Genomic DNA, 57,671 nt, shown 5'->3' on the forward strand with positions numbered 1-57,671 from the left:
TACACCAGCCGCGGTACCGGCTTCTGGGGCCCGCCGTTCCGCGTCTTCGCCCCCCAGCGAGATCACCCTGCTGGTGCTCCGCTCTCCGCAGCAGCAGTCCACCTCGATGTAGCGCTGGACGGGCCGACACATCCGCTTGGAGGACATCGGCTTAAAGCAATCCACGAGTCGAGGGATACGGCGTCAACGGACTGCGATGGCGTGGGCGTCCTGGTCCGGGAGACCGGGCGACCTCAGGCCATGGCCAGGACGGCCGAGACCAAGGCCCGCAGGCAGACGTTCTCGGCTTCCTCGTCCGGCAGGGAGAGGTGCTGCATCGTCAGTCCGTCGAAGCCGGCCAGGAAGAACCTCGCGATTGTCTCGGCGGGTTGGCCGAGCTGGTGACCGGTGCGTTCGGCGGCCTGGCGGACCAGCTTCGTCGTCACCGCCAGGACCTCGCTGTAGTGGCTCTGAAGAGCCTCCTGCACGTGTGGTGTACGCAGGGCGAACATGCTCAGTTCGGTGAGCAGTTGGTGCGAGGCGGGCTGTTCGAGCACCGTACGCCAGAGTGCTTCGGCGAGCGTGACGACGGTTTCCTCGAAGCTCGCGTCCGTGGGTGCGGCCTGTGTCACCTGGTCGACGAGGTCTTGCGTGAGCTGTTCCATGACGGACCGGTACAGTTCCTCCTTCGTGCCGAAGGTGTAGTGCACGGTCGCCTGTGCCACGCCGAGTTCGGCGGCGATGGCGCGGGTGCTGCCGGCGGCGACGCCCTCCCTGGCCATGAGGGCGATGGCCGCCTTGATGAGTTGTGGGCGGCGCTCCGCCGCGGACACATGAGCCATGACCACGATCCTATTCGACTCAGTCTGCCGAACAGGTCGCTCGACAAATCACCGGTACATGCTGATGCCCGCTCCTGGGCCTGTGGCCGGTCGGACGGGCGGACCGGCCGCAGGCCCAGGAGCACGCGCAGCCTGTCAGTGGGCGGTCCTCGATGCCTCGGAACGGAGCAGGGTGTTGAGGTTGGCCATGGAGGTGCGCATGCCGGCGCGCATCGCGGGCTGCTGGATGGCGTCGAGGAGGAGCCCGAGCGGGCCGAGGCCGATGGTGTACTCGACCTGGTAGAGCATTTCGGTGGCTTCTCGGCCGTCGGCGCTCTGGACGGGTCGGAATTCGAAGGTGTTGGTGAGGTCCTGGAGCGGGGCGAAGCCGGTGCCGGTGTCGACGCGGCGTTTGAGGGGCTCGATCTCCTGGACGGTCCAGATGGAGTCGGTCTTGAGCGGGCCGAGGGTGCGGTTGCGTTCGGCGTAGGTCCTGCCGACGGTGGCGAGGCCGTGGTGGTCGGTGACCTCGATGGCGCCGGCGACCCACTCGGCGTAGCGGTCGGTGCGGGAGATGACGTCCCAGACCCGCTCGACGGGGGCGTCGATGACGGCGGTCTCGGCGACGAAGAATCGGTTCATGGCAGGGGTTTCCTTTGCTTGTCGGTGGTTGTCGGGCTCAGATCTGGTGGAGGAGTTCGGTGGCGGTGTGCTGGCCGGAGCGGACCGCGCCGTCCATGTAGCCGTTCCAGTACGGGGAGAACTCGGCGCCGGCCCAGTGCACGCGGTGGTGGGGGCGGCCCATCCACTGGCCGAAGTCGGTGAGGACGCCGGGGGCGGCGACGGCGGTGGGGCCGCCCTGGGTCCACTGCTCGGCGGTCCAGTCCTGCTCGACGTAGTCGACGGTGTCGAAGGCGCGCTCCCCGACGACCTGGGCGAAGCAGCGCAGGACGGCGCCGCGGCGCTCGGCGGCCGAGCGGTGGGCCCACTTGCGCCATTCCCTGCCGCCGAGGAAGCCCATCAGCACCCCCGGTCCGCCGTCGGGCGGGGTGTTGTCGAACATCTCGCGGATCGGGGAGCCGCCGCGCAGCAGGCCCATCCCGGACAGGCCCTCGGCCCGCCAGAACGGCCGGTCGTAGACGGCGACGCACTTCATCAGGGTGCCGAAGGGCAGGCGCTGGAACAGCTGGTCCTGCTGGGCCGGCAGCAGCGGGTCCCACACGATCCGCGAGGCCACCAGCGGCGGTACGGCCACGATCACCCGGCCGGCCCGCCAGTCACCGGCGTCCGAGACCACGGTGACACCGGTGGAGTCCTGGCTGACGCGGCGCACCGGCGCGTTGAGCTGGACCCGGCCGTCGAGTTCCTCGGCCAGACGCTGCGCGACCAGCTGGGAGCCGCCGACGAACCGGCTGTCCTGGGCGCCGCCGGTGGTGCCGGTGCCGCGCTCCATCGTGCCGGGATGGGTCTCGTCGCCGAACGTGGAGACGTACCAGAGGCTGAACAGCGCGGACGCGTCACGGGCCTCACCGCCGTAGGCGGAGTTCAGGAAGACGTTGACCAGATCGACGGCGGCGCCCGTGATCCCGGCCTTGCGCAGCCACGTCTCATAGGTCATACCGTCCAGCTCACGGGCGTTCGGGGCCCGCCACGGCGCCGCCGGATCCACCTTGGCCGCGGCCTGCCCGATGCGGGCCAGCGCGATACCCATCTCCGGCAGCGCCAGCGGGTCCGGCAGCAAGTGCCCCGAGAACCGCCTGGCCCTGCCGTTGCGCACGTACACGTTCTCACCCGGGACGGCGGCCCGGTAAGTGGCCACCCCGACCTCCTTGGCCAGCGCCAGGATGTGGTCCTGGGTGGGACCCACGAACTGCCCGCCGATCTCGGTGACCTGACCGTCGCCGAGACGGTGGTTGAGCAACCGGCCACCGACCCGAGCCCGGGCCTCCAGGACGGTCACGGACCTGCCCGCCGCGACGAGTTCCCGCGCCGCCGTCAGACCGGCCAGCCCCGCACCGATCACCACCACATCGGCCCTGCGGGCCTGGTGTGACGTGACGGTGTCCTGGTTCTGCGTGCTGCTCATGGTCACTCCTTGGTCGTGGAAGTGCGGTTCCGGCGCATGACCTGGCCTCTTCCGGGGGCGATGGGCTCCGGTGGACATCACCATACAGACGACATGGTCGCATGACAATGTCACGTGTTTTAGTTGTTCGATGTGGTCGACCGACTTGAGCAAGTGATAAAGTCGGTGCTCGCAGCAGCTCGGATGCCGCCCACGGCACCGGCATGCCTCATGCCCGTAGCCGCTCGACGGCGCGGGCCCACCCGTCCCGCCGTTCGTCCCGCGTCCGCCATGAAATGTGGCGGGACATTCCTTACCGACTCTGGGAGTTCGCCATGGCAGTCCTGCTCCATCGGCTGGGCCGCAGCGCCTACCGCCACCGCAAGCTGGTGCTCGGCATCTGGCTCGTGGTCCTTGCCGCGCTCCTCACGTGCGCCGGCGTCTTCGGCGGCAAGCTCGACGACCGCTTCGCCGTCCCGGGCACCGAGTCGCAGCGCGCGCTGGACACGCTCGGCAAGACGCTGCCCGAAGCCTCCGGAGCGGGCGCCCAGATCGTCTTCACCGCGCCCGAGGGACACCGCGTCACCGAGGCCCGCTACACCGCGGCGGTCGCCGGAGCCGAGGCGGCGGCGGCGAAGGCGCCGCAGGTCAAAGCCGTCATAGGCCCCGGCCGCTCGGGGGCGGTCTCGGCCGACCGGAGCACGGCGATCGTGCAGGTGCAGTACTCGGTGCAGCGGGCCGAAGTACGCCCCTCGTCCCTGGAGGTGATCGAACGGGCGGCAAAGGCCGCCGAGAACAACGGGCTCAGGGCGTCGGTCGGCGGCAGTGCCTACGGCAGCAACGGCGTGCACATCGGCCCGTCCGAGATCATCGGCGTCGCCGTCGCCGTGCTCGTCCTCGTCGTCACCTTCGGCTCCCTGCTCGCCGCGGGCATGTCGCTGCTGCCCGCCCTGCTCGGCGTGGCCGTGGGACTCACCGGGCTGCTCGCCCTCACTCCGGCGGTCAGCATCTCCTCCACCGCCGTCACGCTTGCGCTGATGCTGGGGCTGGCCGTGGGCATCGACTACATCCTGTTCATCCTGACCCGCCACCGCCAGCAGCTCGCCCGCGGAACCGACCCGCAGGAGTCCATCGCGCTGGCCAACGGTACGGCCGGAAGCGCGGTCGTCTTCGCCGGCAGCACCGTGATCATCGCCCTGGCCGCACTGAGCGTCATCGGCATCCCGTTCCTGACCGTGATGGGTCTCGGTGCCGCCGGAGCCGTCCTCGTCGCGGTCCTGGCCGCGATCACCCTGCTCCCGGCCCTCGCCGGATTCGCCGGCACCCGGTTGACCCCGAAGCCCGGCAGGAAGGAGGCCCGGCGGGCCGCCGATCCTGACGGATCCGCCGGCAGGGCGACCCTGGGCGCCCGCTGGGTGCGGACCGTCGTCGCCAAGCCCCTCCTCACCGTCCTGGCTGTCGCCGGCATCCTCGTCGCACTGGCGCTCCCCGCGGCGGACCTGCGCCTTGGCCTGCCGGACAACGGCTCGGCCCCGGTCACCTCCACCGAACGCAAGGCGTACGACACGGTCAACGACAAGTTCGGCCCCGGCTTCAACGGCCCACTCCTGGTGCTGACCGAGACCGACAAGGGGTCGGGGGCGCACGCGGGCGCTCAGGCCGCGCAGAAGCTGCGGGACCTCAAGGGGGTCAAGGCGGTCCTGCCCCCCGCGCCCACACGCGATCCCGCGCAGACCGTCATCCAGGTCATCCCGGAGACCGGTCCCGACAGCGCCCGCACCGACCGGCTCGTCCGCGACATCCGTGCCGCCGCCCCGGACATCCGCGAGACCACCGGAGCGACGGTCGCGGTCACCGGAACCACCGCCGTCAACATCGATGTCTCCAACCGCCTCAGCGACTCCCTGCTGCCGTTCATGGCGATCGTCGTCGGCCTGAGCCTGATCCTGCTGACCATGGTGTTCCGCTCGCTGGTCATCCCCCTCAAGGCCGCCGTCGGGTTCCTGCTGTCGGTGGCGGCCTCGCTCGGCACGGTCGTCGCCCTGTTCCAGTGGGGCTGGCTGGCGGACACCCTCGGCCTCGCCCACACCGGTCCCGTCGTCAGCTTCCTGCCGATCATCCTCATCGGCGTGCTCTTCGGACTCGCCATGGACTACGAGGTCTTCCTCGTCTCCGGGATGCGGGAGGAGTGGGTCCACACCGGCGCGGCCCGCCATTCGGTGACCGAGGGCGCGCGGCACAGCGTCCGCGTCGTCACCGCGGCCGCCCTGATCATGTTCACCGTCTTCGCCGGGTTCTTCCCCCTCGACGACGCCCTGATCAAGCCCATCGCCTTCGCCCTCGCTGTCGGTGTGGCCATCGACGCCTTCGCCGTCCGCCTGACCCTCGTCCCGGCAGTCCTCGCCCTCGCCGGACGGCACGCCTGGTGGCTCCCCGCCTGGCTCGACCGCAACCTGCCCGACCTCGACGTCGAAGGCACACGCCTCCAGAACGCCCCGAAGGCGGAGCACAAGGAGCCCCAGCCAGTCCACTGAACCGGCTGAACACCCGCCGGACCCGCCGGGTCCGCGCAAGGGCCTGGCCCGGAGGGGAGCGCATCCTCCGGGCCGGGCCCTTGCGTGCCGGCACCCCGCGACATCCTGGACCGGCTCGGCCTGCCGCGAGGTACCGCGTCGTTCACCTGACCGCCGAGGAAGACCTCACGCCCGTGGCCGACTGGTCGGCGCCTCCCTCAGCAGCAGACCAGCCCGCAACTCGAGGGGGGTCACTCCGTGCCACCGGCGCACCGCCCGCCGAAGTGCGCTCACGTCCGCGAAGCCTGCCTGACGTGCGATGTCACGAAGCGTCAGTTCCGGTCGCCGCAGCAGTTGTTCGACCCGTTCGCGGCGTACCCCGTCGACGATCGCCTCGTACGTGGTGCCGCACTCGGCCAGGCGACGGCGCAGGGTGCGTTCGCTGGACGCGTGCTTGCGGGCCTGCTCGATGAACGAGGGGATGTCCGGCAGGCTCTGCGCGATGGAGATCTCCAGCACCTCGAGCACGTCCTGCTGCTCGCGCCGTGACGTCATGTCCTTCTCCAACACGTCGAGCACCGAGGTGTAGGTGATGGGATCCCGCCCCGGCATGGCCGCACGCGCCCACCGGGCGGGGATCACCATGCGGTTGCCGGCGGCGTCGAAGCGCAGGGGGCAGCGGAACAGTTCATCGAACGGACGCGTGTCGCGCGGGGCGGGAAAGGCGAACTCGACCGCCTGCGGGGCGAACGACGCACCGATGCTGAGCCGGGTGAGGGTGACGACACTGGAGAACGCCTCCTCGATCAGGAAGACGGCGACCGTCGGATCGAGCGCGGGGTCCGGCAGATCGGCCCTCAGCACGTAGCCCACGTCCTCCCAGCCGGCCGACCACACCGTCATCGCCCCGGAGAGGTTCTGGTATCGCACGCCCGTCTCGATGGCCTCCTCCTGGGTATCGGCGGCCATCATCGCGAAGCCGAGCAGCCCCCACGCGGTCAGGTGCTGAGCCGCGCCCACCCGCAGCCCCAGATGCTCGTCCCCGGTCAGCTCCACCGCCTGACGGATGACGTCACTGCCCTGCCGGTAGGAGACCCGCAGCTCGGCGGAGCCCATCACCGTCGGGTCCAGCCCCACCCTGTTCAGCAGCGGCTGCAGGTCGACGCCGCACGCGTCGGTGACCCGGACGAGGTAGTGCAGGATGTTCGGCGCGATGGTGGCCGAGGTGCTGCGGCTGGTTCCCGGAGAAGTGATCCGGGGGGGAACATCGGGCATCGCATTCCCTCTCACCAGGGAGTTCTCGCTTCACGGTACGTAGCCGGGCCCCGCCGGTGCGGCGTGGTGGCCGCCAGGGCCTCCCTTCCGGCCTACGGCGCACTGCAAATGGCCATTCCGCCTCTCTACCTTTGCGGAAACCCGCATGTTCACCGTACGCGCCCGGCATGGAGCACAGCGCGAGAGCGCACTATACGAAAGCTCACCATGACAACACCTCTGCATACCCCGGTTCCGCGACGATCTGTGTTCCGGAGCCCGCTTGCGCCGGCCCGACGGGCCGTGGCGACGGTGTTCGCCGCCCAGGGAGCGGCGGTCGCTGCGGTGTCCACCACGGTGCCCGCAGTCCAGGAGCGTCTCTCGCTCTCTTCGCTGACGATGACCGTGCTCGTCGTGGCCGTCGCGTTGAGCGCGGGCGTCGGCAGCTTCGCCGGACTGGCCGTGATCCGCCGTCTGGGGCTGGTCACCACCATGCGGATCGCGGTCGTGGCGACCGCCGTGGCTCTGCTGCTGATCGGCTGGGCTCCCGACCAGGCCGTGGCCGCGGTGGCCTACGGACTGTTCGGTATGGCGCTGGGCTGCATCGACGTGTCGGCGAACACCCGGGCCGCGGCGGTCGAACGCCACTACGGCCGGAGCATCTTCGCCTCCTTCTACGCCGCCTGGAGCGCCGCCGGTGTCACTGCCGCTCTGCTGACCGCGGGCACAGCCGACCTCGGCTGGCCGGCCGAGTACACCCTGACCGTGCAGGCCGGCCTCATCCTGGCACTCGCCCTGACCGTCCGCTCGCACACGCTGCCTGCCGAGTCACCGATCGCCGTGTCCGGCCACGGGGAGTCCGTCGTGCTCGGCCGCGGTCTGTGGGTCAGACTCGCCCCGTTCGGCCTCGTCCTCCTGGTTGCCTATGTCATCGACTCCACGGTCTCGTCGTGGTCGACGCTCTATCTCCACCAGACCCTGGACACCTCGCTGTCCCTCGCGCCCCTGGCCTATGCCGCCTACCAGGTGGGCACCGTCACCGGGCGGGCCTGCGCCGACCACCTCGTCCGCAGGATGGGCCCGGCGGCCGTGGTGCGTGCCGCGACCCTGCTCACCGCCGCGGCCCTGGCCGGCTTGGCGGCCGCCCCCGCTTGGCCGTACGCGGTCCTGGCCGCCGCGTGCACAGGGCTCGGGGTCTCCGCACTCGTCCCCCTGTGCCTGGCCTCCGCCGGACGCCTGCGACCGGGAGCGGCCGAAGCCGTCCTGGCCCGTATGAACGTTTTCAATTACACGGGCGTGCTCGCCGGCGGGGCCGCCAGCGGAGTCCTCGGGTCCACCGGTCACTTCCGACTCGCCTACGCGATACCCGCCGTGCTCGTCCTCGCCCTCCTGACGACCGCACGATCCTTCGACCGCCGGTCGACGTCGTAGGCCGCGGGCAGCCGCCGCCCGGGCTTGCCCGTATGAACGCTGGTGCCCCTGGGGCAGATGTGCCGCAGGGGGCCGTCGTCTCCTCGTTCATCACCGGCGCGTCGGAATACGGCGCAGGCAACCGCCGCATTCGCCGCACGCCTGCGCGGTCTGGAGCTCAACCTGTGTCCCCGTTCGGTTCTGTCGTCTGACCGTGTCATGTAACACAATCAGTCGACATTGTCGTCTGACAATGTCGACTGTACGGTAGTCCGCAAGCGACTGCTGGTGCAAAGGAAAGGCACGCTCATGACTCACGCGTCCGTTGACACGGCCCAGGCAATCCCCGAGCGCCCGGCGCTGCCCCTGATCGGCCACGCTCTGGGCATCCCCCGGGGTGCCGACGGCCTCGGTCATCTGGTGAACGAAGTCAAGGACCTGGGCCCGGTATTCAAGATCCGCATCTTCGGTACCGAGACCGTCCTCGTCGGCGGTCTGGACCTGGTGACAGAGCTGTCGGACGAGACCCGGTTCCGCAAGAATCTGCACCCGGACCTGGTCGAGATCCGCCGGCTCGGCGGGGACGGCCTGTTCACCGCCTTCAGCCATGAGGCGAACTGGCAGAAGGCGCACGACATTCTGATGCCGGCGTTCTCGCTCGGTGCGATGCGCGGCTACCACGCAACCATGCTCCGGGTCGCCCGCTCCCTGATCGCCAAGTGGGACGCGGCGGCGGCGGAGCGCCCCGTGGACGTGCCCGAGGACATGACAAGGTTGACCTTCGACACGATCGGGCTGTGCGGGTTCGACTACGACTTCGAGTCGTTCCGCCGCGACGAGCCGCACCCCTTCGTCGAGGCGATGTCACGGGCGCTGGCGTTCACCCAGGCCAAGGGTGAGTCCATCCCCGGCACGCAGCTGTTCAAGTGGAAGCAGGCCGACCAGTTCCGCAAGGACGCGGCGCTGATGACGGACCTGGTCGACGAGGTGATCCGGCAGCGCAAGGCGTCAGGCGACACGAGCACGGATGATCTGCTGGGCCGGATGCTGCACACCCGCGACGCGGCGACCGGCGAGCCGCTGGACGACGTCAACATCCGCCACCAGGTGATCACCTTCCTCATCGCCGGGCACGAGACCACCAGCGGTGCGCTGTCCTTCGCCCTGTACTACCTCACCAAGCACCCCGAAGTGCTGGCCCGCGCCCAGGCCGAGGTGGACGGGCTGTGGGGCGACACGGACACCCCCGAGCCCGAGTACGGGGACATCGGCAAGCTGACGTACATCCGCCAGGTCCTCAACGAGAGCCTGCGGCTGTGGCCGACGGCGCCCGCCTTCGCCGTGGAACCCCTTGAGGACACCGTCATCGGCGGCAAGTACGCCGTGCGCAAGGGCGAGACCCTCATGGTGCTCACCCCCGCCCTCCACCGCGACCCCGCCTGGGGCGAGAACGTCGAGCTGTTCGACCCCGAGCGCTTCACTCCCGAACAGGAGGAGGCCCGCCCGGTCCACCTGTTCAAGCCGTTCGGCAACGGTGAACGCGCCTGCATCGGCCGTCAGTTCGCCCTGCACGAGGCCACCCTGCTGCTCGGCCTGCTGGTGCACCGCTACCGGCTCATCGACCACACCGACTACGAGCTCAGGGTGAAGCAGTCGCTCACCATCAAGCCGGACGAGTTCACCCTGAAGCTCGCCCGGCGCACCAGCGGCGAGCGCCGCCTGACCGCCGCCGCACGCAGTGCCGGCGTCGGCCATGACGCTCCCGCGGCCCGCCACGCCACCGGCACCGCACTGACCCTCCTGCACGGCTCCAACCTCGGCACCTGCGCGGGTATCGCCCGTGATCTGGCCGCGGACGGCGACGAGCACGGCTTCACCCCTTCCGTCGCGCCGCTCAACGACGCGGTGGGCAAGCTCTCCTCCGGCAGCGGACCGGTCGTGATCGTCGCCGCCTCCTACAACGGCAGGCCCACCGACGACGCCGCGGAGTTCGTCACCTGGCTCGAGGGGCTCGAGCCCGGCTCGCTTGACGGCCTTCAGTACGCCGTCCTCGGCGTCGGCGACCGCAACTGGGCCGCCACCTACCAGCGCGTCCCCGCCCTCATCGACGAACGCCTGACCGCGGCCGGTGCCACGGCGCTGCTGGAGCGCGGTGCCGCCGACGCCTCCGGGGACTTCGCGGGCACGGTCGAGCGGTGGACGGGCGACGTGTGGACCGCCCTGCTGGAGCGGTACGGCGACTCGGCGGCCGGGGGCCCGGCTGCCACCGAACCGGAGGAGAGCCAGGGCCTGTACGAGCTCCAGGACGCCGGCGACTCGGTCATCGACCAACTCGCCGCACGGCACGGCGTGCAGCCGATGGAGGTGCTCGACGCCTACGAACTCGTCGACATGGAGCACGAGTTGGGTCGCTCCAAGCGGTTTCTCAAGCTGCGGCTGCCCGACGGCGTCACCTATCGCACCGGCGACCACCTGGCCGTCCTCCCGAGCAACCCCGACGCCCTCGTCCAGCGGGTGGCCGACCGTTTCGGCCTCGACCTGGACCGCACCGTCCGCCTTCAGGCGCGCCGCCGCAGCCGGAGCGCCCTGCCCGTCGACCGGCCGCTGACCCTGCGCCGCCTGCTCACCGACTTCGTCGAACTCCAGGACCCCGCCACCCAGGAGCAGGTCGCCGTGCTCGCCGAGCACACCGCCTGCCCGCCCGAGAAGCGGCCCCTGGCCGAACTCGCCGCGACGGATGCGGAGACCTTCCACGAGCAGGTGACGGCCCGCGGGCGTAGTGTCCTGGACCTGCTGGAGCGCTACCACGCCTGCGAGCTGCCGTTCGAACGTTTCCTGGAGCTGCTGCCGGTCATGCGCCCGCGCCACTACTCGATCTCCTCCTCCGCGCAGGCGCAGCCCGGCGAGGTGGACCTGATGGTGTCACTGCTCGCCGCGCCCCACCGAGGCGGTGAGGGCACCTTCCACGGCATCGCCTCCCACCACCTCCAGACCGTCACGGCCGGCGACACCGTCCAGGCGAGGGTGCTCCCGTGCAGCGAGGACTTCCGCCTCCCCGCGGATCCCTCCGTGCCCGTCATCCTGGTCAGCGCGGGCACCGGCCTGGCCCCCTTCCGCGGTGCCGTCCTCGACCGCCACCACACCAAGTCGACCGGCACACTGCTGTGCTACTTCGGTTGCGACCACCCCGACGTCGACTACCTCCACCGCGGGGAGTTCGAGGCGGCCGAAGCGGCCGGAGCCGTCAGCATGCGCCCCACCTACAGCTGCGCGCCCGAGGACGGCGCCCGCTTCGTCCAGAACCGCATCGCGCGCGAGAGCGACGAGGTGTGGGCAGCACTTCAGGCCGGGGGCCGGGTCTACATCTGCGGCGACGGCCGACGCATGGCCCCGGCGGTGCGGGAGGCGTTCATGTCGATCCACCGCAAGTACACCGGCGCGAGTGACGAGGAGGCGGCCGCCTGGCTGGCCGCCCTCACCAAGTCCGGTCACTACGTCGAGGACGTCTGGGCCGGCTGACCTCAGCCGCCTCGGCCGCTCACCCCTCCACGGCCACGGGTGCCGACGCGCCCGTGGCCGTCGTGGCGCGAACCTCCCGTCTACGTGCACCGAGCAGGCGATGGTCAGGACGTAGCCGATGCCGCGTGCCTCAAGGGCGGCGCGGAGCTGCGGGGTCCTGGCCGTTGGCTTCGCCGCCGGGCACCCAGGAGGCGGTGATCCCGGCGTCCAGCGCAGCGGTGAGCACCTCCCGAGGCCGGACGGGGCTTGGTGGCGAACTGCACCGTATCGGGTATCCCGGCCCTGGCGCGGCGCTCGGGGCATGGGACCAGGAGTGTTCGGGGAGGTGGAGGCGCCGGTCGATCAGGGCCCGTCCCGGGCGGGTGGCCAGGCGAGGAACACGCCGACCGGGGCCTTTTCGTTGCGTCCCGCTGTGCCGGTGTACTGCCTTTGCACTCCTGCCGAGGAGCGGCCCTTCTTCAGGAAGCCGGTCTCGTCGACAACGAGAACGCTGCCGTCCATTCCGAGGTGTTCGGCGGCGTAGGCGCGAAGTCGTCGCGGACAGCGTCTGCGTCCCAGGGGGCGTAGCGCAGGAGACGCTGCATCGGCCCAGGCCGCGTATGGCCCGCCTGCTCGGCCTAACAGATCCAGATGGGCGATCCAGAAACGGGCACTCAGCGGGTTGCCCGGTCTGCTGCTTCTCGGGTGATGTCGGCGTAGAGGCGGAAGAGGGCCGGGCGGGCTTCGCTGCTGTCTCGTTCGTGCAGGGCCGCCCAACGCCGGGCGAAACGGACTCGCCCGCCGCCTCCCCCGGTAGGTTTCGTCATCGCCGTCTCGCCCGCGGTCAACTGGTTCCAGGAGGGACGCTACAACCTCCTCGCCGAACTGCGCGCCGACGGTGCATCGGCAGCCCGCACCAAGGCCGCGATCGCCAAGAGCGACACCACCCGCCGACTGCTGAAACGCCACGCGACCTTCGAGGAGTACGTCACGGCGATGGGCGGCGTCGCGGCATGACCGCCGATCGCCGGAACTTCATCTCCAAGAACTACACCGCGGACGCCACGCTGGACCTCCGCGCCCTGCGCGGCATACCGGTATTGCTGACTCTCGCCGGCCATGACATCAACGTGGACATTGCCGACACCGAGCGCACCTACCGCAGGGTGCTGGACGCAGGCGGTGCACTGACGGTCAGGCGTTACCCGGACGCGACCCATGCACTGCTCATGCAGTCCATCGAGCAGTCGAACCTCAAAGCGAAGCCCACCGCGATCTTCTCCCCCGCTCGCTCTTCGCGAACCGATTCCCGGACGGCCAGCGACAGTTCCTGAAGGATCCCGGCCGAGGCAGCAACGCCGCTTCATGACAGTCCCCCCAAGGTCGGCCATGGCGCGTGGTGCACGTTCGCGTGTACCGCCCGGTGCACGGTGACGCACGCCGCCAACGCCGTCCGCGGCCAACTCGACACGGTCGTCGACGAGGACGCATCAGCCCTGGGCGCCGAGCAGTGCACGTGCGGCGGTCGCCTCCTGCCTGCGCGTTTTACTGTGCCGCATCGGGCCGGCCCCTCATCGGTCGGAGGCTCTGCTGACCAGACTTCCTGCCCATCCGAGCAGGAACCCGGCGGGGATCGAGATCAGCGTGACTGTCTGCAGCGGGTACCAGTTGACGTGCCAGCGCGGGAAGAGGGCGAATGCGGTCCCTGAGAACGCCGGCGAGGAGAGTTGCAGGACCACAGCGCACGCGAGCCCCCCGTACAACGTCCAAAGAAGGCCTCCTCGGGTGTATCCCGTCCAGAAGGTGGAGTAGATCAGCGCAGGCAGCACCGTGGAGGCGGCAATGGCCATGGCCAGAGTCGTCAGGAACTGGATGTTCCACCCCTGCACCGCGACGGCGAGCACCATGCTCAGACTCCCGACGCCTACCCCGGCCCAGCGTGCGGCCACGACCCCGGTGCCCTCGTCGGGGCGTGTGCGTTTCCTGCGGGAGCGGAGGTCGTGGGCGACCGAGGCGGCAGCGGAGAGGGTGAAGCTCGCACTGGCTGCCAGGACGGCGGCGAACACCGCGCAGGCCACGAGTACGAAGAACCAGGCCCCGCCGCCTGTGGACGCACCCCCGGCCAGGTGGCTTGCCAGCCGCAACAAGGCGCTGGTGCCGCCTGGATCGGTCGTGGCGATGGTCCGGCTTCCGGCGATCGCTGCGGCCCCGAGCCCCATGATGGCGGCAAGCAGACAGAAAGCCGCTGTGATCGTGATGGCGTGGCGGACGACCCGCTGGGCGGACGGGCCATCGGCTGTCGTGTTGATGCGCATCACTATGTGCGGCATAAACGCGACTCCGAGGACAATGGTCAGCTGCAGGCCAATGAAGTCGAGGCCGGCCGTGGTGGCCGAAGCGCCGGGGACCGCGCTCATGCCCTGGCCGAGGAAACGGTCGGGAAAGGAACTGCTCCTGCGTGCAGCGCTGATGACCGCGTCGGCACTCCAGTGGAAGTCGTGGAGCACGAGGGCGACAGTGAGCAGACTGGCCGCGGCGAGAACAACCGCCTTGAAGATGTGGAGAGCGTTCGCGCTCCTCATCCCGCCGAGGGCGGACGCGCATATGATCAATGATCCGATCATGAGGGAAAGCACTTGCTGCGCGCCGGGTCCCGAGAGGCCGAAGAGCAGCGCGGTGGACACCCCCACTCCAGCGATCTCGAACATGAGCAGAAGGACGCAGATGGAGAGAGTGACCACGGCCCCTGCGATGCGTACCGCAGGGCTCTCCGCGCGTCGGGTGAGCAGATCGCCGACCGTGAAGCGGCCATGGTCGCGCATGGTCTTCGCGACCAGCAGCAGGACGCCGAGGGAGAGCAGGAGACTCAGCGTGACGAAGAGGCCGTCGTATCCGCTGACGGCAATGGTTCCGGTGGTCCCGATGATGGTGCCGGCTGGGATGCACTCACTGGACAGGGCAAAGGCATTGCGCAGTGTGCCCAGGGGCCGCTCTCCCCGGTAGTAGGCACTTACCAGATCCCTCTCCGGATCGGCCATCAAACTGAGGAAGAGTGCGCCGACCAGGAACATGCAGAAGCCGATTGTCAGGACCTGCGATGTGCCGTGCCCGATGAGTACGGGGGCTGCTGCTTCGAGCGCCATGGTCGTCAATCTGCCTTCTCGGATCCGGAGTTGTCGTACCGGACGGCCGTCCAGACGAGCAGCGTGCCCTGGACGAGGGGGAGGGCCAGACTCACCGTGATTTCTCCGAAGATCTGGGATCTCAGCCAAGGCGGGTTCAGTGCCGAGAGAGTCAGGCCACCGAGGAACAGGCATCCATTGAGCAGGATGAATCGGGCCGTGGAGGATGCTCGGCCCGAGCGCTGCCGTCTGGTCAGAGGGTTCGGCACAGGGCTCCTTCCTGGATACCGCCCCGGCAGGGCGTACTTGGTTGGCATGGCACGGACAGGGGCCGCCGATGATCAAGGGATCGCTCCGCGGCGCAACTTTGTGAAGAGCGCCGATGCGGGGGCAGCCGGAATCGTCGTGCACAGCCGGCCCGACCCTGATGTTCGCCTCCCGCGGTGCCGGTGCAGTGAGTGTGGCTCGCCGGCGGAGGCGACTGTAGGTCCCGTCGATGCCTGACGAACAGGGCGAAGGGGGCCAGAAAGAGGTACTCACCGGCCAAGAGCGTGATCTTGTGACCGATGACGTCCGGGTACGCACACCGCTGCTGCTTCACCTCCGCCGCCGCGGCGTCAGAGGCATCCCGGGCAGCCGCGGAAATGGACCACGCTCAGGCCTTGGCCGTCGGCTTGTGACAGTGCCGCTCGTCGACGGCAGCAGCCGCCCGGCGACGACTGCCCTCACGACGGCGGGCCACAGCGCGGGCGGGGCTTGGGTGGCCAGGTGCCTGCCGCCCGTACCGGCGGTGCTGCCTCCCCGGCGTCCGGTCCGGCTGCAGGTGGCGCTGTCCGCGCCCCGTGTGCCTGGCCGGGCACGAGTCTGCCTTGGAGACAGCCGTCTGGCCGCTGAGGCCCCCCGTGCGACCGCCCGGACCAGTTCCCGCCGAACGGCAGATGAATAGATTCCCTTCAGTCCCTGAAGAACGAAACCGCCGATCGGCTGAGGGAGAGAGCGGCTTCATCTGCCGCTCGGGTCGATCGGTTCGAGCTCTTCTGCGGCTGTGAGTCGCCCTGGCACGCAAACGCCGGGCCGTGCCTGCCGTGGCGGTGCTGTCACGCCGTACGGCCGTACTCATCAAGGGCGCCGAACATCACCTAGGAGTGTCCATGACCGGTTCACAGAGCAGTGCGCCCACGCGGGGCCGCCAGAGGAACGAAGCCGATGTGGTGGTGATCGGTGCGGGGCTGGCCGGTCTGACGGCGGCGCGGGAACTCGTCGCGGCGGGCAGGTCCGTGACCGTCCTGGAGGCCCGGGCTCGGGTCGGTGGCCGGTTGCTCAACCACCGTCTCGGCGACGGTCAGGTCACCGAGATCGGCGGGCAGTTCGTGGGTCCCACCCAGGACCACATCCTGGCGCTGGCCAAGGAGGTCGGGGTGGCCACTTACCGGGCCGCCGTCCCGGGTGAGAACGTGTACGTGCGCAACGGCAGGGCCAGGCGGTTCTCGGGGCACTTGCTGCCGGACCCGCTGGCGCTGCCGGAGATGGGTATCGCGCTGGCCCGCATCGGGCAGGCCGCGGCCAAGGTGGATCCGGCGGCGCCGTGGCGGGCCCCGAACGCCCGTGAGCTGGACGGTATGACCTATGAGACGTGGCTGCGCAAGGCCGGGATCACGGGCGCCGCCGTCGATCTGGTCAACGTCTTCCTGAACTCCGCCTACGGCGGTGAGGCCCGTGACGCGTCCGCGCTGTTCAGCCTCTGGTACGTCTCCACGTTCGGCGACGAGACCCATCCCGGCACGATGGAGCGCGGCACCGGCACCACCGGCGGCGCCCAGGACAGCCGGTTCGTCGGCGGCTCCCAGCTGGTCGCGCAGCGTCTGGCCGAGGAACTCGACGGCCGGGTCCAGCTCAACGCGCCGGTGCGCCGCGTCAGCCAGGACTCCACCGGTGTCACCGTGGTCTCGGACGCCGGTGACTGGCGGGCCGGCCGGGTGATCGTGGCCGTACCGCCGCTGGTGGCCTCGCGGATCGTGTGGGACCCGCTGCTGCCGGCCCAGCAGGACCAGCTGTTCCAGCGCCTGCCCTTCGGCACCCTGATGAAGTGCGTCGCCGTCTACGACCGGCCGTTCTGGCGGGCCGAGGGCCTGTCCGGGATGGGCCTGCTGCGCGGCGGCTCCCCGATCCGCGAGATGTTCGACAACACCCCGCCCGACGGCGGACCGGGGGTGCTGATGGGCTTCCTCGGCGGCAGGGAATGGCGCAAGTGGGCCCACCGCTCGGCCGCCGAGCGCCGCGGCGCCGTCCTGCGCTGCTTCGCCCAGGTCGTCGGGGAGCGCGCCTTCGACACCGTCGACTACGTCGAGCAGGACTGGACCGCCGAGCAGTGGACCCAGGGCGGCCCCACCGCCGTCGCCGCCCCCGGCGTCCTCACCGACTTCGGCCAGTGGATGGGCCGCCCCCACCACCGCGTGCACTGGGCCGGCGCCGAGTTCTCCCCGTACTGGAACGGCTACATGGACGGCGCGGTCCGCTCCGGCCAGCACACCGCCACCGAACTCCTCCACCAGATCTGAGCCCGACAACCACCGACAAGCAAAGGAAACCCCTGCCATGAACCGATTCTTCGTCGCCGAGACCGCCGTCATCGACGCCCCCGTCGAGCGGGTCTGGGACGTCATCTCCCGCACCGACCGCTACGCCGAGTGGGTCGCCGGCGCCATCGAGGTCACCGACCACCACGGCCTCGCCACCGTCGGCAGGACCTACGCCGAACGCAACCGCACCCTCGGCCCGCTCAAGACCGACTCCATCTGGACCGTCCAGGAGATCGAGCCCCTCAAACGCCGCGTCGACACCGGCACCGGCTTCGCCCCGCTCCAGGACCTCACCAACACCTTCGAATTCCGACCCGTCCAGAGCGCCGACGGCCGAGAAGCCACCGAAATGCTCTACCAGGTCGAGTACACCATCGGCCTCGGCCCGCTCGGGCTCCTCCTCGACGCCATCCAGCAGCCCGCGATGCGCGCCGGCATGCGCACCTCCATGGCCAACCTCAACACCCTGCTCCGTTCCGAGCACTCGACGACGGAGCGGTGACATGTCGGCGACGAGTGAGTCCCTCGAAGAGCGGCGTCGTGCTGTGGCGGTGGCGTGTCACCGGCTGGCCGGTGAGGGGCTGCTGATCGGTACGGCGGGCAATGTGAGCGTGCGTGACGGGGACCGGGTCGCGGTCACCGCGACGGGTGCGGTCCTGGGCCGGTGTACGCCCGAGGAGGTGACGGTGGTCGGCCGGGACGGCGGGGTACTCGCCGGGAGTCTGGAGCCGACGTCGGAGCTGGAACTGCATCTGGGGATCTATGAGCGGTACGGCGCCGGTGCGGTGGTGCATACGCATTCGCCGCAGGCCACGGCGTTGTCCCTGGTACTTGATGAACTGCCGTGCGTGCACTATCAGCAGCTCGGGCTGGGCGGGTCGGTGCGTGTGGCGCCGTTCGCCGTGTTCGGCAGCCCGGAGCTGGCCGAGGAGGTGCTGGCGGCGCTGGAGGGCAGGTCGGCGGCGCTGATGGCCAACCATGGCGCGGTCGTGTACGGCCCGACGCTGGACAAAGCCCTCGAGAACGCCTTGTTGCTGGAGTGGGCGTGCGGTCTTTACCTGCGCGCCGCCCGGATCGGCACACCGCGGGTCCTGGACGTCGACCAGCAGACCGCCGTCGTCAACGCCGCGCTGCGGCGCGGTTACGGCACCACCCGTCCCACAGGAGAGGACAGCACCCGATGAGTCAGACAGTCATAGCCCTCGGCGCCCACGTGTTCGACGTGCAGGTCCGTCCGGTCGAGAGCATCCCGCAGGGGCAGGGCGCGACCCTGGTGGAGCAGATCCGGTTCAGCCCGGCGGGGACGGCCGCCGGTACCGCGCTGACCCTGGCCAAGCTGGGTGCGGCGGTGCGCACGGCCGGCGCGGTGGGCGCCGACCCGATCGGTGACCTGCTGCTGAGCATGCTGGCCCGCCACGGCGTGGACACCTCTCTCGTGCTGCGCCGTGACAGCGCCCAGACCTCGGCCTCGGTGCTGCCCATCCGGCCCGACGGCAGTCGGCCGGCTTTCCATGTCCTGGGCGCGAACATCGCCTACGGGCCCGACGACGCCCCCCACGCGCAGATCGCCCAGGCCACTCATCTGCACATGGGCGCGCCCGAGCTGATGGGCGGTGAGGCCGCGGCGAAGATCCTCGCTCCCGCGCGGGCCGCGGGGGTGGTCACCTCCGCCGACCTGCTCGCCTCCGGCGACAGCGGCCTGTTCGAGTGGATCGCGCCCGCGCTGCCGTATCTGGACCATCTGCTGCCCAACGAGGACCAGGTGCTCGGGCTCACCGGCGCGTCAACGCTGGAGGAGGGTGCGCGCAGGTTCCTCGCGGAAGGGGTCGGGTGCGTCGCCATCACCCGGGGCGCCCGCGGTGCGCTGGTCGTCACCGACGACGAGGTGATCGAGATCCCGGCCTTCGCGGTCGACGTGGTGGACACCACCGGCTGCGGCGACGCCTTCACGGCCGGCTTCCTGCGCGGCCTCGGCCTGGGCCGCAGCCTCCGCGAATGCGGCGTACTCGGCTGCACCGCCGCCGCCCTGGTCGCACAGGGACTCGGCAGCGACCACGGAGACTTCGACCTCGCCACCGCCGACACCTTCGCAGCCACAGCCCCCATCCTGGAGTGCCACTGACATGGACGGCATCGACATCACCCGGGCGCCCGGCACCGAAGCCGCGGCCACCGTTTCCCGCCTGCATACCGCGTTCGCGACCGGCCTGACCAGACCCGTGGCCTGGCGGCGCGCCCAGCTGCGGGGCCTGCGAAGCCTGCTGACGGACCACGCACCGGAGCTGGAGGAGGCGCTGAGAGCCGATCTCGGGAAGAGTCCGACGGAGGCATTCACCACCGAGCTCGGGTTCACCGTCAACGAGATCGACCACACACTCGCCCACCTGAACGCATGGCTGCGCCCGCGCCGCACCCGCGTACCCCTCGCCCTCGCGCCCGCACGCGCCCGGCTGGTCCGCGAACCCCTGGGCACCGTCCTGATCATCAGCCCGTGGAACTACCCGGTGCAGTTGGCGCTGGCGCCCCTGGTCGGCGCGCTGGCCGCGGGCAACTGCGCCGTCGTCAAACCCAGCGAACTCGCCCCCGCCACCTCCGCCGCCCTCGCCCGGCTGCTGCCCCTCCACCTCGACCCGCAGGCGGTGGCCGTTGTCGAGGGCGGCGTCCCCGAGACGACGGCCCTGCTGGAACAGCGTTTCGACCACATCTTCTACACCGGCAACGGCACCGTCGGCCGCATCGTCATGACCGCCGCCGCACGCCACCTCACCCCGCTGACCCTCGAACTCGGCGGCAAGAGTCCCGCCGTGGTGGAACCCGGCGCCGACCTGGCCACAGCAGCCCGCCGCATCGTCTGGGGCAAGTTCATGAACGCCGGCCAGACCTGCGTCGCACCGGACTACGTCCTCGCTGTCGGCGAGACGGCCACCGCCCTGGAACCCCACCTGGCCTCAGCCGTCCGCGAGATGTACGGCGACGACCCGGCCGCCGGCCCCGACTACGGCCGCATCGTCAGCACCCGCCACTTCGACCGGCTCGTCGCCTTCCTCAAGGACGGACGCACCGTCGTCGGCGGGGACCACGACCGCGACAGCCGCTACATCGCCCCCACCGTTCTCGCCGACGTCGACCCCGAAGCACCGGTGATGAAGGAGGAGATCTTCGGGCCCGTCCTGCCCGTCGTCGCCGTCCCCGACCTGGACGCGGCCATCTCCTTCATCACAGAACGGGACAAACCCCTGGCCCTCTACGCCTTCACCGCCTCCGCCGCCGGCAAGCGCCGCCTGACCGCGGAGACCTCCTCGGGCGCCCTGGCCTTCGGCGTCCCCAACGCCCATCTGACCGTCTCCGGGCTGCCGTTCGGCGGCGTCGGGGAAAGCGGCTTCGGCCGCTACCACGGCGAGCACTCCATCGACACCTTCAGCCACACCAAGGCCGTCCTGGACAAGCCGCTCTTCCCCGACCTGCTCCGGCTCGCCTACCCGCCGTTCACCGCCTGGAAGGAACGACTGCTGCGCCTACTGGTGTGACACTCGCGGGAGCAGAGGACGACGCCCGCACCAGTGCGGCCGTCAGCGGGTACGCCGCCTGCACCGGCAGCTTCGGGCGTTCTCGCCGTCGTGACGTACTACGCGACCACGTCGAGCGGCACAGTGACAGGCACGACGTCCTGAACCATGCGTGGTGCCCGCCCGGGAGCCCCCCGGGTGGGCACCACGCACAGCCGCGCGCCCAGTGCCCATGCAGTCGGGCAGCCTTTGCGGCGATCCGTTACAGCGGGAGTTGTATGCCGAGCTCCTGCATGGCGCGGCAGGGCGGGCCGCCTTCGGAACATTCGGTCTTGTGGCCCTTGACGCGGCGTTGGAGGGTGCGGGGTCGATGGCTTCGGGACTGTCAACCGAGTGGCTCTGGCCCGTAGTCGGTGGTGACGCCGGGTGTCTGTCAGGGCAGGAGGATGCGGTGGCGGAGGAGGTCGAATCCGGCGCGTCTGTGCATCTGTCTCATGATCCTCTTGGTGCGGGTGTTGACGCCTTCGGTGCGGCCGTTGTGGTAGGGCAAGGTGAGTCCGGCGTTCACGGCGAGCCGGTCGATTTCGAGGCCGCTGGTGAAGCTGCGCAGGTGGGGTAGGTCGACGGCGCGGGCGGCTGTGATCCACTCGGTGAGTTTCACGTTGTTGCCCTCGGCCGGTTTCAGCAGGGTGGCGAAGCCGCGTACGAGATCGGCGAGTGCGGTCATCTCCGGGCAGGCCGCGACGATCTTCTCCAGCAGGGTCGTTTCCTTCGGGCGCAGGGTTTCGGGGTCGGTGAGCAGGAGGCGGCTGGCGTGACGTGGGGTGGTGACGGGGCGGTCGCCTTCGGCGCGGCCCTGGTTGAGGTAGTGGACCAGGAGGTTCGCGCTGCCGGTGTAGCCCAGCTCCCTTATCTCTCAGCAGTTGGGTGACAGGAACTGCCGGTTCGGCCGCGCGGCGGGCGCGCAGATGGTCGCGGTAGGGGTCGACGAGGGTGGGCCGGTAGGTGGGGGCGATGCGCAGGGCCTGGGGCTCGGGCATGCGGGCGTAGCGTTTGACGGTATTCAGGGCCACTCCGAGGCGGCGGGAGCAGTCGAGCAGGCCGACGCCCTGGCCGAGGAGGTCGTGGATCTTGTTCCAGCGTTCGCGGGTGGTCTGCTCGCGTACTCCACCAGGGCGGGTCGGATTGATGGTGGCCCAGCATCCGGTGTGCGCGCGGACCTCGATCTGGACTTGTCGCAGAGGTTGCGCCAGAGGTGCCATCGGTCGCTGACCTGCACCGCGTCGGGCAGGGCGCGGCGGATGGCCTCGGCGTAGGCGGCCGAGCCGTCGCGGCACACGATCTCGGCACCAGGATGCCGCCTGCGGCGCAGCGTGCCTGCCGCGTGGATGGCCCGCTAACGCAGAGATCCCGACGCCGTTCAGTCAAGAAGAGTGCCCGTGAGCCCTTTCCGACCTGGTTGCCGGGTCAGGCCGTTGGGCTGACAACGCAGTGAAGCCCCTGGTAGATGGGTTTTCGACCAAGAGAACCGTCTCCACCAGAGGCTTCATGTGTTTGTCTACCCGTCGGGCGTCGACGTGTCCAGCTCTGCCCTCCGCTTCCTCACGCAGCAGTTGCGGCGCCATCGCCGTGCGATCGGCTCCCGTTGGCGGCGCCTGAGTGCCGGCCGCCAGGCTCTGCTCACACTCGCCCACCTGCGGGTGGGACACACATACGCCCAGCTGGCGGCCGGGTTCGGTGTCGGCACCACGACGGCCTACCGCTACGTCGCCGAGGCTGTCGAGCTCCTGGCCGCCCTCGCCCCCGGCCTGGCCGACGCGGTACGGGTCGCGTCGGTGAAGGCGTTCGTGATCCTGGACGGCACACTCCTGCCGATCGACCGCATCGCCGCGGACCGGCCGTTCTTCTCCGGCAAGCACAAGAGGCACGGGATGAACGTGCAGGTCATCGCCGACCCCTTCGGTCGGTTGCTGTGGGCCTCACCGGCCCTGCCCGGCGCCGTCCACGACATCCGTGCGGCCCGCGAACACGGCATCCTCGACGCCCTCACCGACGCCGACATCCCGTGCTGGGCGGACAAGGCCTACCGAGGCGCCAGCGGCACGGTCCGCACTCCGTACTGGGGACGGTGGGAGACCCTGTCCGCAGGCCAGAAGGCTGTGAACCGGTCCCACGCGAAGATCCGCGCCCGCGGCGAGCAGGCCGTCGCCACCCTCAAGTCCTGGCGGCTGCTGCGCGACGGACGGTGCGACGAGCTCACCCCGCCAACCGCTCTCGCGGCTTGACAGACCGCATTAGGAATCAGTGACTGTAACTGAGAGCATGCGGCTACGGCCAAGCCTTCTACCAAGCGTTCACCGTGTGGTGTTCAAGCTGCTGTTGGGCGGGATTCGGGAAGGGTTCCAGGTGAGTCACGCCGAGCCTCGTCCGTGCCACCACACTTGATGCGGCAACGCGAACCGCCTGGAGGCCGTGATCAAAGAGGAAAGCGTTGCTCGGGGCGACTGAAGGAGAGCACGCGCCCGGAGGGCCCACTACCTACACGGTCACGGGTGCTGGGCTCTCGTCGGCAGGCTCGGCAGTGCGGGAGCGGGGCAAGGCCCGCTAGGTTCACCCCGGCGATGTGACATCTCGTGACAGATGAGAGGGTCGGGCGGGTGAGTGAGACACCGATGAACACCCTGCAATACCGCTTTGACGGGCCAGAAGACGCCCCGGTCCTGATCCTCGGTCCCTCACTGGGTACCACATGGCACATGTGGGACCGGCAGGTACCGGAGCTGGCCCAGCAGTGGCGTATCTTCCGGTTCGACCTGCCGGGACACGGTGGAGCGCCGGCATACCCGGCGGGCTCGGTCGGCGATCTCGCGGAGCGGCTGCTCGCCACCCTAGACGGCCTCGGCGTGCAGCGCTTCGGCTACGCGGGCTGCGCGCTGGGCGGCGCCCTCGGCATCGAACTGGCCCTGCGCCACCCGGAGCGCATCGCCTCGCTCGCCCTGATCGCCGCCTCGCCGCGCTTCGGCACGGCCGACGAGTTCCGGCAGCGGGGTGTGATCGTGCGCACGAACGGCCTCGACCCCATCGCCCGCACCTCGCCCGACCGCTGGTTCACCTCCGGCTTCGCCGCCGCCCAGCCGGCGATCACCGAGTGGGCGGTGCAGATGGTGCGCACCACCGACCCGGGCTGCTACATCGCCGCCTGCGAGGCACTCGCCTCCTTCGACGTGCGGTCACAGCTCGGTGGCGTCGCCGTGCCCACCCTGGTTCTCGTCGGCTCGGACGACCAGGTCACCGGCCCCGCCGAGGCCCGCACGCTGGTCGCGGGCATACCGGACGCTCGTCTCGCCGTCGTCCCGGGCGCCTCCCACCTCGTCCCGGTCGAGCAGCCCGCCGCCGTCACCGACCTGCTGGTCCGGCACTTCTCCACCGCCTGGCAGCCCGCCTACGACTCCTCCACCGGCCAGATCGCCATCCCGGCCGCCCCCGTCAAGCCGGTCCTGACGGCCGCGCCCCCGCAGCCCGCTCCCGTCGCCGAGATCGCGCCGGCCGTCGTACCGCCGCAGACGGCGGGCCGGCCGGACCCGTACGACGCGGGGATCAAGGTCCGTCGCGAGGTGCTCGGTGATGCGCACGTCGACCGGGCGCTGGCGCAGGCGGACGAGTTCTCGGGGGACTTCCAGGAGTTCATCACCCGGTACGCGTGGGGCGAGATCTGGGACAGACCCGGCCTCGACCGGCGCTCCCGCAGCTGTGTCACCCTCACCGCCCTGGTCGCCGGCGGTCATCTGGAGGAACTCGCCTTCCACGTCCGCGCCGCCCTGCGCAACGGCCTCACCCCGGTGGAGATCAAGGAAGTGCTGCTGCAGGCGGCCGTCTACTGCGGCGTCCCGGCGGCGAACAGTGCCTTCAAGGTGGCGCAGCAGGTCATACGGGAGGAGACCACTCCGCAGGAGTGAGGGTCCTCGGGGCATCCGCCGGGAGCGCGCGCCAGGATGGACCCATGAAGCTCACGAAGAAGTCGCACGCCTGCGTCCGGCTCGAAAAGGACGGACGCACGCTCGTTGTCGACCCCGGAGGATTCAGCGAGGACGACGCCGCCGTCGGCGCGGACGCGATCCTCGTCACACACGAGCACCCCGACCACTTCGACGAGGCGCGCCTGCGGGCGGCGATGGAGGCCAACCCGGCCGCCGAGATCTGGACGCTCAGGTCCGTGGCGGAGCAGGTTTCCGCGGCCTTCCCGGGCCGGGTGCACACCGTCGGCCACGGCGACACCTTCACCGCCGCCGGCTTCGACGTCCAGGTCCACGGCGAGCTGCACGCCGTGATCCACCCGGACATCCCGCGCATCACCAACGTGGGGTACCTCATCGACGGCGGCCGGGTCTTCCACCCGGGCGACGCCCTCACCGTCCCCGACCGTCCGGTGGAGACGCTGATGCTGCCGGTCATGGCCCCTTGGAACAAGATCTCGGAGGTCATCGACTACGTCCGCGAGGTCAAGCCGCAGCGCGCCTACGACATCCACGACGCCCTGCTCACCGACCTGGCCCGCCCGATCTACGACCGCCAGATCGGCGGCCTGGGCGGCTCGGAGCATCTGCGCCTGTCGCCGGGGGACTCGGCGCAGGTGTGAGCGGTCCCACCCTGGGCGGGGCCGGGTTGTCAGTCCCGCCCGGTAGGTTGTCAGGCATGCGCATCGCGACCTGGAACGTGAACTCGATCACCGCTCGCCTGCCGAGGCTCCTGGCCTGGCTGGAGAGCAGCGGCACCGACGTGCTGTGCCTCCAGGAGGCCAAGCTCGCCGAGGGCCAGTTCCCGTTCGACCCGCTGCGCGACCTCGGCTACGAGGCGGCGGTCAACGCCACCGGCCGGTGGAACGGCGTGGCGGTGCTCTCCCGCGTCGGCCTCAAGGACGTCGTCAAGGGCCTGCCCGGCGACCCCGGCTACGACGGCGTGCAGGAACCCCGCGCCATCTCCGCGACCTGCGGCCCGGTCCGGGTCTGGTCGGTGTACGTGCCCAACGGCCGTGAGGTGGACCACCCCCACTACGCCTACAAGCTCCAGTGGTTCGAGGCACTCAAGGCGGCCGTCGCGGGCGACGCGGGCGGCAGCCGCCCGTTCGCGGTGCTGGGCGACTACAACGTCGCCCCGACGGACGACGACGTCTACGACGTGGCCGCCTTCGAGGGCCTCACCCACGTCACCCCCGCCGAGCGCGCCGCCCTCGCCTCCCTGCGCGAGTCCGGCCTGTCCGACGTGGTCCCGCGCCCCCTCAAGTACGACCACCCGTACACCTACTGGGACTACCGCCAGCTCTGCTTCCCCAAGAACCGCGGCATGCGCATCGACCTGGTGTACGGCAACGAGCCGTTCGCGAAGGCGGTCACCGACTCCTACGTGGACCGCGAGGAGCGCAAGGGCAAGGGCGCGTCGGACCATGCGCCCGTGGTGGTGGACCTCGACGTATAGCCGAGGCCGGGCACAACCAGCCCGTCCGGCGTTGGGGGACGAGGCCGTTCAGGCCGATACGGGAGGCCGGGGGCAGAGCCCCCGGGGGCGGCGACCCCGACGCCGGGTCACCTCACAAACGCCCGCAGATCGACCGACTCGGCCAGCGCGGCGAGCCCCGCGTCCCCCGGATGCAGATGGTCCCCACTGTCGTACGCGGGGAGCATCCGGGAAGGCCGCGCCGGGTCCCGGATCACGGCGTCGAAGTCGAGCACACCGTCGAACCCGGCGCTCGTGCGGATCCACTGGTTCACCTTGAGGCGCTCCGCGTCAACTGCCGCCGTGCACCGCGCCTCCCCCTCGCAGGGCAGGATCGTCGCCACCAGCATCCGCAGTCCCCGCGCGTGTCCCCGGTCGGCGATCTCACGCAGTCCCGCGATGACCTGCTCGGCCGTGGTCTGCCACCGCACATCGTTGACGCCCTCGAACACCACCGCCGTACGCGCCGACGTCTGGGCCAGAACATCCCGGTCGAACCGGTAGAGGGCGCTCACCCCGGCCGTGTCCGTAGACACCCCGTCACCGGGATAGCGGTCGCTGACCACACGGTTTCCGGAGATCCCCTGGTTGAGCACCCCATAGTGCGGGACCACACTCTGGTTCAGCAGCCGTGTGGCCAGCACATTGGGCCACCGCCGGTTGGCGTCCGTCGTGGACTTGTCGCCGTCGGTGATCGAGTCCCCGAGCAGCACCACGGACCCGGGCCCGCCGCCCACGTCGACGCCGGTCAGCAGCGGCCAACTGGTCAGGACGGTCCCGTACGGCGCCGCGGAGCCGTCCGCCGTATGGTCGCCCGGCCCGCTCACATACGACCGTTGCTGCGCGAGCCGGTGCACCGGTGCCGCCGGCACGGTCCCCGGCAGATGGAAGCTGACCAGCAGATTGGTGTCCGCCGGCACCTGGAAGGCGAGCGGATCGCTGTACGCCTGCGCCCCCGCCGGGATCTCGACGCCCGCCGTGCCCCGGAAGGTCACCGCGACCGGCGTGCCCCGCGCCGCCGCGCCCGCCTGCTGCACCGCCACCGTGGCGCTGCCGATCCGTACCGGCGCCGCCGCGAAGGTGTTGTCGAACCGCAGCCGCACCCGCGGCCCGCCCGCCGAGGTGTGCACGACCAGCCGCAACGTCCGGTCGGTCCACGGGCCCACGGTCGGATAGCCGCCCGTCGCGGCCGCCCAACTCCCCGTCCAGCCCGGAGCGGGGGCCCGCACGGAGACCGCGAACACATGCAGCCCGCTCGCCTGCGGCAGCCGTACGGAGGCAACCCGGCGCCCCACCACCAGCGGCACGGTCACGACGTACAGCCGGGCCCGCTCGGCGAGTTGACCCGCTCGGGTGTTGATGTGCGGCAGGGCCACGGCCTTGGTGGCGAGCGGTCCGGTGCGCCAGTCGGGCGCGGTCAGGCGGTAGGCGGACCGGGTGCCGTCGGTGTACAGCACCGTCCCCGTTCCGCCGTCGGCGGTGCCGTTCGTGCCCGCCACCAGGAACGCGAGCGCGTCGCCGCGGCCGCCCACCCGCACGTCCTGGCCGCCGGCGCGGACGTTGTCGGGCTCGCCCGGCTGCCGCTTCGGCCAGGTCAGCCGGGCACCCTGCACGGTGAGCGCGCGGCCGGGTGTCCAGCCCGCCGCCGAGAGGTCCTGCGCCGACAGGGAGGCGCCCGACCCGTCGAAGTCCGCCTCGGCGGGCCGGGCGTCGTCGCTGACGGCCACGTTGTCGAAGAGCCGCTCCAGCGGAAGCGGCTTGGCTCTGTACTCGGTGGCCGCCTGCGCGGAGACCCCCGGCACCAGGGCCGCGAACAGAGCTAGGACGACCGTGGATCCCCACACACATCGGCGCAACTCCGACTCCTCCCGTTCACGACCGCTCAGGACTGCGTATGACTGCACATGACAAGTTCGGGTGAGGCTTCGGGCGAGACCCTCAGTCGAGACGCAAGACGCACCGAGAAAGTAGAGAGGCACCCGTGACCCGTCAACGAGCCATGCCCGAAGTCGGCGTGAACTCGACCGGAATCGGCGGCCCGCGCGCCTGTGGTGCGTTCGGCAGTACGAATGACACGCTTGACGTATGAAGATCCCTTTTCTGGGCCACCGGCCCGAGAAGCGCGGGGCCCCCGATCCCGAGGGCATCGCCGAACTGCTCTCCGAGTGCGAACTCCTGCGTTCCCACGCGTCCCGGGCGGGGATCCAACTCGACGACACCGCGGCCTCGTTGGAGGCGCTCGACCAGATGGTGCCGCGCTGGCGGGACGACGAGGAGGTCCTGCCCTGGCTGGGCAATGACGCCGGTCTGTATCTCGGCACCGTCATCGTGCGCACCGTGCCCGGTGCCGCCTGGAGGATCTGGCCGGACGGTCAGCCGGTCGTCCGGCTCGCCTCCGGCCGTGAGTTCGACGTCGTGACCTCGGGGCAGGAGTGGGCGGCGAACGGGGTGCCGGAGCTGTCGCAGTTGTACGCGGAGGTGGCGGAGGCGTGAGCCTCCGTCCCGTGCTTCGGCATGGCCGTACATGACATAAAGGCGGAGTAAATACGGCTTATGTCCGAAAAGTGCGTGTCGAGTATTAAGTAAGCCTTTGCCTGGATAGTTTGCGGCAATCGTTGATTGTGACTGGGGGAGCGCCACCATCCACCGCACCGGAATCCTGCCCGCGTCCGACCTCGACTACGATGTTCCGTCCGTCCCCAAGGCTGTGGCGATCGCTCCGGCCGCGACCAGGGACGCTGCTGCCGGGTGGGGATCCCCCACGGCCCCTGGGTCCAGGGGCAGCAGGGGGCGGCAGTCATAGAGCCATACCCGTCCGGCGCCGGCCGGAGATCACTGTTCGCGCAGTGGAATCGACACGTATGACGGGTCGTTCGCCGGCGAGGAGAAGGTCAGCCGCGCGCCGGACGGGTTGTGCTCGATGTAGAGCGGGTCGACCGTGTCGACGACCAGGGCGAGCCGGTGCCCTGCCGGGACGTCGTAGGCCGTGGAGTACAACTCCAGGTCCACGGTGAACGGCTTTCCGGGCGTGCGTCCATGGAAGGTGTAGGGCGCGTTGCTGACCAGCTTGCCGAGGCCGAGCGGGCCCACGTCGTAGAGGTAGGCGACGAGGGTGCCGCTCTCCTTGGTCGGGGTGACGGTGGTGTGCAACTTCGCCGTACCGCGCACACGTTGAGCCGTGGCGTACTTCTCCGACTGCCATACGCCCGCCCAGAGCCGGGGGATCAGCGGGATCGAGGCCACCGGGGGCAGTTGGGCCACCTGGTCGAGGATGCTGGACAGGAAGACGACCCCGCCGTCGGCGCCCGAGTTGACGTTCGTGCGGATGGTGGTCGTACCGCCGAGGGCGATCTTCCTGTTCGTCGCGCCCACCGACTTCCAGTCCGGGTAGCCCTCGTAGCCGCCCGTGGAGCGGGACTTGAGCTGGACCGGCAGCTCACGGTTGATGCCGTTGTCCTCGCCCTTGAGGTAGTGGTCGAACCAGCGCTCGGTGTCCGTCCACACGTCGTTGGGCAGGCCGAACAGTCCGGTGAGCTCGGCGGTGGCGTGGTCGCCCGGCCGGAACTCCAGCCGCTTCGGGCCGGTCAGCTTCTCGTAGAAGTCCGCGTACTGGTTGGGCGGGAAGATCGTGTCGCCCCAGGCGTTGGCCAGCATGAGCGCGGCGCCGTTCTTGTTCAGTTGGTCCAGGTATGTAGCGACCGAACGTTTCTTCCCCCAGTTGATCATGTCCTGTTCCTTGGACAGGTTGGAGGCGTAGAAGTCGTCGAAGATCTGCCGGACTTCGGCGCTCTGCCGGCCGGTGACGATGCTCGCCCCGTCCAGCAGTCCGGCCGCCTGGACGTGCTGGGTGCGGCCGGAGTAGATCGAGCCGATGAGGTCGGCCCAGCCGCTGAGGGCGGCGACCGCCTTGACCCGTTTGTCGTGCGCGGCCGTCAGCAGGCTGATGCCGGCGCCGTACGAGACGCCCGCCATGCCGACGAGCTTCGCGTCGGCCGGGGTGTTGGCGAGCGCCCAGTCGATGACCTTGGACGCGTCGGCTATGTCGGGCGGGCCCGCCACTTCTATCTCGCCACCCGACTGCCAGAAGCCGCGCACGTTGTAACTGACCACGACGTAGCCCGAGTTAGCGAGCTTCTGGGCCTGGGCGAAGTACTCGACCTGGGGCAGGCCCCAGCTCGTGGGCAGCACGAGCAGCGGGTAGCGGCGCGTGCCGTCGGCGCCGGCCGGCGTGATGACGTTCGCCTTGAGGGTGGTGCCGCCGTCGCCGGTGATGTCGACGAAGCGGACGCCGTTCGGGGCCGCTTGGGCGGCGGGGGCGAGCCCGAGGGCGCTACCGGCGATCAGTGTCGCGGAGACGGCGCCCACGGCGGTCGTACGCAGGGCCTTGCGATGGGTTCCCACGGGTCACTCCTCACTCGTGTCAGTGCAAAGTGACCGAACGGTAACCTCGCCCCCTTACCGCAAGTAACCCGTCGGTAAGTTACGTGGCAGTAACGATTACCGGAATGTGATGAACCTCAGGAGGCTCGGTGGGTGTTGCGCGGAGCCGCCGGTGTCGGCAGCGCTGTCTGCGCCGCCCGTGTCACGTCCGCGACCAGCTCCACCACATCCGGGCCGTACGCCTGCGAGTTGACCACCTTCAGCAGCAGGACGACGGAGTTGTTGCCGTGCTTGCGGGACAGCCGCTCGTGGTTGCGGGCGAGGTAGCGGGTGGCGGCCTGGTTGGTGATGGCGGTCTGCCCGCAGAAGAGGAAGACGGGACGGGTTTCGTGGCTCTGTCCGACGGTGAGCCGGGCGAGCAGCGCGTACTCCTCCTTGCCGACGTCCACTCGGTAGCGCTCCGAGCCGACCTGGAAGGCGCCCCGGTCCGGGCCCGGTTCGGCGTCGACGTTCACTCGTACACCGGGCAACAGGGAGGCCAGGTGCGCCGTCATACGGCGGTTCGAGGCCGGGCCGCCGACGCAGAACTCGGTGCGTTCGCCGAAGCCCTGGCGTGCCGTGTCGTGCGGGACGATCTGGGCGTGGGCGTTGCAGTCCTTGATCAGGGCGGCGAGTTCGAGCAGGGCGAACACGTCGTACCGCATCACCGTCAGCTCCGGCCCGCCGGCTCCGCGGTTGACCACCAGCAAGGACTCCGCGTTGTCGGGCAGCCCGAAGAACGCCTGCTTGCGGCGGAGCTTGCGCTTCCACAAGTAGGTGCGGGCAAGCCAGCCGAGCGCGGCACTGATGCCGGCCGCGACCACGCCCAGGACGATGTTGCGCACGTCGTCATTCATGGGCGCGCATGCTAGCGGGCCCGTGTGGCCGGTACGTACCGGTGTTCGACCTGTGGCGTTCGCGTTACGGCTGCTCGAGTGGGTCTGTCGGGACCCCGGCAATGCGGTTACGCTGCGCGGACGGTCCTGACTGGAGGTGCGGATGCGTCGCCCTGTCGCGCGAAAACTGTCGGTCCTGGCGGTCTCGGCCGCCGTGGTCTCGGTGGGGGCGGCAGCGCCACCCGGTGCCGAGCGCACGGCAGTCGAGAAGGCCCCGGTCGCCGTCGGGTACGGAGGTGCGGTCTCCAGCGTCGACGCGGACGCCTCCGCGGCCGGCATCGAGGTCCTGCGCAAGGGCGGCAACGCCGTCGACGCCGCCGTGGCCACGGCCGCCGCGCTCGGCGTCACCGAGCCCTACTCCGCCGGCATCGGCGGAGGCGGCTACTTCGTCTACTACGACGCCAAGTCCCGTACGGTGCAGACCATCGACGGCCGCGAGACCGCGCCCCTGACCGCCGACTCCGGTCTCTTCTTGGAGAACGGCACGGCGATCCCCTTCGCCGAGGCCGTCAGCAGCGGCCTGAGCGTCGGAACCCCGGGCACGCCCGCCACTTGGCAGAAGGCGCTGGACAAGTGGGGGAGCAGAGGGCTCGGCGCCCTGCTGAAGCCCGCGGAGCGGCTCGCCCGGGACGGCTTCACCGTCGACGACACCTTCCGCGCGCAGACCGCCTCGAACGAGACCCGGTTCCGCTACTTCCCGGACACGGCCAAGCTGTTCCTGCCGAACGGGGCGCTCCCCGTCGTCGGCTCCACCTTCAAGAACCCCGATCTCGCCCGTACCTACGCGGAGTTGGCGAGGAAGGGCGTCGGCACGCTGTACCGGGGCGACCTCGCCGAGGACATCGTCGACACGGTCAACCATCCTCCGGTGGACCCGGGTTCCGGTTGGAAGGCCCGCCCCGGCGACCTGTCCGCCAAGGACCTGGCCACCTACCGCACCAAGTCCCAGGCGCCCACCAGGACCTCGTACGAAGGTCTCGGCGTCTACTCCATGGCGCCCTCCTCCTCCGGCGGCACGACCGTCGGCGAGGCGCTCAACATCCTGGAGAACACGGACCTGTCGAAGGCGAGCGACGTCCAGTACCTGCACCGCTACATCGAGGCCAGCCGCATCGCGTTCGCGGACCGCGGGCGCTGGGTCGGTGACCCCGCCTTCGAGGACGTACCGACCAAGGAGCTGCTGTCGCAGCGGTACGCCGACTCGCGGGAGTGCCTGATCAAGGACGCCGCGGTGCTGACGAGCCCGGTCGCGCCGGGCGACCCGCGCAATCCGGCGGACTGCGACGCGAGCGGTACGGCGGCTCCGACCACCTACGAGGGCGACAGCACGACCCACCTCACGGTGGCGGACAAGTGGGGCAACGTCGTCTCGTACACGCTGACCATCGAGCAGACCGGCGGCAGCGGCATCACGGTCCCGGGCCGGGGCTTCATCCTCAACAACGAGCTGACGGACTTCTCCTTCACGCCGGCCAGCCCGGCGGTCCACGATCCGAACCTGCCGGGGCCGGGCAAGCGGCCGCGCTCGTCGATGTCGCCGACGATCGTGCTGGACCAGCACGACAAGCCGGTCGTGGCGCTCGGTTCGCCCGGCGGCGCCACCATCATCACCACCGTGCTCCAGACCCTGACCGGGTTCCTCGACCGGGGTCTGCCGCTGGTCGACGCGATCGCCGCGCCGCGCGCCAGCCAGCGCAACCAGACCACCACCGAGCTCGAACCGGGCCTGTGGAACAGCCCGTTGAGGGCTCAGCTGGAAGCGATCGGCCACGGCTTCCGGCAGAACCCCGAGATCGGCGCGGCTACCGGTGTGCAGCGGCTGCCGAACGGCAAGTGGCTGGCCGCCGCCGAGAAGGTACGCAGGGGCGGCGGCTCGGCGATGGTGGTACACCCGGCGCCGTAGGCCCTGTCGCCCAGCGCCTCACTCCATCCGCTTCACAGCTCCGGGGCGGGCGGCAGGTCTTCCGTGCGGAAGGCGAGCCGCCCGTCCTCCACGTCCACCGTCACCCGGCCGCCCTCGCTGATCCGGCCGTCCAGGAGGAGCCGGGAGAGCTGGTTGTCGACCTCCTTCTGGATGGTGCGGCGCAGCGGGCGGGCGCCGTACTCGGGCTGGTAGCCCCGCTCGGAGAGCCAGTCGACGGCCGCGCCGGTGAAGTCGACCGATACGCCCTGCGCGTGCAGCAGCCGGCGGGTCTTGTCGAGGAGCAGATTGGTGATCCGCTCCAGTTGGTCGGGGGTCAGCCGGCGGAAGACCACGATCTCGTCGATGCGGTTGAGGAACTCGGGCCGGAAGTGCTCGCGCAGCGGCCGCAGGATCCGCTCGCGCCGCGCCTCCTCGTCGGCCTCCACGTCACCCGCGCCGAACCCGATCCCCGAGCCGCCCCGGCTGATCGCCTCGGAGCCCAGGTTGCTGGTCATCACGATGACCGTGTTGGTGAAGTCGACGGTGCGGCCCTGGGAGTCGGTCAGCCGGCCGTCGTCCAGGACCTGCAGCAGGATGTTGAAGACGTCCGGGTGGGCCTTCTCGACCTCGTCGAGCAGGAGCAGCGAGTACGGGTGCCGGCGGACGACCTCCGTGAGCTGACCGGCCTCCTCGTGTCCGACGTAGCCGGGCGGGGCGCCGACCAGGCGGCTGACGGTGTGCCGCTCCTGGTACTCGCTCATGTCCAGCCGGACCATGCGCTCCTCGCTGCCGAACAGCGCCTCGGCGAGCGCCCGGGCCAGCTCGGTCTTGCCCACGCCGGTCGGGCCGAGGAACAGGAAGCTGCCGATCGGACGGTCGGGGCTGGCGAGCCCGGCCCGGGAGCGCAGCACCGCGTCGGAGACGACGCGCACCGCCTCGTCCTGGCCGATGACCCGCTCGTGCAGATGCTCCTCCAGGCCGAGCAGCCGGTCCTTCTCCTCCTCCGTGAGGCTGCTCACCGGGATGCCGGTCTGCCGGGAGACGACCTCCGCGATGGCCTCCGCGGTGACCTCGAGGTGCTGGCCCTCGTCGACCTCCTCGCTGTCGGACGCGTCCGTGATGCGCTGCTTCAACTCGACGATACGGTCGCGCAGTTGCGTCGCCTGCTCGTAACTCTCGTCGGCGACCGCCTGGTCCTTGTCCCGGGTCAGCTGCTCGACCTCGCGCTCCATGGTCCGTACGTCCGTGCCCTTGGTCCGCGCACGCAGCCGTACCCGCGCGCCCGCCTGGTCGATCAGGTCGATGGCCTTGTCCGGCAGGCGGCGGTCGGTGAGGTAGCGGTCGGACAGCTCGACGGCGGCGACGAGCGCCTCGTCGGTGTAGCGGACCTGGTGGTGGGCCTCGTAGCGGTCGCGCAGGCCGCGCAGGATCTCGATCGCGTCCATGGTGGTCGGCTCGGGGACCAGGATCGGCTGGAAGCGGCGGGAGAGCGCCGCGTCCTTCTCGATCCTGCGGTACTCCTCCAGGGTGGTCGCGCCGACGATGTGCAGTTCGCCGCGCGCGAGGGCCGGCTTGAGGATGTTCCCGGCGTCCATGGAGCCGCCCTCGCCGCCGCCTCCGGCGCCCACGACGGTGTGCAACTCGTCGATGAAGACGATCAGTTGGTCGGAGTGCGAGCGGATCTCGCCCACGATGTTGTTGAGCCGCTCCTCGAAGTCCCCCCGGTAGCGGGTGCCCGCGACGACACCCGTGAGGTCCAGGGCGACCACCCTTCGGCCGCTGAGCACGTCGGGTACGTCGACGTCGGCGATCCGCTGGGCCAGGCCCTCCACGATCGCGGTCTTGCCGACGCCCGCGTCGCCGATCAGCACCGGGTTGTTCTTGCCGCGCCGGGAGAGCACCTCGATGGTCTGCTCGATCTCCTCGTCCCGGCCGATCACCGGGTCGATACGGCCCCGGCGGGCGAGGTCGGTGAGGTCGCGGCCGTACTTGTCGAGGGTGGGGGTCCCGGTGTCGACGCGTGGCCGTTGATCGATGCGGGGCCGGGAATCGGCGGCGTCCGGGGCCTCGGGCGGCATGCCGGAGGGGGCGAAGCGGGCCGCGTTGAGGATGTGCCCGGCAGCCGAGTCGGGGTTCGCGGCGAGGGCGCTGAGCACGTGCTCCGGTCCGATGTAGCCGGCGCCCCGCGCGCGGGCCAGGTCGTGCGCGTCCAGCAGGGCGCGTTTGGCGGCCGGGGTGAGGGAGAGCGAGGTCGGCGGCGGGGCCTCGCCCGGCGGGTGCTGGACCGGGCCGGAGCGCTCGTCGATCTCCGTCGCCAGCGAGTCGGGGTCCGCGCCGGCCCGGGTGAGCAGACTGCGGGTCGGCTCGGCCGACAGCGCGGCGCGCAGCAGGTGCTGGGTGTCCAGATCGCGGCTGCCGTGCTCGGCGGCGTACTGGGCGGCGCCCCGCACCAGTTCCCGGGCCGGCTGACTGAGCAGACGGCCGATGTCGATCTGGCGGGGGCCGGGGCGCGGTCCGCCGAAGAAGCGGGCGAGGAATTCTCCGAAGGGGTCGTAGTCCTCCGGACCACCGTTGAAGCCGCTGGTCATGGCGTTCCCATCCGGCGTCCCTGCGCGGGCAGGGTCGCCCTCGCTGATCGACGTGCCGGAATCGGGTAACCCGGGCGGAAGCCGGTTACACCTGGCCGCGTTCGTAGAACACCTTCGCACGAACGGTGGCCGGGGGCACCTTCAGGGAACGCCGGGGAGGGGGCCTGTCCGGCCCCGCTCGATCGGCGGACGATGAGCGGGGCCGACGAGCCGAGCGCGCTGCGCGCTCTGCGGACGCCGGTCCGCCTGTCCGCCGGTCTGGCAGGTTGGCTTCGGGTGGGGCGGAGAAGTGGCGCGGCTGAGGTCGGCTTCGTGCGGGGCGGGGATAGTGAGGGGCGGGGTCGGCGTTGTGCGGCGGCGGGAAGCGGCGGGCCGGGCCGCCTCGTGTCCGGCGGTGAGGCAGTGGCGGGCTGGGGGCTTGTCGGCTCGGCAGTGCTCGGGGGTGCGGTATGTCGTTCGAGCGGATGTGGCCTTGCTGGTCGGCTTCCCTCGGGGGCTGGGAGCCTGTCCGCTCGGCGGTGCTCGTGGGCGCGGCAGGTTGTTCGAGCGGACGGCGACCCTCGCGGGTCAGCTTCCCGTGAGGGCTGGGGTGACGGTGACTTCGCTGGTCGGTTTGCCGTGTGGGCTGGGGCGGGGGTGGCTTTGCTTTCCGGCTTTCTGCCGGGGCTGGGGTGACGGCGACCGCGTTGCCCAGCTTCCCGGCAGAGCCACGGCAACCTTGCCGCCCAGCTTCCCGGCAGGGGCAGGGCATCCTCGCCGCCAGCCCTCCTCCAGGGCCCGCACCTCCACCCGCGTCGCCCGCCCCCGGCCCCCGATCGAATGCCGCGCAGCCCCTCAGCGGGCCGTCAGGATCCGCGGCCCCGCCTCCGTGATCGCCACCGTGTGTTCCACGTGGGCGGCGCGGGAGCCGTCGTTCGTGCGGAGGGTCCAGCCGTCGGGGGCCGCGTGGTAGCCGTCCTCGCCGCTCGCGACGAGCATCGGCTCGATGGCGAGGACCATGCCCTGCCGCAGCGGCATGCCCCGGCCCGGGCGCCCTTCGTTGGGCACCCCCGGATCTTCGTGCATCTTGCGGCCGATCCCGTGCCCGCCGAAGCCGTCCGGGATGCCGTACCCGGCCGTCCGGCAGATCGAGCCGATCGCGTGGGCGATGTCGCCGATGCGATTGCCGATCACGGCCGCCTCGATACCCGCCGCCAGCGCGCGTTCCGCCGTCTCGATCAGTCGTACGTCCGCCGGGCGCGCCCTGCCGACCGTGAAGCTGATCGCCGAGTCGCCTGCCCAGCCGCCCAGTTCCGCACCGCAGTCGATGGACACCAGGTCGCCGTCGCGCAGGCGGTAGCCGGTCGGGATGCCGTGCACGATCGCGTCGTTCACCGATGCGCAGATGACGGCTGGGAAGGGGGTGGGGGCGAACGAGGGGCGGTAGCCGAGGAAGGGGGACGTCGCCCCGGCCCCGCGCAGCACCTCGCGCGCCACCTCGTCCAGCTCCAGCAGGGAAACCCCCACGTCAGCGGCCTTGCGTACGGCCGTGAGGGCCTGGCCGACGACCTGCCCGGCCGCATACATCGCATCGATCGACTGGTCCGTCTTCAGCTCCACCATGCCAATTACTATACCGGTATTAGAATGACGGCATGGTGCGCACCCCTCTCACCCCCGAAGAACGCGAACGCGGCGAGCGGCTCGGCCGGTTCCTCCGCGAGGCCCGCGGCGGCCGCAGCATGACCGAGGTCGCGGCGAGCGCCGGCATCTCCGCCGAGACGCTCCGCAAGATCGAGACGGGGCGCGCTCCGACTCCGGCCTTCTTCACCGTGGCGGCGCTGGCGCAGGCCCTCGGGCTGTCCATGGACGAGCTGGCCGGGCGCTGCACACCGGTCGTCGACGTGGCCGCCTGACGGGTTCGCACGTCACGTTCCGGCAGCTCCGGCGTACTCTGCGTTCAGTCCGAAATTCTCTCGTAGCGCGTTCGTAACATGGCTGGTGTTGCCTAACGGACCGGAGTGCTCCGGTCTGGCGGGAGTTGGGCGATGTCAGTGGAACAACTCCCGGCCCGGGTACGGGAGTTCGTGATCTACCTGGACGGTCTTCTGGCGCGCCTGGATCAGGGCGACGGCTGGTGCGGGGTGTTCTGGCAGCGTGACCCGGAGGGCATGCAGGCCTGCCTCTCCGGACGCGAGGTGCCGCCCTGGGACGTGGTGGAGTCACTCCTGCACGACCTCGCCGCCCAGTACGGCCCCGGCGGCGCGGGCCCCGAGACCGAGCGCGCCCGCGCCCTGCACACCGCCGCCCTTGCCACGTACGACGCCCGGCCCGGCGGCCGTGACGCCCTCGGCGACCGGCTCGACGTCATGCTCCGCGAGCAGCGGTACGCCGCCGAACGGCAGGCGGAACTGGCACGGTTGCTCGCCTCGGCCACCAGCCGCGAGGAGGCCGACAACGTCCGTCTCGACCTCGCCTGGGCCCGCGACGACCACGAACGGGCCACCGCCCGGTGTGCCGAACTCCGGGCACGGATGGCCGACTTGGACCGACGGGCCGCCACTGGGCGGGCCGAGGCGATACGCCGGGACCGGGTGGGCGAGGGGTCCGTGTTCCGCACGGATGATCGGTTCGGGGGTGGCGGGGCGACTCCTCGGGAGCATCCGCAGGCCCTGGATCGCCCAACCGGGCACCCCCTGCACCAGCCCCAGCCCCACGATGCCCGAACCGCCCCGGTCGGAGCCCCGGCCCGGCACGACTGGCAGGAAGCCCCGCACACCCCCGCCAACACCGCACCCGCCCCCAGCGCACCCGGCGACCACCCCCAGTCCCCGTCGCCCGACCCGGCCCCGGACCCCGCCCCCACCTCCAAGCAGCGCAAACGCCGCCGAGGCAGTGCCCGCTTCGCCGGAATGGTCGAGGAGGAGGCCGCCCCCGTGGCCGTACCGCCCACCGCGGAACCCGTCCTCCCCTCCCTCCCGACCCTCCCCGCCCAGCCCTCCTCCACGCGCCGCACTCCGCGCGGTGCCCGGTTCGCCGGAGCGGCCGACGAGGTGCCCGTGAGCCCGGAGCGGACGCAGGCCGAGCCCATGGACACGGCGGACCGGCGGGAGGTCTCCCAGGCCGTGGAGACGATCGTGCGGCTGCGCGCGGAGGGCCGGAGCGGCGAGGCGCACGCACTGCTCGTGGAGGCCGCGTACTGGCCCGCCGTCCGCCTTCCGGCGCTCGCGGCCGGGATGGAGCGCGCCGGGCTCGGCGCCGACTGGGCGACCCTGCTGTGGGAGACCGCCTCACTGCCGGCCGAGCGGCTCGTCGCCGCCGCCGACGCGCTGACCGCGGCGGGGCGGGCGGGTGACGGGGAGCAGATCCTGCGACAGGGCGTGGCGCGGCCCGCGCACGAGATCGGGCAGGCCGTTGTGGCGCTGGTCGGCGAGGGGCGCCGCCGCGAGGTCCGCGCACTGCTGGACGCGTACGTCCGGGTCCGCACCCCGGAGGAGGCCGCCCGCAGCGCCGCACCGGAGCCGCGGACGCTCGTACCGCTGCTGCTGGAGGCCGCCCAGGGCATCTCCGACGAGCGCCACTGGGATCTCGTCCACGCCCTGCGGGTGGCGGGCTTCGCGGCCTGACCCGGCCCGACCCGTCGGTCACACCACCGGGCCCACCCGTCCCACCGGCCTCATCCATCCCCCACAGGAGTGTGAAACGTGATCGACTCAGCGGGTTAACGACGATGGTCTTGGCAAGGCTGTTCAGGGGGCTTACTTTCAAGCCTCTACCGCCCCCTCTACGGGCGTAGAGGCTCTGACGTCCCGTCGAAGGAGCAGCTCATGGCCAACGTCGTTCGTGCCGCTCTGGTCCAGGCCACCTGGACCGGCGACACCGAGTCCATGGTGGCGAAACACGAGGAGCACGCCCGGGAGGCGGCCCGGCAGGGCGCGAAGATCATCGGGTTCCAGGAAGTCTTCAACGCTCCCTACTTCTGTCAGGTCCAGGAGCCGGAGCACTACGGCTGGGCCGAGCCGGTCCCCGACGGGCCGACCGTGCGTCGTATGCAGGAGCTCGCCCGCGAGACCGGCATGGTGATCGTGGTGCCGGTCTTCGAGGTCGAGCAGTCGGGCTTCTACTACAACACAGCGGCCGTGATCGACGCCGACGGCACCTTCCTCGGCAAGTACCGCAAGCACCACATCCCGCAGGTCAAGGGCTTCTGGGAGAAGTACTACTTCAAGCCGGGCAACGTGGGGTGGCCGGTCTTCGACACCGCCGTCGGGAAGGTGGGTGTCTACATCTGCTACGACCGGCACTTCCCCGAGGGCTGGCGGCAACTCGGGCTCAACGGCGCCCAGTTGGTGTACAACCCGTCCGCGACCTCACGGGGCCTGTCGGCCTACCTCTGGCAGCTGGAGCAGCCCGCGGCGGCGGTCGCCAACGAGTACTTCGTCGCCGCGATCAACCGCGTCGGGCAGGAGCCGTACGGCGACAACGACTTCTACGGGACGAGCTACTTCGTCGACCCCCGTGGGCAGTTCGTCGGCGAGGTCGCCGGAGACAAGAGCGAGGAACTCGTCGTACGCGACCTCGACTTCGACCTCATCGAAGAAGTGCGGCAGCAGTGGGCCTTCTACCGCGACCGCCGCCCCGACGCCTACGAAGGACTGGTGCAGCCGTGACGAAGGACCTGCTGGGACGCCACCGAGCCGTCATGCCGGACTGGCTCGCCCTCTACTACGAGGACCCGCTGGAGATCACCCACGGCGAGGGCCGGCACGTCTGGGACGCGCAGGGCAACCGCTACCTCGACTTCTTCGGCGGCATCCTCACCACGATGACCGCGCACGCGCTGCCCGAGGTCACCAAGGCGGTGAGCGAACAGGCCGGGCGGATCATCCACTCCTCGACCCTGTACCTCAACCGGCCCATGGTCGAACTCGCCGAGCGCATCGCCCAGTTGAGCGGCATCCCGGACGCCCGCGTCTTCTTCACCACCTCGGGCACCGAGGCCAACGACACCGCCTTGCTGCTCGCGACGGCCTACCGGCAGAGCAACACCATCCTCGCGATGCGCAACAGCTACCACGGCCGTTCCTTCAGCGCCGTCGGCATCACCGGCAACCGCGGCTGGTCGCCGACCTCGCTGTCGCCGCTGCAGACGCTGTACGTCCACGGCGGCGTGCGCACGCGTGGGCCGTACGCCGAACTCGGCGACGAGGACTTCATCGCCGCCTGCGTCGAGGACCTGAGGGACCTCCTCGGACACACCCGCGCGCCCGCGGCCCTCATCGCCGAGCCCATCCAGGGCGTCGGCGGCTTCACCTCGGGCCCGGACGGGCTGTACGCCGCCTTCCGGGAGGTCCTCGCCGAGCGCGGCATCCTGTGGATCGCCGACGAGGTGCAGACCGGCTGGGGCCGCACCGGCGACCACTTCTGGGGCTGGCAGGCACACGGGCAGTCCGGTCCGCCGGACATGCTGACCTTCGCCAAGGGCATCGGCAACGGCAGCTCCATCGGCGGTGTCGTCGCCCGCGCCGACATCATGAACTGCCTCGACTCCAACAGCATCTCCACCTTCGGCGGCACCCAGGTCACCATGGCGGCCGGCCTCGCCAACCTGTCGTACCTGCTGGAACACGACCTCCAGGGCAACGCCCGGAGGGTCGGCGGGCTGCTCCTGGAGCGGCTGCGGGCCGTCGCCGCGCACGTGCCGCACGTACGGGAGGTGCGCGGCCGGGGCCTGATGCTGGGCATCGAACTCACCAAACCCGGCACGGACGACGCCGACCCGGTGGCCGCGTCCGCCGTGCTGGAGGCGGCCCGCGAGGGCGGCCTCCTCATCGGCAAGGGCGGCGGCCACAACACCAGCTCCCTGCGGATCGCCCCGCCGCTGTCCCTCACGGTCGCGGAAGCCGAGGAGGGCGCCGCGATCCTGGAGAACGCTCTGAGGAGCATCTAGCAGCACTCACCCGAGTAAGGGAACGCCAGCATGACCACCACCTTGGAGCCCTTGGAGCCGAAGGAACCCCTGGAACCCGCCCTGTCGGTCCGGCAGGTCCTCAACCTGGAGCGGGTGCTCGCCGGGGAGCCCGAGGTGGTGGCCGGCGCCGGTCAGCTCGACCGGCCGGTGCGCTGGGTGCATGTCGCCGAGGCGCCCGACGTCGGGGTGATGCTCAGCGGCGGCGAGATGGTGCTCACCACCGGGGTGCTGCTCGCCGGGGACGAGGACAAGCAGGCCGAGTACATCCGCTCCCTGCACCGGGCCGAGGCGGCGGCCGTCGTACTGGGCCTCGGCCGCGCCTTTCCCGCGCCGCCGGAGGTGATGCGCCGGGCGGCCGAGCGGTGCGGGCTGCCCATGGTCGTGCTGCACCGGCCCTTCCCCTTCGCCGAGCTGACCGAGGAGGTCCAGTCCCGGCTCGTGCGGCGCAAGTTCGCCGCCGTCAGCCTCTCCGAGTCCGTACGGACCGCGCTCACCGGACTCATCACCGCGGGCGCCCCCTTGCAACGCCTCCTCGACGAGGTCGCCGCGCACAGTGCCTGCCCTGTCGTCGTCACCAACCTCGCCCACCGCGTCCTCGCCACGGCGGGGGAGCGGTCGGCGGTGGACGACGTGCTGCGCGACTGGGAGCGCATCGCCCGCCAGGCAGGCGGCCGCGAGGGCGACGGCTGGATCCGCGCCGAACTGGGCGGGCGCGGTGAGCGGTGGGGCCAGATCGTGCTGTGCGGCCACCGCGGCGACACCGCCGGCGGACGGCTGCTCGCCGACCGCGCCGCCGAGGCCCTCGTCCTGCACCGCATGCTCGGCGGCACCTCCGCGCACACCTGGGAGGAGCAGTCCGCGCAGAGCCTGCTGACCGACCTGGTCAGTGGAGTCGTACCGGCCAGGCAGCTGCTGCCACGCGCGCGTGCCGCCGGGCTGCCGGTCAACCGGCGCACCTTCGTGCCGCTGGTCGTGCGGGACGGCGAGGCGGCCCAACTGGAGCGCGTGCTGCGGATGCTGGGGCTGCCCGGGATCGTCGCCGAACTCGCCGACGGGGCCACCGCGGTCCTGCTGAGCCTCGCCCGGGACCAGGACGACGCCGTGCTCGCCGCGAACTTCGCCGCCCGGGTGCGCTCGGAGTCGGGGGACGCGCGGACCGTCGTGGCGGCCGCCGACGCGCGCACCGCGTGGGACGACGTACCAGCCGGGGTGCGCGAGGCCCAGCACGTCGCCGATGCCGTCGCCGACTCCTCGACCGTCCTTGACCTCCCGGCCGTCGTACGCCTCAAGGACGTCCATCTGCGCGGCCTGGTCCGGCTGCTGCGGGACGACCCGCAGGTGCAGTCGTTCGCGGAGCGCGAGCTGGACGGGCTGCTGTGCGGACCGGACGACGAGGCGGGCGCCCTGCTCGCCGTGCTGCGGACCTATCTCGCCACCGGCCGCAACAAGTCCCGTACCGCCCAGCTCCACCATGTCTCCCGGCCCGCGCTCTACCGCCGACTGGAGGCGATACAGGCGCGCCTGGGCGTCGACCTCGACGACTTCGAGCAGGCTGCCTCGGTACACATCGCGCTCCTCGCGCACGACGCGCAACAGGGCTGAAACACGCAACCACCTGGGAAAACGGCGGTGAAACATGGGTCCACGAGAGGGTGACACCGTGACACGCCGCGCGCCCGCAGACGTGACACCGTGCAACTCAAAGCCCGCTCCCGGACTTCCTAGCCTTCTCGCACACCGAGCGACCGGAGGTCCCGATGAGCAGAGTGATCCGTGCCGCGATCTTCCAGACCGCCTGGACGGGCGACAAGGAATCGATGATCCAGGTGCACGAGCAGGCGGCGCGCGACGCGGCCGCGCAGGGCGCTCAGGTCCTGTGCTTCCAGGAGCTGTTCTACGGGCCGTACTTCTGCCAGGTCCAGGACAAGGCGTTCTACGAGTACGCCGAGCAGATCCCCGAGGGCCCCATCGTCAGGCGCTTCCAGGCGCTGGCCAAGGAACTCGGCCTGGTCCTCGTACTGCCGATGTACGAGGAGGAACAGCCCGGCGTCCTCTACAACACGGCCGCCGTGATCGACGCCGACGGCTCGTACCTCGGCAAGTACCGCAAGCACCACATCCCTCAAGTGCCGGGATTCTGGGAGAAGTTCTACTTCCGCCCCGGGAACGTGGGCTGGCCCGTCTTCGACACGGCCGTCGGCAGGATCGGCGTCTACATCTGCTACGACCGCCACTTCCCGGAGGGCTGGCGGGCGTTGGGCCTCGAAGGCGCCGAGATCGTGTTCAACCCGTCGGCCACCTCGCGCGGCCTCTCCCGCTACCTCTGGCAGCTGGAGCAGCCGGCGGCGGCCGTCGCCAACGAGTACTTCATCGGCGCGATCAACCGGGTCGGCGTCGAGGACCTCGGCGACAACGACTTCTACGGGACGAGCTACTTCGTCGACCCGGAGGCGCAGTTCGTCGGCGAGGTGGCGAGCGACAAGGAGACCGAACTCGTCGTCCGGGACCTGGACCTGGCCAAGCTGCGCGAGGTCCGCGACCGCTGGCAGTTCTACCGCGACCGCCGTCCCGAGGCGTACGGCCCGCTCACCGCTCCCTGACGGTCCCGTATCCCCGCGGGCCCGGCGCACGGGAGCGGGCCCGCGGGATCCATCGACGTACTGGACACCAGTGTTGACCACGGTAGGAGAGGGAGTATGAGCAGCCGTACCGTCATCCGCGGTGGTCTCGTCATCACCGCGTCCGACGAGATGCACGCCGACGTCCTGATCGAGGACGGCCGTATCGCCGCCCTCGCCGCGAGCGGCACCCCGGCCGCCGAGGCCTGGACGGCCGAACAGACCATCGACGCCACGGGGAAGTACGTCATCCCCGGCGGCGTCGACGCCCACACCCACATGGAGCTGCCGTTCGGCGGCACCTTCGCCTCCGACACCTTCGAGACCGGTACCCGGGCCGCCGCCTGGGGCGGTACGACCACGATCGTCGACTTCGCCGTGCAGAGCGTGGGCCACTCCCTGCGCGAGGGCCTCGACGCCTGGCACGCCAAGGCCGAGGGCAACTGCGCGATCGACTACGGCTTCCACATGATCGTCTCCGATGTGCACCAGGAGACCCTGAAGGAGATGGACCTGCTGGTGGAGGAGGGCGTGACCTCCTTCAAGCAGTTCATGGCCTACCCCGGCGTCTTCTACTCGGACGACGGCCAGATCCTGCGCGCCATGCAGCGCTCCGCCGAGAACGGCGGCCTGATCATGATGCACGCGGAGAACGGCATCGCGATCGACGTCCTGGTCGAGCAGGCGCTCGCCCGCGGGGAGACCGACCCGCGCTACCACGGCGAGGTCCGCAAGGCGCTCCTGGAAGCCGAGGCCACGCACCGGGCCATCCGGCTGGCGCAGGTCGCGGGCGCGCCCCTGTACGTCGTGCACGTCTCGGCGATGGAGGCGGTCGCCGAGCTGGCCAAGGCACGCGACGAGGGGCTGAACGTCTTCGGCGAGACCTGCCCGCAGTACCTGTTCCTGTCCACCGACAACCTCGCCGAGCCGGACTTCGAGGGCGCGAAGTACGTGTGCTCGACGCCGCTGCGGCCCAAGGAGCACCAGGCCCACCTGTGGAAGGGGCTCAGGACCAACGACCTCCAGGTCGTCTCCACCGACCACTGCCCGTTCTGCTTCGTGGGCCAGAAGGAGCTGGGGCGCGGGGACTTCTCGAAGATCCCCAACGGCCTTCCCGGCGTCGAGAACCGGATGGACCTGCTCCACCAGGCCGTCGTCGAAGGCCACATCTCGCGCCGCCGCTGGATCGAGATCGCCTGCGCCACCCCGGCCCGGATGTTCGGCATGTACCCGAAGAAGGGCACGATCGCGCCGGGCGCCGACGCCGACGTCGTGATCTACGACCCGCAGGCCGAGCAGGTCATGTCCGCCGTGACCCACCACATGAACGTCGACTACTCGGCGTACGAGGGCAAGCAGACCACCGGGCGGGTCGAGACGGTCCTCTCGCGCGGCGAACTCGTCATCACCGAGCGGGAGTACACCGGGCGCGCCGGGCACGGCGTCTACACCCCCCGCTCCACCTGTCAGTACCTCAACTAGGAGCGGAGCACATGGACTTCGGACTCGTCCTGCAGACCGACCCGCCGGCCTCGCGGGTCGTCAGCCTGATGAAGCGCGCCGAGCGCAGCGGCTTCTCCTACGGCTGGACCTTCGACTCCGCCGTGCTGTGGCAGGAGCCGTTCGTCATCTACAGCCAGATCCTCGCGAACACCCAGAAGCTGACGGTCGGCCCGATGGTGACCAACCCGGGCACCCGCACCTGGGAGGTCACGGCCTCCACCTTCGCCACCCTCAACGACATGTTCGGCAATCGCACGGTCTGCGGCATCGGCCGCGGCGACTCGGCGATGCGCGTCGCCGGGCGCAAACCCAACACCCTGGCCCGTATCAGCGAGGCGATGAAGGTCATCCGGGCGCTCGGCAGCGGCCAGGAGGCCGACCTCGGCGGCGGTACGGTCGTGAGGTTCCCCTGGATCAAGCCGGGCGCCGAACTCCCCGTATGGATGGCGGCGTACGGGCCCAAGGCGCTGAAGATGACCGGCGAGGAGGCCGACGGGTTCATCCTGCAGCTCGCCGACCTGTACCTGACCGAGTACATGGTCAAGGCCGTCAAGGACGCGGCGGTCGCGGCCGGCCGTGACCCGTCCGAGGTGAAGATCTGCGTCGCGGCTCCCGCGTACGTCACCGAGGACGACTCGCCCGAGAAGCTCGCCCACGCCCGTGAGCAGTGCCGCTGGTTCGGCGGGATGGTCGGCAACCATGTCGCCGACCTGGTCAGCAAGTACGGCGAGCACTCGGCCGCCGTACCCGACGAACTCACCGACTACATCAAGGCCCGCGAGGGGTACGACTACTCCCACCACGGACGCGCCGACAACCCCGACACCGCGTTCGTGCCCGACGAGATCGTCGACCGGTTCTGCATCGTGGGACCGGTCGAGAAGCACATCGAGAAGCTGAACGCGCTGCGGGAGCTGGGCGTCGACCAGTTCGCCGTGTACGACATGCACGACGCGCAGGAAGCCGTCATCGACGCGTACGGCTCGGAGGTCATTCCCGCGATCAACTCCTAGCGGGAATCAGCGAGTTCGCACACCCCGGCACCACCCGACCCCCCACACCTTGTCCCCCCTCCTCGCCGTCCCGGGGAGGGGCCCAAGGCCCCCGCACGGCCTGTCTGTCTCCCGTCCCGCTCTGTCGATTGGCCTGCTCATGACCGAAACAGTCCCCACGGGGTCACCGATATCCCAGTTCGCCGGTAACGACGGCCGGATCGAACTCGCTCCCGAGGCGTACCCCGCCGACAGCCCCTTCGCCAACGAGGACCTGCGTCCCGTCCCGGTCGCCGAGCGCAAGTGGACGACGTACAACTTCGCGGCCCTGTGGATCTCCATGGCCCACTGCATCCCCAGCTGGACCCTGGCCTCCGGCCTGGTCGCCCTCGGCATGGACTGGAAGCAGGCCGTCTTCACCATCGCCCTGGCCAACGTCATCGTGCTGCTGCCGATGCTGGCCACCGGGCACGCCGGACCCAAGTACGGCATACCGTTCCCGGTGCTGGCCCGCGCCTCGTTCGGGCTGCGCGGCGCCAACATCCCGGCGCTGATCCGGGCGGCCGTGGCCTGCGGCTGGTTCGGCATCCAGACCTGGATCGGCGGCAGCGGCATCTTCGCCCTCGGCTCCAAGCTCACCGGCGGTGGCTGGGAGAACGCGGCGAAGGTCGCGGGCAACCCCTGGCCGCTGTGGCTCTGCTTCCTGCTCTTCTGGGCGCTGCAGATTGCCATCATCTACCGCGGCATGGACTTCCTGCGGCACTTCGAGAACTGGGCCGCGCCCTTCGTGATCGTCGGCGCCCTCGTGCTGCTGATCTGGATCGCGGTCAAGGCGGACGGGTTCGGCGCGCTGCTCGACCAGCCCTCGAAGCTGGGCTGGGGCCCCGACTTCTGGCCGGTCTTCTTCCCGTCGCTCATGGGCATGATCGGCTTCTGGGCGACGCTGTCCCTCAACATCCCCGACTTCACCCGCTTCGGCGCCAGCCAGAAGGCGCAGACCTGGGGCCAGGCTCTCGGCCTGCCCACGACCATGACGCTCTTCGCCGTGCTCGCCGTGCTGGTCACCTCCGGCTCCGAGGTCGTCTACGGCGAGGCGATCTGGGACCCGGTCGCGCTGGCCGCCAAGACGGACAACGCCTTCGGCCTGCTCTTCGCGCTGATCATCGTGCTGGTCGCCACGATCTCCGTGAACATCGCGGCGAACGTGGTCTCGCCGGCGTACGACCTGGCGAACCTGGCCCCGAAGCTCATCAACTTCCGTACCGGCGCGCTGATCACCGGTGTCGTCGGCATCCTGATCTTCCCGTGGAAGCTGATCTCCACCCCGGAGTTCTATATCTTCACCTGGCTCGGCGTGGTCGGCGGTCTGCTCGGCACGGTCGCGGGCATCCTGATCGCCGACTACTGGGTCGTCCGCCGCACGGTCCTGCACCTCGCCGACCTGTACACGCCCGGCGGGCGCTACTGGTACTCGTCCGGCTGGAACTGGCGGGCGATCGTCGCCTTCCTGGTCGGCGGCGTCCTCGCGGTCGGCGGCTCGTACTCGGGCGTCGGTGCCGACGGCGCGAAGACCGGGCCGTTCCCGACCGACGGACTGATCCCGTTCCTCAAGCCGCTCGCCGACTACGGCTGGGCGGTGGGCCTGGGAGCCTCGCTGCTGCTGTACGTGGTGCTCATGGGCGGACGCAAGGAACGCGCCGAAGCCTGATCCCGCGAGGGAGGGCGGCCGGGGAGGACGGTCGTGGAGGGCTCTCAGCCCTTCTGGCCGTCCTCCAAGGCGGCCACCGCCTCCTTGGCCGCCTTGATCGCGCCCTTGTTGATCTCGTCCGTGTCGGGCGCCTTCTTCGACTCGAAGTCGCTGCCGCTGTACGTGATGGAGACCAGCGCGTTGGACACCCGGACCAGCACCACGCCCTCACGGGTCTGCTGCTTGTCCTCCGTGGTGAGGTTCACGACGGAGTAGCCGGCGTCACCGATACCGGGGACGTCGCCACCGCCGCTCTTGTCCGCGACGCGGTCCTTGAAGGACTTCAGCGCCGCGTCGTCCGACTCCGTGATCTCGAAGGACACGTCCAGCCAGCGGTAGTCGTAGCCCTTGAGCGCGTTCCACGAGCAGGTGCGGCGCAGCTTCGAGTCGGTGGACTGGATCTCCTTGCCGGCCGTCTTGGCACCCGGCACCAGTGACTTGATCGTCTTCGTGCCCAGGCTGTCGCACGGTGCGGGAGCGCTGTCGTACGTCTTCGACACCGCCGCCGTCGCGGGTGCCGTGGGCGACTCGCCCTCGCTCTTGCGCGTCCCCCCGTCGTCGGCGGCCGGTGTCGCGGCGAACGGGCCGGACGACAGCGCCCAGCCCGCCGCGGCGAGCACGACGACGGGCGACAGACGTGCGGTGAGGGCGAGCGGCAAGGAAAGAGAACGCACGGCGCACTTTTCGTGGGGGACGGTGCGGAGGGAGTCCGCACTGCGGACGGGACGCCAGTGTCACATGACTCCCTGTGAGGCGGAAGGGCGAACTCGCTCCGTGCTGACGCCGTTACGGCAGGGCCGTAATTACGTGGTGTCCTGGGAGAGTTACGTGGCCTGATGGATGATTTGGGCGGAAAGTGCGCTTTCGATGCGGTCAACGGCGACGAACGCCCCATACGCCACCAGGTGCACCAGACAGTGGTCGGTATGCTCCGGCCGGCGCCAGGCCGCGACGTCCTCGTCCGTGATGCGGTACGGCGCGAGGGCGGCCAGCAGGGCGAGGCGCGCCCCGGGACGCTCCCGTCGGTCCGGCAAGCCCCTCAGGTCGAGCGGCGGATGTGCCCCGTCCCAGTCCTGGATGACGTCTTCCACGAGGTCCTGGTCGTCGGTGTCGAGAAGATCGGCGCCCGACAGGGCCGCCCTGAGCAGTGCCGCGTACGCGAGGCCGACGGGGGTGCCGCCCGCCCATGCGGGGGCTTCGCCGGGGTCGGCGTGGTCGAGGAGAGCGAGGGCGGTGCCGGGACGGGCCGGGCGGCGCACGGTCCGGGCGAGCGTGCGGCCCGCGAGGCTGCGTACCGCGCGCAGGCGCTGTGCGCCGGCCGGCAGCAGGTTCTCGGTCAGCAGGGCCGACGCGATCCGGTTGATGAAGTGGAAGGTGAGCGCGGTGCCGAGGTAGGCGGGGGCGTGCGCGCGGGGGAAGGGGTACGGCATCAGGGCGGCGCCGGGCACGCGCGTGTGCCGTCCCCAGGCCAGCACGCGCGCGTGCTCCTCGTTTCGCGGGGCCTCTCCCCGCGCCAGCCGCTCCGCCAGCGCGTGGTCGCCGGTGGCGTGCAGCAGCACGGTGTGGGCGTCCACGCAGAACGGGCACTTGTTGGCGAGTGACACCCCGAGGGCCACCAGCTCCTTGCCGGTGCGGTCACCCGCCCCCGCGATGAGCGACTCGCGCATCAACGCCCAGGTGGGGGCCAGGAGTTCGGGCGCGGAGGACAGGACCACGAAGGTGGCGGGCGCCGCGATGCCGAAGTCGAGGGCGATCTGCGCGTACACCTCGGCGACGGTGCCGGTGGCCGACCTGGGCGGGAGGGGCTCGGTGTGACGGAAGGGTGTGGACATGGGCAGCAGCTTGCTCCGGCGGGGCGGTCCGGGGCGTCGTACGGCCGAAGGGAGTTGGGGCTGCGACGGCGGGGTCGGCCGGTGCCGGGCACTACTGCGTGGGGAGTAGTCGGGAGGCCGTCCACAGGGGTGACGTCACTGTCGGTGGGGCGGTCTACTGTGCGGGCATGAGGGGGAATCGGATCAAGCGCGAGCGGCTCGTCGACGCGGCGGTCGCGGTCGTGGTCGGCGTGATCGTCGTGCTCGTCGCCCGGGCGGACGACCGTGCCGGGCCGCTCGACCTCGCGCTGATCACGGTCGGTTCGCTGGCCCTGGCCGCGCACCGCACGGCTGCGCGCGTGGTGCTCGCGATCACCACCGGCAGCCTGCTCGCCGAAGTCGTCCACGCCGGACCCTCCGCGATCATGGCCCTCCCCGTAGTGGGCGCGGTGCACACGGCGGCACGGACCGGGCACCGGGGCACGGCCGCCGCGGCCGCCGCCGTCTTCCTCGGCGGCTATGTCGCGGCGGGCTCGGCGAGCGCGGAGGTCGCCCGGGAGGCGGTGCTCCTCGCCGGCTGGTTCCTGTGCGCGGTCGTGACGGGGCTGGCCGACAGCAACTGGCAGGCGTATCTGCGGCAGACCGAACAGCGCGCCATGGAGGCCGAACGCACCCGGGAGGAGGCGGCGTTGCGCCGGGCCGGTGAGGAACGCCTGCGCATAGCCCGTGAGTTGCACGACTCGCTCACCCACAGCATCTCGATCGTCAAGCTCCAGGCAGGCGTCGCCGTCCACCTGGCCCGCAAGCGAGGCGAGGAGATACCGCCCGCGCTGCTCGCCATCCAGGAGGCGAGCGGCGAGGCGATGCGCGAGCTGCGCGCCACGCTGGAAGTGCTGCGCACGGACGAGCCGACCGGCACCCCCGCGCTGCTCGTGGAGCGCGCACGGGCGGCCGGGCTCGCGGTCGAGCTGACGGTGACGGGGGAGGAGCGGCCGCTGGCGGCGACCGTCGACCGGGCGACGTACCGCATCGTCCAGGAGGCCCTGACGAACGCGGCGCGGCATGCGGGACCGGCGAAGGTGAGCGTTCAACTGGCCTATGGAAAAGGCGACTTGACGATCCGCGTCGAGGACGACGGCACCGCCGACCCGGCCGGCCCGCCCACCCCCGGCATCGGTCTCACCGGCATGCGCGAACGCGTCACGGCCCTCGGCGGCACGCTGGACGCCGGTCCCCGCGCGGAGGGCGGCTTCGCGGTGCGGGCGCGGCTGCCGTTGGGGGAGGCGGGGGAGGTACGGGAGGCGGGATGAGGTGAGGGAGCCGGGACGAGGACGGGGTGACGGGGGGTTGGGGGACGCCGGGTTGGGGGACGGGGTGACGATGGGGTGTGGGGCGGGGTGACGACGGAATGGGGGACGGCGTGATCAGGGTGGCGCTCGTCGACGACCAGGCACTGATGCGGGCGGGCTTCCGGGCCCTGCTCGACGCCGAGGACGGTATCGAGGTGGTCGGTGAGGCGGCGGACGGGAAGCGGGGCCTGGAGCTGATCCGCGCCCAGGTTCCCGACATCGCGCTGATCGACGTACAGATGCCGGTGATGACGGGCATCGAGGCGACCCGCCGCATCGCCGCGGACCCGGCGCTGGCGTCCGTGCGCGTGGTGATCCTGACGAACTACGGCCACGACGAGTACGTCTTCGAGGCCCTGCGCGCCGGCGCGAGCGGCTTCCTGCTGAAGGACACCGAACCGGCCGACCTGCTCCAGGCGATCGAGGTGGTGGCAGGCGGGGAGGCGCTGCTGTCCCCGTCGGTGACCCGCACCCTGATCGGCGAGTTCGTGTCCAGGCCGCCGGACCGGGCCACCGCTCCCGGCCTGGAGTGCCTGACGCGCCGGGAACGCGAGGTGACGGCGCTGGCTGCGCGGGGTCTGACGAACGAGGAGATCGCCGAGCACATGGTGATCAGCCCGTTCACGGCGAAGACACACATCAGCAGGGCGATGACGAAGCTGGGGGCGCGGGATCGGGCGCAGCTCGTGGTGTTCGCGTATGAGTCGGGGCTGGTGACCGCCCGCGGGGCATAACCCGTTGCGTCGGGCGGACGGCGATCAGCAAGCTGAGGCGATGACCGAGACGACGGACGAGACGCGGCCTGCCGTACGCGAGGAGATCCTCGCCTACTACGAGCAGGGCAAGGAGGACGCCCGGCTCAAAGAGGGCGGGGCCCCGGCCGGGCGGCTGGAGTTCTGGCGTACGCAGGAGGTGCTGCGGCGGTTGCTGCCCGCGGCGCCGGCGCGTGTGCTGGACGTCGGAGGAGGTAGCGGCGTGCATGCGGAGTGGCTCGCCGAGGACGGGTACGAGGTGGTGCTCGTCGATCCGGTGCCGCTCCACGTCGAGCAGGCGGCCCGCATCCCCGGTGTCACCGCCCGCCCCGGGGACGCGCGCGAGCTGCCCGCCTCCGACGCCGCGTACGACGCGGTGCTGATGCTGGGCCCGCTGTACCACCTCCCTGAACGGTCCGACCGGGTAAGGGCGTTGGCCGAGGCACATCGGGCTGCCCGGCCGGGCGGGCTGGTGGTCGCGGCCACCATCAACCGCTTCGCCCAACTGCACGACCTGCTCCGTGAGGAGCGCTACTTCATCCCGCGGCACCGCGAACGGACCGACGCCGTGCTGGCGGACGGCGGCCGCCATCCCTACCACGAGGACGGCTTCTTCACCCTCGCCCACTTCGCCCGACCCGACGAAGTCCCCGCGGAGTTCGCCGACGCCGGACTCACCGTCGAGGGCCAGTACGGCATCGAGGGTGTCGCCTGGCTCATGGGCGGTGTCGAGGACTGGCTCGACGCCCCGGAGTGCCGCGAGGCCGTGCTTGAAGCATGTCGGCACATCGAGTCCGAGCCGAGTCTCCTCGGTGCCAGTGGGCATCTGCTGACCGCGGGCAGACGGTTGCCGTAAGTCCGTACGATCGCAAGATCGGCCGCCGTCGAGTGAGGAGTCCGCCCGTGTTCACCACCCGCCCCACCCTCCAGGGCACCTTCGGCATGGTGTCCTCCACCCACTGGCTGGCCTCCCAGTCGGCGATGGCCGTGCTGGAGGACGGCGGCAATGCCTACGACGCGGCCGTGGCGGGCGCCTTCGTGCTGCACGTCGTCGAGCCGCACCTCAACGGCCCCGCCGGCGAGGTGCCGATCCTGCTCGCCCCCGCGGGCGGCGAGGTGCGGGTGCTGTGCGGGCAGGGCGTCGCCCCCGCGGGGGCCACGGTCGCGCACTACCGGGGACTCGGCCTGGACCTCGTACCCGGGACCGGGCCGCTGGCCGCCGCCGTTCCCGGCGCCTTCGACGCCTGGATGCTGCTGCTGCGGGACCACGGCACCAGGACGCCGGCCGACGTGCTCAAGTACGCCATCGGATACGCCGAGCACGGGCACGCGCCCGTGGAGCGCGTCGGCGAGACCGTCGAGACCGTGCGGGAGCTGTTCGAGACCGAGTGGACGTCGTCGGCCGAGGTGTATCTGCCGGGCGGCAAGGCGCCCCGGCCCGGCGAACCGTTCCGCAACCCCGCCCTCGCCGCCACCTGGAAGCGACTGCTCGACGAGATCGCCGGGGCCGGGGACCGGGTCGCCCAGATCGAGGCGGCGCGGGAGGTGTGGCGCGCCGGCTTCATCGCCGAGGCGCTCGTACGACAGGCCCGGCGGCCCACCATGGACACCAGCGGTGAGCGGCACTCCGGCACCCTCACGGCCGCCGACCTCGCCGGCTGGTCCGCCACCTACGAGGCGCCGGCGACGTACGACTGGAACGGCTGGACCGTCTGCAAGGCCGGACCCTGGAGCCAGGGTCCGGTCCTCCTCCAGCAGCTCGCGCTGCTCCCGCCCGAGCTGCCGCGATACGGGTCCGCCGAGTACGTCCATCTGCTGATCGAGGGCTGCAAGCTGGCCATGGCCGACCGGGAGGCCTGGTACGGCGACGCGGCCGAGGTACCCCTCGCCGAGCTGCTGTCGGAGCCGTACAACGCCGCCCGGCGGAAACTGGTCGGCGAGAAGGCCTCCCACGAGCTGCGCCCCGGCAGCCCGGGCGGACGCGACCCCCGGCTGTGCGCCCACGCGCGCGTGGTGGCCTCCGACGAACCCGGCTTCGACGTGCTGGGCGGCGGGGAACCGACGGTCGCCAAGCGCCCCACCTCCCCGGTGCCGGGCGAGCCGGACATCGCCGCCGACGGCACCACCCGCGGCGACACCTGCCACCTCGACGTCGTCGACCGCTGGGGCAACATGATCGCGGCCACGCCCAGCGGCGGCTGGCTGCAGTCCAACCCCGTCGTACCCGAACTGGGCTTCCCGCTCGGCACCCGGCTCCAGATGGCCTGGCTGGAGGAGGGCCTGCCGAACTCGCTGACGCCGGGCCGCCGCCCCCGCACCACCCTCACGCCGTCCATCGCCCTGCGCGACGGGGTGCCCGTCATGGCATTCGGCACGCCCGGCGGGGACCAGCAGGACCAGTGGCAGCTGCACTTCTTCCTGGCCGTGGTCCTGCGGGCGCAGGTCCGCGGCGGCCTCGACCTCCAGGGCGCGATCGACGCCCCGAACTGGCACAACGACAGCTTCCCCGGCTCCTTCTACCCGCGCGGGATGCGGCCGGGGAGCGTCACCGTGGAGGCCCGTACGGGCACGGACGTGGTCGAGGAGCTGCGCCGGCGTGGTCATGAGGTGACCGTCGGTGACGCCTGGTCGGAGGGGCGGCTGTGCGCGGTCGCACGGGACCCGCAGACCGGTGTGCTGTCGGCGGCGGCGAACCCGCGGGGAATGCAGGGGTACGCGGTCGGGCGCTGAGAACTCGCCGGACACACCCTCTGACCTGCCGATACGCGCCCCTCATGTTCACGTCGATGCCATCCGGCGGCCACCGGGCGGGCGGGGATTGTCAGTGGGGCGTGCTCTCATGGAGGGGTGATCGGATACAACGAAACCATCGAAGAGTTTCTCGCACAGCACTCGGCCGACGTGGAGGAAGCGGTCCGCAAGGCGGCCGCGGCCGAGATCATGCCCCGCTTCCGGCAGCTCGCCGAGGACGAGATCGACCAGAAGAACGGACCGCACGACCTGGTGACCGACGCCGACCGGCTCGCCGAGCAGTACCTCACCGAGGCGCTCGGCGCCCTGCTGCCCGGCTCGGTCGTGGTCGGCGAGGAGGCGGTGCACGCCAATCCGGCATCGTACGACGCCATACGCGGCGACGCCCCGGTCTGGATCATCGACCCCGTCGACGGCACCCGCCAGTTCGTGCACGGAGACACCGGCTTCTGCACGCTGGTCGCGCTCGCGCACCGCGGCGTCCTGCTCGCCTCCTGGACGTACGCCCCCGCCCTCGACCAACTGGCCACGGCGATACGGGGCCAGGGGGCCTTCCTCGACGGCGAGCGGCTGTACTCCGGCGCGCCGGAGCCCGGCCGGGATCTCGAAGTCGCCACGTCCCACCCGGACTACACGACCGACGAGCAGAAGCACGCCCTGCTGGGCCTGTGGACCGACGGTGTGCGGCCCCGCGCCTGCGGTTCCGCGGGGCTGGAGTATCTCGCCATCGCCCGGGGCGAGTTGGATGCCACGGCGTTCTCCTGGGAGGCCGCCTGGGATCACGCGGCGGGCCTGCTCCTGGTCGAGGAGGCGGGCGGAGCCCACCTGACCCGCGCGGGTGAGCCCTTCCGCATCACCGGCGGCAACGACCTGCCGTTCACTACGGCCCGTGACGCGGCCACGGCTCGCCGGGTGCGGGAACTGCTGTCGGGCGCAGCCTGATCTGGGGACGGCCCCCGCCGACGCGCAGGTCGACCACCTCGAACTCGGCGGGAGTGCCGTCCGCGGGCCACGCGCATTCCGCCCGCAGCAGCACCGAGGCGTCCACGAAGCCGGCGGCGGGCAGACCGACGTCGACGAACACGCCCGTGACACCGGGACCCCAGGGCGAGGCGGTGAACGTCCCGGTCAGGCGCGTCCCGACCGGCAGGGGACCGGTGTCGTGGCGGACGTCGCACTGGCGGAAGGACCGGGCGCGGCCCCACGCCACATCGAACTCCCGCGGGCCGACCGACCGGGCGCCCGGTGGCTCCACGACCGGTTCCCGCACCGGCACCCCGTACACGACCTCGTACAGCCGCACGCCCCACTCCCCGCACGCCTGCCGTGTCTGCGCCACCTCGACCGGTTCGGCCGCCACCACGGGCACGGAATCGGGCCCCGGAAGGTGATCTGCCGCAGCACCTGCCCGGCTTCCCCCACCTCGAACCAGTGCCACGAGTCGTCCTCGGGCACATGGAAGCGGAAGCGGCACGTCACCCGGCGGACCTTACCCACGCCCCGGCGCTGTCAGTGACCCGGCATATCCTGATCCTTCAAGGCCATCGGCTGACGAAGGGGTCCGAAGGTGCCGTCGATGCTCGATGCGGTCGTGGTGGGTGCGGGGCCGAACGGACTGACCGCTGCCGTGGAGCTGGCCCGCCGGGGCTTCTCCGTGGCCGTGTTCGAGGCGCGTGACACCGTGGGCGGAGGAGCCCGCACGGAAGAGCTGACCCTCCCCGGCTTCCGGCACGACCCGTGCTCCGCCGCACACCCCCTCGGCATCAACTCACCCGCGTTCCGGGCGATGCCGCTCGACCGCTACGGCCTGCAGTGGCTGCACGCCGACCTGCCGATGGCGCACCCCTTCACCGACGGCGGCGCCGCCGTGCTGTCCCGGTCCGTCGCCGAGACCGCCGCCTCCTTCGGACCGCGCGACGCGGGCACGTACCGCAGGCTGGTCGAGCCGTTCCTGCCCAAGTGGGACACGCTGGCCCGTGACTTCATGTCCCTGCCCCTCACCGCGCTCCCGCGCGACCCGGTCACCCTCGCCCGCTTCGGCCTGGTCGGCCTGCCCCCGGCGACCGTACTGATGCGCCGCTTCCGCGACGAGCCGGCCAGGACCCTGTTCTCCGGCCTCGTCGGACACGTCATGGCCCCGCTCGGCGGCTTCGCC

The 57,671-nt window shown here is 70.9% G+C and carries 42 protein-coding genes and 4 pseudogenes (2 of these 46 running past the window's edge); 31 read left to right on the forward strand and 15 right to left on the reverse strand.

Annotated elements, in window-relative coordinates; all coding sequences use genetic code 11:
* Positions 1 to 112, forward strand: a pseudogene (locus EJ357_RS49755) (metallophosphoesterase); its annotated part reaches 62 nt to the left of the window's first position; the annotation flags it as partial.
* A gap of 121 nt (positions 113 to 233) precedes the next feature.
* On the opposite strand, the gene EJ357_RS38155 reads toward EJ357_RS49755, so the two are convergent.
* The 3 genes from EJ357_RS38155 to EJ357_RS38165 form a co-directional block, all read right to left on the reverse strand.
* On the reverse strand, positions 234 to 821 hold the full coding sequence (locus EJ357_RS38155; protein ID WP_126396218.1) for a TetR/AcrR family transcriptional regulator: 588 nt from the start codon (positions 819 to 821) through the stop codon (positions 234 to 236).
* A gap of 135 nt (positions 822 to 956) precedes the next feature.
* Positions 957 to 1,442 carry an SRPBCC family protein gene (locus tag EJ357_RS38160; protein WP_126396219.1) on the reverse strand — a complete coding sequence of 162 codons (486 nt, stop codon included), beginning with the start codon at positions 1,440 to 1,442 and terminating at the stop codon, positions 957 to 959.
* Positions 1,443 to 1,479: 37 nt separating this feature from the next.
* Positions 1,480 to 3,000, reverse strand: coding sequence for an FAD-dependent oxidoreductase (locus tag EJ357_RS38165; protein ID WP_323377654.1), 1,521 nt, complete (start codon positions 2,998 to 3,000; stop codon positions 1,480 to 1,482).
* A 200-nt stretch (positions 3,001 to 3,200) separates the two neighbouring features.
* On the opposite strand from EJ357_RS38165, the gene EJ357_RS38170 reads away from it, so the two are divergent.
* Complete coding sequence (locus EJ357_RS38170; RefSeq protein ID WP_126396221.1) at positions 3,201 to 5,399, forward strand: MMPL family transporter; 2,199 nt, start codon at positions 3,201 to 3,203, stop codon at positions 5,397 to 5,399.
* A gap of 165 nt (positions 5,400 to 5,564) precedes the next feature.
* Here the strand turns inward: EJ357_RS38170 and EJ357_RS38175 are convergent, their stop codons facing one another.
* A complete protein-coding gene (locus EJ357_RS38175; RefSeq protein WP_126396222.1) occupies positions 5,565 to 6,653 on the reverse strand; it encodes an AraC family transcriptional regulator in 1,089 nt (362 codons plus the stop codon).
* A 207-nt stretch (positions 6,654 to 6,860) separates the two neighbouring features.
* On the opposite strand from EJ357_RS38175, the gene EJ357_RS38180 reads away from it, so the two are divergent.
* Together EJ357_RS38180 and EJ357_RS38185 are read left to right on the forward strand one after the other, a co-directional pair.
* Positions 6,861 to 8,063, forward strand: coding sequence for an MFS transporter (locus tag EJ357_RS38180; protein ID WP_126396223.1), 1,203 nt, complete (start codon positions 6,861 to 6,863; stop codon positions 8,061 to 8,063).
* A gap of 288 nt (positions 8,064 to 8,351) precedes the next feature.
* Positions 8,352 to 11,561 carry a bifunctional cytochrome P450/NADPH--P450 reductase gene (locus EJ357_RS38185; RefSeq protein ID WP_126396224.1) on the forward strand — a complete coding sequence of 1,070 codons (3,210 nt, stop codon included), beginning with the start codon at positions 8,352 to 8,354 and terminating at the stop codon, positions 11,559 to 11,561.
* 242 nt (positions 11,562 to 11,803) lie between these two features.
* Here EJ357_RS38185 and EJ357_RS38190 read toward each other — a convergent pair.
* Positions 11,804 to 12,178 (reverse strand): annotated as a pseudogene (locus EJ357_RS38190) (IS701 family transposase); the annotation flags it as partial.
* A 375-nt stretch (positions 12,179 to 12,553) separates the two neighbouring features.
* Between EJ357_RS38190 and EJ357_RS48615 the strand changes: the two are divergent.
* Positions 12,554 to 12,874, forward strand: coding sequence for an alpha/beta fold hydrolase (locus EJ357_RS48615; RefSeq protein WP_175647667.1), 321 nt, complete (start codon positions 12,554 to 12,556; stop codon positions 12,872 to 12,874).
* Between the two features lie 237 nt (positions 12,875 to 13,111).
* Here the strand turns inward: EJ357_RS48615 and EJ357_RS38205 are convergent, their stop codons facing one another.
* The gene (locus EJ357_RS38205; RefSeq protein WP_175647668.1) at positions 13,112 to 14,683 is read right to left on the reverse strand and encodes a sodium:solute symporter family transporter; all 1,572 of its coding nucleotides are present in this window, start codon (positions 14,681 to 14,683) and stop codon (positions 13,112 to 13,114) included.
* Positions 14,684 to 15,813: 1,130 nt separating this feature from the next.
* Here EJ357_RS38205 and EJ357_RS38210 point away from each other — a divergent pair.
* The 5 genes from EJ357_RS38210 to EJ357_RS38230 are packed head-to-tail and all read left to right on the forward strand — an operon-like array spanning position 15,814 to position 20,768.
* Entirely contained in the window at positions 15,814 to 17,220 is a 1,407-nt protein-coding gene (locus EJ357_RS38210) for a flavin monoamine oxidase family protein (protein WP_126396226.1), read from the forward strand.
* 37 nt (positions 17,221 to 17,257) lie between these two features.
* Entirely contained in the window at positions 17,258 to 17,743 is a 486-nt protein-coding gene (locus tag EJ357_RS38215) for an SRPBCC family protein (RefSeq protein WP_126396227.1), read from the forward strand.
* A gap of 1 nt (position 17,744) precedes the next feature.
* Positions 17,745 to 18,425: a class II aldolase/adducin family protein gene (locus tag EJ357_RS38220; protein ID WP_126396228.1), complete on the forward strand. Its 681-nt coding sequence runs from the start codon at positions 17,745 to 17,747 to the stop codon at positions 18,423 to 18,425.
* Positions 18,422 to 19,363 carry a carbohydrate kinase family protein gene (locus EJ357_RS38225; RefSeq protein WP_126396229.1) on the forward strand — a complete coding sequence of 314 codons (942 nt, stop codon included), beginning with the start codon at positions 18,422 to 18,424 and terminating at the stop codon, positions 19,361 to 19,363. The genes EJ357_RS38220 and EJ357_RS38225 overlap by 4 nt, the downstream gene beginning before the upstream one ends.
* A 1-nt stretch (position 19,364) precedes the next feature.
* Entirely contained in the window at positions 19,365 to 20,768 is a 1,404-nt protein-coding gene (locus tag EJ357_RS38230; protein ID WP_126396230.1) for an aldehyde dehydrogenase family protein, read from the forward strand.
* A gap of 412 nt (positions 20,769 to 21,180) precedes the next feature.
* Here the strand turns inward: EJ357_RS38230 and EJ357_RS38240 are convergent.
* Positions 21,181 to 22,104, reverse strand: a pseudogene (locus tag EJ357_RS38240) (transposase); the annotation flags it as partial.
* Positions 22,105 to 22,297: 193 nt separating this feature from the next.
* On the opposite strand from EJ357_RS38240, the pseudogene EJ357_RS38245 reads away from it, so the two are divergent.
* The 4 genes and pseudogenes from EJ357_RS38245 to EJ357_RS38260 all read left to right on the forward strand — a co-directional run.
* Positions 22,298 to 22,996: pseudogene (locus EJ357_RS38245) on the forward strand (transposase family protein); the annotation flags it as partial.
* A 408-nt stretch (positions 22,997 to 23,404) separates the two neighbouring features.
* Positions 23,405 to 24,703 (forward strand): bifunctional 3-oxoadipate enol-lactonase/4-carboxymuconolactone decarboxylase PcaDC, encoded by a 1,299-nt coding sequence (pcaDC, locus tag EJ357_RS38250; RefSeq protein ID WP_126396232.1) that lies wholly within the window; start codon positions 23,405 to 23,407, stop codon positions 24,701 to 24,703.
* Between the two features lie 44 nt (positions 24,704 to 24,747).
* Positions 24,748 to 25,383 (forward strand): MBL fold metallo-hydrolase, encoded by a 636-nt coding sequence (locus EJ357_RS38255; protein WP_126396233.1) that lies wholly within the window; start codon positions 24,748 to 24,750, stop codon positions 25,381 to 25,383.
* A 56-nt stretch (positions 25,384 to 25,439) separates the two neighbouring features.
* On the forward strand, positions 25,440 to 26,219 hold the full coding sequence (locus EJ357_RS38260; RefSeq protein ID WP_126396234.1) for an exodeoxyribonuclease III: 780 nt from the start codon (positions 25,440 to 25,442) through the stop codon (positions 26,217 to 26,219).
* 107 nt (positions 26,220 to 26,326) lie between these two features.
* Here EJ357_RS38260 and EJ357_RS38265 read toward each other — a convergent pair whose 3' ends face one another.
* Entirely contained in the window at positions 26,327 to 28,093 is a 1,767-nt protein-coding gene (locus EJ357_RS38265; protein ID WP_126400558.1) for an SGNH/GDSL hydrolase family protein, read from the reverse strand.
* Positions 28,094 to 28,322: 229 nt separating this feature from the next.
* Here EJ357_RS38265 and EJ357_RS38270 point away from each other — a divergent pair, with 229 nt between their 5' ends.
* Complete coding sequence (locus tag EJ357_RS38270; protein WP_126396235.1) at positions 28,323 to 28,730, forward strand: DUF6278 family protein; 408 nt, start codon at positions 28,323 to 28,325, stop codon at positions 28,728 to 28,730.
* 339 nt (positions 28,731 to 29,069) lie between these two features.
* Here the strand turns inward: EJ357_RS38270 and EJ357_RS38275 are convergent, their stop codons facing one another.
* Both EJ357_RS38275 and EJ357_RS38280 read right to left on the reverse strand, forming a co-directional pair.
* On the reverse strand, positions 29,070 to 30,638 hold the full coding sequence (locus EJ357_RS38275) for a CocE/NonD family hydrolase (RefSeq protein WP_126396236.1): 1,569 nt from the start codon (positions 30,636 to 30,638) through the stop codon (positions 29,070 to 29,072).
* Between the two features lie 116 nt (positions 30,639 to 30,754).
* Positions 30,755 to 31,513, reverse strand: a complete 759-nt coding sequence (locus EJ357_RS38280) for a hypothetical protein (protein ID WP_175647669.1) — start codon at positions 31,511 to 31,513, stop codon at positions 30,755 to 30,757.
* 142 nt (positions 31,514 to 31,655) lie between these two features.
* Between EJ357_RS38280 and ggt the strand changes: the two genes are divergently transcribed.
* Positions 31,656 to 33,455, forward strand: coding sequence for a gamma-glutamyltransferase (ggt, locus tag EJ357_RS38285; RefSeq protein ID WP_126396237.1), 1,800 nt, complete (start codon positions 31,656 to 31,658; stop codon positions 33,453 to 33,455).
* A 32-nt stretch (positions 33,456 to 33,487) separates the two neighbouring features.
* Here the strand turns inward: ggt and EJ357_RS38290 are convergent, their stop codons facing one another.
* Together EJ357_RS38290 and map are read right to left on the reverse strand one after the other, a co-directional pair.
* Positions 33,488 to 36,043 carry an ATP-dependent Clp protease ATP-binding subunit gene (locus tag EJ357_RS38290; RefSeq protein ID WP_126396238.1) on the reverse strand — a complete coding sequence of 852 codons (2,556 nt, stop codon included), beginning with the start codon at positions 36,041 to 36,043 and terminating at the stop codon, positions 33,488 to 33,490.
* Positions 36,044 to 36,877: 834 nt separating this feature from the next.
* The gene (gene map, locus EJ357_RS38295; RefSeq protein ID WP_126396239.1) at positions 36,878 to 37,645 is read right to left on the reverse strand and encodes a type I methionyl aminopeptidase; all 768 of its coding nucleotides are present in this window, start codon (positions 37,643 to 37,645) and stop codon (positions 36,878 to 36,880) included.
* A gap of 32 nt (positions 37,646 to 37,677) precedes the next feature.
* Here map and EJ357_RS38300 point away from each other — a divergent pair, with 32 nt between their 5' ends.
* The 9 genes from EJ357_RS38300 to EJ357_RS38340 all read left to right on the forward strand — a co-directional run bounded on the left by EJ357_RS38300 (position 37,678) and on the right by EJ357_RS38340 (position 48,814).
* Positions 37,678 to 37,938, forward strand: coding sequence for a helix-turn-helix domain-containing protein (locus tag EJ357_RS38300; protein WP_126396240.1), 261 nt, complete (start codon positions 37,678 to 37,680; stop codon positions 37,936 to 37,938).
* Positions 37,939 to 38,070: 132 nt separating this feature from the next.
* Positions 38,071 to 39,648: a hypothetical protein gene (locus tag EJ357_RS38305; protein ID WP_126396241.1), complete on the forward strand. Its 1,578-nt coding sequence runs from the start codon at positions 38,071 to 38,073 to the stop codon at positions 39,646 to 39,648.
* 201 nt (positions 39,649 to 39,849) lie between these two features.
* Positions 39,850 to 40,692 carry a nitrilase-related carbon-nitrogen hydrolase gene (locus EJ357_RS38310; RefSeq protein WP_126396242.1) on the forward strand — a complete coding sequence of 281 codons (843 nt, stop codon included), beginning with the start codon at positions 39,850 to 39,852 and terminating at the stop codon, positions 40,690 to 40,692.
* Positions 40,689 to 41,972 carry an aspartate aminotransferase family protein gene (locus EJ357_RS38315; RefSeq protein ID WP_126396243.1) on the forward strand — a complete coding sequence of 428 codons (1,284 nt, stop codon included), beginning with the start codon at positions 40,689 to 40,691 and terminating at the stop codon, positions 41,970 to 41,972. Before EJ357_RS38310 ends, EJ357_RS38315 begins: the two co-directional genes overlap by 4 nt.
* Before the next feature lie 30 nt (positions 41,973 to 42,002).
* Positions 42,003 to 43,595, forward strand: a complete 1,593-nt coding sequence (locus EJ357_RS38320; RefSeq protein ID WP_126396244.1) for a PucR family transcriptional regulator — start codon at positions 42,003 to 42,005, stop codon at positions 43,593 to 43,595.
* A gap of 155 nt (positions 43,596 to 43,750) precedes the next feature.
* On the forward strand, positions 43,751 to 44,593 hold the full coding sequence (locus EJ357_RS38325; protein WP_126396245.1) for a nitrilase-related carbon-nitrogen hydrolase: 843 nt from the start codon (positions 43,751 to 43,753) through the stop codon (positions 44,591 to 44,593).
* A gap of 96 nt (positions 44,594 to 44,689) precedes the next feature.
* The gene (hydA, locus tag EJ357_RS38330; protein WP_126396246.1) at positions 44,690 to 46,093 is read left to right on the forward strand and encodes a dihydropyrimidinase; all 1,404 of its coding nucleotides are present in this window, start codon (positions 44,690 to 44,692) and stop codon (positions 46,091 to 46,093) included.
* 11 nt (positions 46,094 to 46,104) lie between these two features.
* On the forward strand, positions 46,105 to 47,127 hold the full coding sequence (locus tag EJ357_RS38335; protein WP_126396247.1) for a TIGR03842 family LLM class F420-dependent oxidoreductase: 1,023 nt from the start codon (positions 46,105 to 46,107) through the stop codon (positions 47,125 to 47,127).
* Positions 47,128 to 47,266: 139 nt separating this feature from the next.
* The gene (locus EJ357_RS38340; protein ID WP_126396248.1) at positions 47,267 to 48,814 is read left to right on the forward strand and encodes an NCS1 family nucleobase:cation symporter-1; all 1,548 of its coding nucleotides are present in this window, start codon (positions 47,267 to 47,269) and stop codon (positions 48,812 to 48,814) included.
* 44 nt (positions 48,815 to 48,858) lie between these two features.
* On the opposite strand, the gene EJ357_RS38345 is transcribed toward EJ357_RS38340, so the two are convergent.
* Together EJ357_RS38345 and EJ357_RS38350 are read right to left on the reverse strand one after the other, a co-directional pair.
* Positions 48,859 to 49,527 carry a hypothetical protein gene (locus EJ357_RS38345; RefSeq protein ID WP_126396249.1) on the reverse strand — a complete coding sequence of 223 codons (669 nt, stop codon included), beginning with the start codon at positions 49,525 to 49,527 and terminating at the stop codon, positions 48,859 to 48,861.
* A gap of 150 nt (positions 49,528 to 49,677) precedes the next feature.
* The gene (locus EJ357_RS38350; RefSeq protein ID WP_126396250.1) at positions 49,678 to 50,685 is read right to left on the reverse strand and encodes a carboxymuconolactone decarboxylase family protein; all 1,008 of its coding nucleotides are present in this window, start codon (positions 50,683 to 50,685) and stop codon (positions 49,678 to 49,680) included.
* Positions 50,686 to 50,852: 167 nt separating this feature from the next.
* Between EJ357_RS38350 and EJ357_RS38355 the strand changes: the two genes are divergently transcribed.
* The 5 genes from EJ357_RS38355 (at position 50,853) to EJ357_RS38375 (ending at position 56,458) form a co-directional block, all read left to right on the forward strand.
* Positions 50,853 to 51,974 (forward strand): sensor histidine kinase, encoded by a 1,122-nt coding sequence (locus EJ357_RS38355; protein WP_126396251.1) that lies wholly within the window; start codon positions 50,853 to 50,855, stop codon positions 51,972 to 51,974.
* A gap of 98 nt (positions 51,975 to 52,072) precedes the next feature.
* Positions 52,073 to 52,747 carry a response regulator gene (locus EJ357_RS38360; RefSeq protein WP_126396252.1) on the forward strand — a complete coding sequence of 225 codons (675 nt, stop codon included), beginning with the start codon at positions 52,073 to 52,075 and terminating at the stop codon, positions 52,745 to 52,747.
* Positions 52,748 to 52,787: 40 nt separating this feature from the next.
* Complete coding sequence (locus EJ357_RS38365; protein ID WP_126396253.1) at positions 52,788 to 53,621, forward strand: class I SAM-dependent methyltransferase; 834 nt, start codon at positions 52,788 to 52,790, stop codon at positions 53,619 to 53,621.
* Positions 53,622 to 53,668: 47 nt separating this feature from the next.
* Positions 53,669 to 55,495 (forward strand): gamma-glutamyltransferase family protein, encoded by a 1,827-nt coding sequence (locus tag EJ357_RS38370; RefSeq protein ID WP_126396254.1) that lies wholly within the window; start codon positions 53,669 to 53,671, stop codon positions 55,493 to 55,495.
* Between the two features lie 117 nt (positions 55,496 to 55,612).
* On the forward strand, positions 55,613 to 56,458 hold the full coding sequence (locus EJ357_RS38375) for an inositol monophosphatase family protein (RefSeq protein ID WP_126396255.1): 846 nt from the start codon (positions 55,613 to 55,615) through the stop codon (positions 56,456 to 56,458).
* Here the strand turns inward: EJ357_RS38375 and EJ357_RS38380 are convergent.
* Positions 56,397 to 56,876, reverse strand: a complete 480-nt coding sequence (locus EJ357_RS38380; protein WP_126396256.1) for a hypothetical protein — start codon at positions 56,874 to 56,876, stop codon at positions 56,397 to 56,399. The two genes, EJ357_RS38375 and EJ357_RS38380, sit on opposite strands and share 62 nt — an antisense overlap.
* A gap of 216 nt (positions 56,877 to 57,092) precedes the next feature.
* Between EJ357_RS38380 and EJ357_RS38385 the strand changes: the two genes are divergently transcribed.
* Positions 57,093 to 57,671: the beginning of a phytoene desaturase family protein gene (locus EJ357_RS38385; protein ID WP_126396257.1), read on the forward strand. The gene runs 834 nt beyond the window's last position; 579 of the gene's 1,413 nt are visible here — the first part of the coding sequence; its start codon is at positions 57,093 to 57,095; its stop codon lies off the right edge, out of view.

The sequence above is a fragment of the Streptomyces cyaneochromogenes genome (genome assembly GCF_003963535.1).
GTDB lineage: Bacteria > Actinomycetota > Actinomycetes > Streptomycetales > Streptomycetaceae > Streptomyces > Streptomyces shaanxiensis.

Excerpts from the sequence above, each read along its gene's own strand:
- EJ357_RS38180 (WP_126396223.1), top strand. The coding sequence starts at position 6,861 with ATGACAACACCTCTGCATACCCCGGTTCCGCGACGATCTGTGTTCCGG.
- EJ357_RS38210 (WP_126396226.1), top strand. The coding sequence starts at position 15,814 with ATGACCGGTTCACAGAGCAGTGCGCCCACGCGGGGCCGCCAGAGGAAC.
- EJ357_RS38355 (WP_126396251.1), top strand. The coding sequence starts at position 50,853 with ATGAGGGGGAATCGGATCAAGCGCGAGCGGCTCGTCGACGCGGCGGTC.
- EJ357_RS38170 (WP_126396221.1), top strand. The coding sequence starts at position 3,201 with ATGGCAGTCCTGCTCCATCGGCTGGGCCGCAGCGCCTACCGCCACCGC.
- EJ357_RS38155 (WP_126396218.1), bottom strand. The coding sequence starts at position 821 with ATGGCTCATGTGTCCGCGGCGGAGCGCCGCCCACAACTCATCAAGGCG.
- EJ357_RS38225 (WP_126396229.1), top strand. The coding sequence starts at position 18,422 with ATGAGTCAGACAGTCATAGCCCTCGGCGCCCACGTGTTCGACGTGCAG.
- EJ357_RS38365 (WP_126396253.1), top strand. The coding sequence starts at position 52,788 with ATGACCGAGACGACGGACGAGACGCGGCCTGCCGTACGCGAGGAGATC.
- EJ357_RS48615 (WP_175647667.1), top strand. The coding sequence starts at position 12,554 with ATGACCGCCGATCGCCGGAACTTCATCTCCAAGAACTACACCGCGGAC.
- EJ357_RS38205 (WP_175647668.1), bottom strand. The coding sequence starts at position 14,683 with ATGGCGCTCGAAGCAGCAGCCCCCGTACTCATCGGGCACGGCACATCG.
- EJ357_RS38290 (WP_126396238.1), bottom strand. The coding sequence starts at position 36,043 with ATGACCAGCGGCTTCAACGGTGGTCCGGAGGACTACGACCCCTTCGGA.
- EJ357_RS38260 (WP_126396234.1), top strand. The coding sequence starts at position 25,440 with ATGCGCATCGCGACCTGGAACGTGAACTCGATCACCGCTCGCCTGCCG.
- hydA (WP_126396246.1), top strand. The coding sequence starts at position 44,690 with ATGAGCAGCCGTACCGTCATCCGCGGTGGTCTCGTCATCACCGCGTCC.
- EJ357_RS38350 (WP_126396250.1), bottom strand. The coding sequence starts at position 50,685 with ATGTCCACACCCTTCCGTCACACCGAGCCCCTCCCGCCCAGGTCGGCC.
- EJ357_RS38320 (WP_126396244.1), top strand. The coding sequence starts at position 42,003 with ATGACCACCACCTTGGAGCCCTTGGAGCCGAAGGAACCCCTGGAACCC.
- EJ357_RS38230 (WP_126396230.1), top strand. The coding sequence starts at position 19,365 with ATGGACGGCATCGACATCACCCGGGCGCCCGGCACCGAAGCCGCGGCC.
- EJ357_RS38300 (WP_126396240.1), top strand. The coding sequence starts at position 37,678 with ATGGTGCGCACCCCTCTCACCCCCGAAGAACGCGAACGCGGCGAGCGG.
- EJ357_RS38280 (WP_175647669.1), bottom strand. The coding sequence starts at position 31,513 with ATGAATGACGACGTGCGCAACATCGTCCTGGGCGTGGTCGCGGCCGGC.
- EJ357_RS38220 (WP_126396228.1), top strand. The coding sequence starts at position 17,745 with ATGTCGGCGACGAGTGAGTCCCTCGAAGAGCGGCGTCGTGCTGTGGCG.
- EJ357_RS38270 (WP_126396235.1), top strand. The coding sequence starts at position 28,323 with ATGAAGATCCCTTTTCTGGGCCACCGGCCCGAGAAGCGCGGGGCCCCC.
- EJ357_RS38215 (WP_126396227.1), top strand. The coding sequence starts at position 17,258 with ATGAACCGATTCTTCGTCGCCGAGACCGCCGTCATCGACGCCCCCGTC.
- EJ357_RS38175 (WP_126396222.1), bottom strand. The coding sequence starts at position 6,653 with ATGCCCGATGTTCCCCCCCGGATCACTTCTCCGGGAACCAGCCGCAGC.
- ggt (WP_126396237.1), top strand. The coding sequence starts at position 31,656 with ATGCGTCGCCCTGTCGCGCGAAAACTGTCGGTCCTGGCGGTCTCGGCC.
- EJ357_RS38310 (WP_126396242.1), top strand. The coding sequence starts at position 39,850 with ATGGCCAACGTCGTTCGTGCCGCTCTGGTCCAGGCCACCTGGACCGGC.
- EJ357_RS38255 (WP_126396233.1), top strand. The coding sequence starts at position 24,748 with ATGAAGCTCACGAAGAAGTCGCACGCCTGCGTCCGGCTCGAAAAGGAC.
- map (WP_126396239.1), bottom strand. The coding sequence starts at position 37,645 with ATGGTGGAGCTGAAGACGGACCAGTCGATCGATGCGATGTATGCGGCC.
- EJ357_RS38335 (WP_126396247.1), top strand. The coding sequence starts at position 46,105 with ATGGACTTCGGACTCGTCCTGCAGACCGACCCGCCGGCCTCGCGGGTC.
- EJ357_RS38340 (WP_126396248.1), top strand. The coding sequence starts at position 47,267 with ATGACCGAAACAGTCCCCACGGGGTCACCGATATCCCAGTTCGCCGGT.
- EJ357_RS38360 (WP_126396252.1), top strand. The coding sequence starts at position 52,073 with ATGGGGGACGGCGTGATCAGGGTGGCGCTCGTCGACGACCAGGCACTG.
- EJ357_RS38305 (WP_126396241.1), top strand. The coding sequence starts at position 38,071 with ATGTCAGTGGAACAACTCCCGGCCCGGGTACGGGAGTTCGTGATCTAC.
- EJ357_RS38325 (WP_126396245.1), top strand. The coding sequence starts at position 43,751 with ATGAGCAGAGTGATCCGTGCCGCGATCTTCCAGACCGCCTGGACGGGC.
- EJ357_RS38160 (WP_126396219.1), bottom strand. The coding sequence starts at position 1,442 with ATGAACCGATTCTTCGTCGCCGAGACCGCCGTCATCGACGCCCCCGTC.
- EJ357_RS38185 (WP_126396224.1), top strand. The coding sequence starts at position 8,352 with ATGACTCACGCGTCCGTTGACACGGCCCAGGCAATCCCCGAGCGCCCG.